This is a genomic window from Candidatus Methanoplasma cognatum, from assembly GCA_009777615.1.
GTDB lineage: Archaea > Thermoplasmatota > Thermoplasmata > Methanomassiliicoccales > Methanomethylophilaceae > Methanoplasma > Methanoplasma cognatum.
Genome location: WRLM01000007.1, coordinates 1 through 57,671, shown reverse-complemented (window position 1 = coordinate 57,671; position 57,671 = coordinate 1). Strand labels below are relative to the sequence as shown.

Below are 57,671 nucleotides of genomic sequence, written 5' to 3'. Positions count from 1 at the left end.
TCCCTTCCGATTTCAGCGGCCCCGTGCAGAAGCAGACCGCCAGTCATCGAGGCGGCCGGGGGCGCCGTCAGACCAGTTCGATCATCTTCATGACCGCGTTCCTTGCGCCTTCGATGATATCCTTGCTGAGGATGACCTCTCCAGTGCCTTTTTCCAGCGAATTCAGAACAGACTCAGGCGTTATCATCTTCATAGTGGTGCATACCGCATGTTCGTAGAAGTGGAACGTCTTTTCCGGGTTCTCCTTCTCAAGGCGGTATCTCATCCCTATCTCCGTCAGGACGATGAATTCCTTCTTTTCCGAGGACTTTGATACTTTGATCATCGATTCAGTGGATCCCACATGGTCCGCGAGTGCCAGCACTTCCCCCCTGCATTCCGGGTGGGCCATGACGAAAGCGTTCGGATGTTCGTTTTTGAGTTCCAACAACCGGGAAGAGGTGATGCCGTGGTGTATCGGGCAGAACCCGTTCCAGGTCGCGACCGGGATACCCGTCTCGGCAGCCGCGTAGGCCCCGAGGTTCGCATCCGGCACCAGAAGCACATCCTTCCCTCTGAGGGACTCTGTCACCTTGACGACGTTGGACGAAGTGCAGCAGATATCCATCTCTTTTTTTGACTCTGCGGTGCTGTTCACATACCCTATGATGACGCAGCCGGGGTGCGCTTTTCTGTATTTTTTCAACTGTTCTCCGGTACACATGGCCGCCATGGCGCAGTGAGCGTCCGGCTCTGGCACGAGGACGGTCTTTTCGGGACTGAGTATCTTCGCGGTCTCCCCCATGAAGGTCACGCCGCAGAATACGATGATGTCGGCGGACGTTCTAGATGCCTCAATGGAGAGTCCAAGGGAATCTCCCACAAAATCGGCTAGGTCCTGTACTTCCTTTGAAGTGTAATTGTGGGCGAGAATGACCGCGTTCTTCTCTTTTTTCAATTGCCGTATCCTCTCTTCCGCAGAGACCATGCTCAGAGGTAATCCGCACATCCTTTAAATCTTGTGTACATTACGAAGACGAAATGACGGAAAACCGAGAAGAACTTGCGGCAAAGAAGTTCAAGTGTTCCACCAAAGAGCGGGCCTTGTTCGAAGCGGGCATCAAGATGGGAACGATCTACCACCAGTTCGCCGGCGTGCCTTTGGACCAGGACAGCGTCGAGGCGCTGGAAGACGCCATAGAGAAAGGAGTACTGGTCCAACCGTACGTCGAGAGCATAAAGGTCAGGATAGACAGGAGCATCTTTGGTCCGAAGAAGGATGAGTACTCCTATCATTCGCTGTCCGGGGAGATGCTTGATGTTGTTTTGGTGATAAAGATCGATGACGTTAGGGTAAAAGCGGAGATGAGATATGACCCTATGCTGAAGTACCCCCTCATGTACATCTCCGACTCCGGCTGAAGCCGACGGCCGGGTATGCGTCTTAGTTCATTTCCTGAAATACATTTGGTTTCTGCTTGTCGGCTTGTCCGGTTCGGTCATGGATACAAGCCCCGCCTCGATCGCCGGTTTCAGATAGTTGTCGTACAATGCTTTGCGCGATTTCAGATCCAGGCGTTCCATCAGCTCCGCCGCGCTCGCAGAATCATTTCCCAGCGCTTTCAGGAGATTGCGCACCCTTGTACTGATGCGGCTGATATGTCTCTCCGCATCGGAGGCGACGGCGTTCACGGCGTCCAGTATAGCTTTCAGCATGTATACTATGAAATCATTTGAACTGCCCGCTCTTGTAGAACTCGCTATCGCGTCGTAATAATCAGACTGTCGCTCGCGGATGATGCTCTCGACCGGTATCCATGCGAACACCGGCATCCAGTTCACTAAAATGGCCGTCTGCCACAGCCTCCCCATCCTTCCGTTGCCGTCGCGGAAGGGATGGATGAATTCGAATTCATAGTGAAAGACGCTTGACTTTATTAGCTCATCCGCATCCGATGTATTAAGCCACTCGAAGAGGTCGTTCATAAGACCGGGCACCATGCTGTGTCCGGGAGCTGCATGAACGACACTCCCGTCGCCCGCGAACACACCCACATCGACAGAGCGAAACCTGCCGCTTTCTTCGACAAGACCGTTCATCATTACCTTATGCGTTCGTAACAGGTCTTTGATATCGAAAGGATCGATATTCTCCAGTTCTTTGTAGGCTGCAAATGCGTTCTTGACCTCAAGTATCTCCTTCGGAGGCCCGATCACCCGTCTTCCATCGATGATATCTGATACCTGTTCTATCGTCAGTGAGTTGTTCTCTATCGCAAGCGATGAATGGATCGACCGTATGCGGCCGGTCTTGCGCAGTCTGGGGAGTTTCTCCAGATCCTCTGCGCCGCGGATGCCGCCTAACGCTGCCGCTATATCTTTGACCAGACGCATCATCTCATTAGTAAGGGTGAACGGAGGATCCTTTCCCATTGCGGCGCTCCCTGTTGTCTATCAATTATGGAAATCGTTTTTATTTAAATATCTTATGTATTATCTTATGTATGATCTTGTATACTTTTCATACATATGATATTTTTCCATCGTACTCCTGCTGTTTGGGTCAGAACAGATTCTGCCACAGACCATAGGTATTATCTTATGTATTATCTTAGGTATTTTTCATATACAAGGAGGGTCCGGATCGTTTCGGCAACGGCCGGAGGCCTCGCGGAAGGAAGAAATAATATGGAACGGGGCGGATACTTAACATGATCATAGGAGAGACATATGAGCGAAAGGATCAGATGCGTCTGGGCGGGAAGCGCCCCGGAATATGAGGATTATCATGACAGCGAATGGGGGCGTCCGGTGCATGATGATGTCAAACTGTTCGAGATGCTGACCCCGGAATGTATGCAGGCAGGGCTTTCGTGGAGGACCGTGCTCAGAAAAAGAGAAGCGTTCAGGGAAGCTTTCGACGGATTCGACCCGAAGAAAGTGGCCCTTTATGACGATAAAAAATTCAGGAACTCATGGCGAATAAGGGAATAATAAGAAACCGCCAGAAGATAGATTCAACCGTGAACAATGCCAAGGCCATTCTGGAAGTCAAAGAAAAATACGGAAGCTTCGATAAATTGATCTGGGAATATGTCGGCAACGAACCCGTCACAGGTCACTGGAAAAGTATCTGGGACATGCCTCCGACCACTCCGCTCTCCGACAATATAAGCAAAGATCTTAAAAAAATGGGTTTCAGATTCGTCGGCTCGACCGTCATCTATTCATTCATGCAGGCCGTAGGCATGGTCAACGACCACGTCGCGGAATGTTTTGTTTATGAGGAGTTGACGGGGAGCAGCCAATGAGGAAAACCCATCGGTAATCGGGCGAACCTATATGCCAGGCCGTCTAAAGCGCACATAGCGAAGTCTCAGAGCATGGCGCCGTATGGCTGCCGTGCCGAAGGATTGTCCCTCTCGAGGAAAGGAACAGTCTTCGAACATAATAGGGTCTGAGTTCATATGTTCGAGCAATATCAGAGCTTTGAACCCAGCGGTAAGGTCCTGTATTATTTATAGTCCTTAACCCATACAGGATATTCTGGCATGGGGTTTTGGAATGATCAGTGACATCAAAATAGGCATCACGGGCCTTCCCGGTTCTGGGAAGACATACGCCCTTATCAGGGTGATAGAGATGCTGAAGGATTATGACCTGATCATAGGCGGTATGATCGACGAACCCCTCACCGACGGAAAGCGGAAGATCGGGTTCTCGGTAAGGAACATCCTGACAGGGGAAACACAGGTCTTTGCCAGCGCCGATATAGAAAGCAAGATAATGATAGGCAAGATCGGAGTGGATCTGGCTAAGTTCGAGCAGGTGGGGATAGCCGCCATCAAGACCGCCTGCGAAAAATGCGATATCATTGTGATAGACGAAGTGGGCAAAGTAGAGGTAGAGAGCCAGGCGTTCATAGACGCGGTGAAGGAAGCTCTGGATGTCGACAAGCCGATGATACTGACCCTTCACAAAAAATCAAGGAATCCGCTTCTGCAGGACATAAGGAGAAGGGATGACGTGAGGGTCCTCGAAGTGACCCCAACCAACAGGAACATCCTTCCGTACAAGATCCTGCGCCTTATGAACGGTGAAAATGTCTGATGCCGCCGGGTGTTGAGATAAAAGAGGGCGGGACAAGACTGCTTGTTCCGGAGATCCATTCGCTCCGCGGGCCCGGAACAAGGACCGCCGACGTTTTCTTCAACGAACAAATGGCGTTCGGAAGGGACATAACCATAATGCTTCTGAGGGCTTTGCAGAGGAACGCCATTTCGGTCGCCGACGCGATGAGTGCAACTGGCTCCCGCGGGGTCAGGATCGCGAACGAGGTCGAGAACACTTTTGTGACAGCCAACGACGCAGACCCGAAGGCCATCCCTTACATAGAACATAATATCGCGCTGAACTCGCTTTCCAACTGCACTGCATCGAACAGGGACCTGCATGTGCTTTTCTCGGAATCCTCTTTTGATTATGTGGACATCGATCCGTTCGGATCCCCGGTGCATTTCATTCAGCCAGCCATAAAAGGATGCAGAAAAAAAGGAATAATCGCCATAACGGCTACGGACACGGCGCCGCTGGCGGGAGCACAGGTAGGTAAATGCAGAAGAAGATATCAATCAGAGCCCATAAGAGGATATATGTGCCATGAAGGCGGGCTTCGCATCCTCATGTGCTCCCTGGCAAAGGAATTGGCCAAATTCGACAGAGGTATGAAGCCCCTTCTTTCTTTCTATGCGGATCATTACTTCAGGACATATGTTCAGGTCGAAGAGGGCGCGGCTGCCACCGACCGTTCCCTCGGACAGATAGGATTCATGCATTACGATCCCGATACGCTTGAGAGGTCTGTCTCCGAAAACAGGGACTCAAAGCACAACAAGGGACCCTTTTGGCTCGGCCCGCTGCACGATAAGCCGCTTCTCTCAAGAATGGAGGTCCGTGATCTGGAGAAAGAAAGACGATGCGTGAAGATGCTGAACCTTTGGAGGAACGAGCTTGACGATGAACCCTTCCTTTATGACGTGAGCGAGCTGTCTTCCTTCACGAAGATGTCCCCGCCGAGAATGGAAGTCCTCATGGAAGCTTTGAACCGGGCCGGAAAAGCGGCCCCTTCGCACATGAGTCCCACTTCTTTCAAAACGGAACTGAGCACAAAAGAAGTGATATCCATTTACAAAACGACCAGCCCCGACGGCCCTGATAACAGTTTGTGAGAAAAGTATCTTGGGAATCGAGACAGGTGAAGAATGAAGCACGTTCCCCGCCGCTGCTTTAATTCAGAATTCATTCCGACAGGATCGTATCGCATAATTCGCTCGGCGAATCGACTACCGCCGTTGCCTGCGCTTCTTTGAGCTCGCGGCGCGAACCATAGCCCCACGTGACGCCGATGCTGTCGATCCCCGCTTCTCTTGCACCGATTATGTCATGTTCGCGATCGCCTATCATGACGGATGATCCCTTTCGTTCAGGATCAATGATATCGAGGGCATATTCTATGAGCTCTGATTTACGGACGCGTGTGCCGTCAAGTTCGCTCCCCGCGATGAGGACGAAATATCCTTCGATCTTGAAATGCCTGGCGACCCTTTCGGCGTAAACGGTCGGTTTCGATGTGACGATCGCCATGGTCATGCGGGCGCCCTTCAATATATCCAACGCCTCGACCACGCCTTCATAAATAGTGTTCTCGAAGATGCCTTTTTTGGAATAATATTCGCGGTATTTGTTGACAGCGGCCTCGGTATCCTTCTCCGAAAGGTTGCAGTACTCGCGGAAAGAATCGCGAAGCGGCGGACCTATGAATTTTTTCAACTCGTCGAAGTCCGTCACCCCGATCCCGAAGTGTTCCAGCGCATAGCTGACCGATCGTGTTATGCCGGCCCCGGAGTCCGTCAGGGTTCCGTCCAGATCGAATAAGCAGATGTCTTTCATATCGCGTCATCCCAGTTCATCTTTATCAGCCACTCTGTTCTTCAAAGCTCTTTCAGGCGGAAGCACAAATGCATACGCACTTTTGGGGAAAAGATAGGAAAAGCATATATTTGTTTTTGACAGCACAGAAAGAACGTTCTGAAATGCGCCGTGGGTTTTTAATACGGCCGTAGTCTATATATCGTAGTGAGCTTCAATACAAACCCACAAACGGCACCCGCCGGGAAGCGCGGCGAGGACGGGATATCCTTTGCGATCAAATGTCTGCGGCAGGGCCGGAGCGCTCAGGCGTTCCTGATCCTGTCGGAGCCCGGCGCGGAAAAAGCGCCCGAAGCACGTTTTGCTCTGGGGCTGTGTCATTTTCTGTCCGGGGACGTCTCCGCTGCGATATCTTGTTTCGAGCAGACGCTGAACCTGCTCAAAGGCAGGTCGGCCGCTAAACGTAATATGAACGAGAGCAGCGAAACGTACATCCGGCTTACGGAAGAGCAGATCAAGGAAAAAATATACCTCACCCCCATGGATGCGGATTTCTTCGACCATTTCCCCGAAGCCGCCGAGCAGGCGGTCCTGCTGGCAACCATAGACGCCTATCTTCAAAAGGGGATGGCTGAACAGGCAAAACGGCTTTCGTCAGGGCTGATCGGCCCCGCATTCGAGGAATACAAAAAGAAGCTTCAATGATAGAATAAGAGGGTATGAAAATGGCAAACAACAGTAAGGACCCGATCCAGACGGCGGCGGAGATTCAAGCGCGCATGATGCAGTTGCAGACGGAATACATGCAGAATCCAACTCCGGAGAACCTGGCCAAAATGCAGGAGGAAACACAGAGGCTGATGGCAGAGTTGTACTCCTCCAGCGACATGGAGGCGCTCACGTCGAACGCCGCAGAGGCACTGGCGGAAGCCTTCGAAGAAGAAGGCGGCTACATGGACGATGAGGAACTGGAGGAGTTCATTGCGGAACATACTCCTCCTCCGGAGAAAGCGAAATACCTGCCGATAGGGGCGGTCCTGATAATGACCAACGTCGAGCCCTGCGAAACGCTGGCGATGACCGATGACGACAAGGAATCCTATGCATATAGCCTAAAAGAATGGTGGGGCATCAAGAACCGCAACGGCGCCATGGAAAAGATCGAATGGCTTCTCGGGGATGGACACTCCGCTAGATATCAGCCGGAGTTCGAGTTACTGCAGCAGAACGGGATCGACGCCTACAGGGCCCTGAAACGCAAGACCTCCATGGACGAGGAGTCCTTGGAATGCTACGAAGCTGCCGCAGAGGGAGTGGTGGATATCCTGGAGCTGCCGGAAAGCATGGTCACAGGGTGCAAGACGATCCGCGCATGGGACCTGGACCGCGTCGGTCTCCTCGCCCGCATATGCACGCACGTAGGCTATATCAAAGAGGACGAGGCGTGGGAATACATGAAAAGGGCGGCGGCGCAGATCAAACCGCTGTTCAAGACATGGGATGAGTATGTTGTATCAGTGCTCCTTGGCCGCGCTATCGCTCTTGGTGTCCATCAGGAGCCGTTCATATGCGCACTGGAGTTGCTGACCGAAAAGAGGGCGTTCCTGGATAAGTACCCCATCAGCAATCTTTGAACATCGGAATAAAGACGTCAGGAAAGTGCCGGTATGTACGCAGAGGTCAAGAGAAAATATGAGAGAGAGGGCCGCGAGGCGGCACTTGAGGGATACAGAAAAGCGATCGCAGAGAACAAGGACGAGAACCTGCTGAATGAACTGGCCTTCCTCGCCGCCGACTTTGCCCACACCGAAGCCCTGAAGTTACTGTTCGAGGCCGGAGTGTCGCCGGCGGCAACGGACAAATACGCACACACGCTCCTGCACCATCTGGCCATGTGTAACGAAAGCAGACACATCCCAAAACAGGCTGGAACGGTCGCGGAGGCGACGGCATTCCTGCTGGACAGCAAAGTCAGCGCCCTGCGCAAGGATGAGAACAGAGGCATGCTGTGCTACCACTACGCCGCCGAGAATGGGACGGCCGAATTCGTAGAGGTGATGGCGGAACGCGGGGTCAAACTGAACATGGGGGACAAAGAAGGTCTCACGGGCATACACATCGCCTGCGGAAGCGGCGCTGGCGTCAAGAGCGCTATACTTGACGTCGGATACAAGGAAAGGGACCTGGAGAATGCTCAAAGGGAATATGATAAAAGAGTCAGCCGCATGAAGGAGCAGAACAAGACCGACGAGGAGATCGCCGAGGACATCAACAAATGGATGCCGAACACACCGGAGAAAGCGAAGCTTAAACTCGAGGCCGCGGTCCAGCATCTTGAGGATTATTTCCGCGTGGTCAAGGCCTTCGTCACAGGCGGTGTGGAGATCGATGAAAAAATGCTGGAGCTGGCCGTGGAGAACGGCGCCAAGAAGATCGCCGCATATCTGTCAGGCACTCTGAGCGACGATGACGACGGTTCCGCCATAACGGCAGGCGGAATGACCCTCCATCAGGCGGCCGAGAAAGGGGACGCCGAAGCGATCAAAGCCATCGCACTGACGGGCGCGGACCTCAACGGTCTGAAGGATGAAGAGGAATACAAGCTGGGAGGACGCACCCCCCTCGCGGTCGCCTGTTCATTCCTGAAAGTAAACGCTGTCGACGCACTGCTATCATGCGGTGCGGACCCGTCCTTCAAAGACGGCCGCGGTATGACAGCCGCGGCATATATGGGCAGCAAAGCCACGGTCAACTCGGCCGTATTCGAGGAAAAGCTCATCCCCAGGATCATTAAAAGCATGATATCGACGGGAATGGACATCAACATGCTGGTCGACGATAAAGGAAACACTCTGCTTGTCCGCTGGTGCGCGGCCGACCGCGGAAGCTACCATAACCGGAGCAGCGTGAAGAAGGACATGCTGAATGAGATCATGAGATACGGCGCGGACATAAATATCCCCAACCTCTCCGGCGAGACCGCCCTGATGCACGCCTGTGCCGGCGATTTCGATACAATGGAGAACATACAAATGGTCTTTCTTGAACAGGGCGCGGATGTGGCCGCCGCCGACAGGAACGGCGACACGGCCCTGCACCACGCCGTCCGCAATGATGACAAACACGGCGCCAAGGTGCTCAGCGAGATGCTTCTGGAGTTCGGCGCAGACGCAAAAGCGATAAACAACTCTAAAAAGACAGCGCTCGATATCGCAGTCGAACGGAACAATGAGCCGCTGGTAAAACTTCTTCTGAGCAAGATGTGAGGTATAGGACATGGATGACATATTCTTGAACGCCTGCAAGAACGGGCAGAAAGGTATAGTGGAAGCCTTTGTAAAAAAAGGCGGGATCAATTACAATAAACGCGACCAGGCAGGATGCACCGCACTGTTCTATGCCTGCATGAAAGGCGCGCGCGACATAGTGAAGATACTGATAGACAACGGCGCGGACGTCAGTCTTGCCAACAACGAAAGCATCGCTCCGCTACACGCTGTATCCAAGAGCGGCAACAAGGAGATCATGAAACTTCTTATCGATTCTGGAGCGGACGTCAACTTCACAGACAAATACGGCAAATCACCGCTGATATACACTCTCCAGGAGAACCGCACCGAGGCGGCCAAATACCTGATCTCTCTGGGTGCGGACATATCCGTTAAAGACAACGAAGGGCATACGGCGCTGGACTATGCCACCGCCCACGGCCTGCGGGATATAATCCCTCTGCTCAGCAGCATGGGGGACAGCAAGGATTCTTCGGGCAACACACCCCTCCATCAGGCAACACACAACGGCCAGAGCGAGGTGGTGTCCGCGCTGATAAAGGCGGGAGCGGATCTGAACGCTATCAACAACGACGGCGAATCTCCCCTTGTCGTAGCGGCGATGCGCGGGAATCTGCATGTCGCGCGCCTGCTGCTCGATGCCGGCGCGGATGCGAACCTTCGCCTGCTGAACGGCAACACCCCGCTGCACTATGCGGCGGCGGGCGGCAATAAATTCCTGGGGCAGGCTCTAATCGATAAAGGAGCGGACATTAACTTCCAGAACGAGGCGGGCGAATCTCCGCTCATCGTAGCCGCTATGCGGGGGCAGAATGATTTCTCCGCGCTGCTCATCGATAAAGGAGCGGACATAAACGCGGTCGATAATCAGGAACACAGCGCTTTGCACTATGCTTCCGGAGGAGGATTCACAGAGATCGTCGAGCGGCTGGTGACCGCCGGGGCGGTGAACTGAACCGCAAGGTCAGTTTTCCCGCATCTCCGGCATGGTCGCATGAATGATGCAAATAATTTAAAAAAAGGATACCGGCTAAGTAAATGGCTAGCCGATTCCTATATCACAACACAAGAGTTTCAAGAAAAAACGTCGAAGGCCGGATCAGGGTATGAGTTCATCTACGGGTCCAAACTTGATTCCGCCCCATGATCTGGGAAACCCCCAATAGTGATCGCGGCAGGTATTGAAAATAAGGCCCGATGGGCGGTTTGACAAGGGATAACAATCTTTATAGCGCAAAAGAGGTTGGAGAGCAACAGGTGCGATTTTGCCGAGTCTCGCGATCATTGGAGCCCAGTGGGGCGATGAGGGTAAGGGGAAAATAACTGATTATCTCGATGAGACCGCCGACCTCATCGTGCGTTTCCAAGGGGGGAACAACGCCGGGCATACTATAAAGGTCGGGGACAAGGTGTTCAAACTGCACGGCCTGCCGTCCGGCGTGGTGAGGGAAGGCAACCTTGCGATCATAGGGAACGGAACGGTGGTGAATGTGGAAGATCTTCTTGAAGAGATGGACCAGGTCGTAAAGGCCGGAGGTTCTCTGGAAGGATTAAAGATATCGGACAGAGCCCACCTGATCATGAACTACCACAAAAAACTGGACGGCGCCGAAGAGAAGTACCGGGGCAGCAACGTCGTCGGAACGACCAAGAAAGGCATAGGTCCCGCTTATCAGGATAAGGCCGCGAGGATAGGCATACGCGCCGGAGATCTTTTGGAAGATGACCTGTTGAAAGAAAAGATCGATTTCAATCTGCCTCTGAAGAAAGACCTCATGGCAATGTTTGAGGCGGAACCCTGCGGATGTGACTGCGATATGCTTTGCGGTAAGATGAAAGGATGGAAAGAGAGGATCGGCAGATACATCTGCGATACATCCGTCCTTATCAACGAGGCTCTGGACAACGGGAAGAAGGTCCTTTTCGAAGGCGCGCAGGGAGCAATGCTGGATATAGACCACGGAACTTATCCGTATGTGACGTCGTCATCTACCTGCGGCGGCGGGATATGCGCCGGAGCAGGGGTAGCACCGAACCGTATCGAGAAGGTAGTGGGTTGTTTGAAGGCGTACACAACGCGCGTCGGAGCGGGGCCGTTCGTCTCCGAAATGTTCGGAAAAGAGGCAGACGCTTTGCAGAAAAAAGGCGGAGAGTTCGGAGTGACTACCGGGAGAGGGAGGAGATGCGGATGGCTGGACCTCGTGGTCGCCGAGCATGCGTCGAGGATGTGCGGGTTTACTTCATTTGCGATAACCAAATTGGATGTTCTCAATGACTATGAGGATCTGAAAATATGCGTGGCGTATGAGATCGACGGAAAAGAAACAAAATATTTTCCAGCGTCGATATCGAAGCTTGAAAGGGCTAAGCCCGTATACAGGACAATGAAAGGATGGAAAGACTGGAGCGACACGGCGTCCGTCGTCAGAGGAGGATACGACGCCCTTCCGGATGAGATGAAAGCTTACATAGCATTCATCGAGAAGCACCTGAAGACCCCGGCCGACCTTATAAGCATCGGTCCGGACAGGAATGATACGATAGACAGGAAAACGGACTGGTGGACCTGATTTATTTCCGGCCGATCCTGGCCTTTTCAAAGTATTTCCTGTCCTTCCCCAGAGGTATCGTGGCGTCGTAGCCTACTTTGTAAGTTGTCACTTCTATACTTGGGTCAAGGGATGATCCCGCTGCGCCGGGTATCGTCACGATCCTGTCGCCCTGCATCCTTGTGGCGACCGCCCATTCCACCTCCCTATCATCGAATATGTCGATATCGTCATCCACCACTATGACCTGCTTCATAGACGGGTGGCCTGTGAACGCCGCAAGTATCGCGTTCACGCCGTCGCCTTCTTTGTTCTTTGTGATCGATACCACACCGTTGAGCCAGCAGCATCCTCCTTCGGTCAGTCTGACACCTTTGACCCTCGGAACTGCCTGCCTTACGGTCTTCAATATCATCGGTTCGCGGGGAAGTCCCATCAGCAGGAAATGATCGTTTCCTCCGGGAAGGAGAAGATGGAATATGGGGTCTCTGCAAGACCATATTTTGTCGATCTTGATCACCGGCTGCTCCCTGATGACGTCATAAGTGCCGGTGATATCGACGAACGGGCCTTCTGGGGTTGTTTCGAGAGTGATCCTTCCTTCAAAGACATAATCTGAGGAAGAGGGGACAAGCAGCCCGTTATTGCATCTTCCGACATCAAGTGGTCTGCCGTGGCCTTTTTTGAACATGGAAGATGCGACCTTCAGCTCATCCGCGCCGTAATCTATCGACAAAGCGGCTGCGAGCAGGACCTCTGCCGGTAGCCCTATGCAGATGGAGATACCGAGCTCCTTCCCGTCCTTTTTGGCTTCGTTATATAATGTGAACAGATGTCTGGGAACAAGTCTCACGGCAAGCCTGTTCTTGTCCATGACCATCATCCTGTGGAAAGATATGTTCTTTTTTCCTTTGTATTCCGCTACTATAACTCCGGCCGTGATGTAGCGGCCGCCGTCCTCTGGATAATATTTAGGGATGGGGAGCGAGGTCAGATCTACCTCAACTGATTTGACCATGAATTCAGGGCTTTTTACTTCTCTGACATCACAGGGAGAATCGATAGCAGAAAGAATGTGCTCGACAATCTTATCCGGAGAGATATTCATGGCGTCGGCAACCTTTTTCCTCGTCGAGAAAATGTTCCCTGCCGCCGGCTTTCCGTTCACGTTTTCAAAGAGCACCGTTTTATCCTGATCCTTGAGCAGGATCTCAGTTATCTTTGTTGAATCGGGATCTGTATTCTCTTTCACAGAACAGACATTTTCTCCCAGAAAGTCCCTGAGTGACATGTTCCACCGTAGGCTATTCACACATATATTATTAGCCCGAAAGCAATCCTTTAAGATAGGCCGCTCAGAATGGACCGACACACGTCTCTCAAAGATGGGATCTTGTTTAATACAGTGAGCCGCACCCGAGAGATATCAATGTTGGAGTAGTTATGTGCGATGAAATCTCGCATGCCTGCCGCATTCTTCCAGTCAATATCAGGATATTTATTTTTAGTCTCATAAGAGAGTCGTTTTACGTGTTCACCGATCTGCTCCAGGGAGAAAACGCAACCGTATTGAAGCGAGAGATTGTCACAGAACTCTGCTTCTTCTGAGCCGTAAAGTTCAATAAAATGCTCTATGTCATCACAATATTTGAGAATAATGCGCAGGTTTTCTATGTCACGCTTCAAAAACGATCTTTCTGTCATGCAGTATCTCCTCCATTAAGGATGGCCTTTTCATTGCGTTATCTTCGCATACAATATCGACCTTGGTCCCGAGGGCCTCTTTCAGATCATATAAAAACCCCCCTATGTCAAAAAGGTCGTATGTCTCTGGAACTACGATGCAGAAATCAAAATCACTGTCTTTGCCATTATCTCCTCTGGCTCTGGATCCGAACAGATATACGCGGATGATGCCGTGCTCTATGGCTATAGGCGCAACTATGTTCCGCAGGTCTTCAAAGGAGATTTCTTTGTAGGCATCCATTGTATCCACGGTACCGTATCTCGCAGACAACCTTTAATGATTATGTTAAAAGGATTATGCAAAAAACCACAAAAAATAAAAATCGTTTTTTATAGGAATAAAAGCCCGGATCAAAACTCAGTGAACAGCATAAATATGTGAAGCAGAATGTGCAATCATGTCGGACGACCACACCGAGGCGATCATAAAAAAATATGCACTGCAGAATGCCGTGTTCTTCAAAGGCACCGCAAACCCAAAAGCAGTCGTAGGAAAAATACTCGGCGAGAATCCCCAATACAGGAACAGAGTGGGAGAGATCACCCCTCTGATAGAAACGATAGTGTCCGACGTCAACAAGATGTCTCCCGATGAACAGGTCAAAGCGCTTGAAGGGATCGACCCCTCGCTGCTTTCCAAAGAGAAGAAAGAGAGGGTCTATCTGCTACCAGAGTTGAAAAATGCCGTCGAAGGCAAGGTCGTTATGAGGATCGCCCCCGGGCCGTCAGGGCCTCTGCACATAGGGCACACACGCGTTTCCATACTGAATGATGAGTATGTGAAAAGATACGGCGGCAGGCTGATAGCCAGATATGAGGATACGAACCCCGAGAAGATCGATGCGGACGCATACGACATGATACCCGAAGACCTCGATTGGTTGGGCGTCAAAGTACACGAGAGCATGACCCAATCGGACAGATTCGGCATATACTATGATCATACGAGGAAATTAATGGAGATGGGCGAGGCGTATGTCTGCACATGCGACGGGGACGACTGGAGAAAAATGAAGGAAGAGCAGAAAGAATGCCCCTGCCGCAGCCTTCCCGTCAATATACAGCTGGAAAGATACGACAAGCTCCTTGGCGGAGAGTACGGGGAGGGAGAAGCGGTCGCGGTTGTTAAGACAGACATCGCCCACCCGAACCCTGCGGTAAGGGACTTCGTCGCCCTCAGGGTGGTCGATCACCCGCATCCGAGGACAGGCGACAAATACCGCGCATATCCGATGATGAACCTGTCCGTCGCGATAGATGATCATCTTATGGGCATAACGCATGTGGTCCGCGGGAAGGACCATCTCAACAACACCATGAGACAGGAATATATCTTTGGCTATTTCGGGTGGAAGAAACCCGAATACTATCACTACGGGCTGGTGAACATTCCCGACACGGTCCTCAAAACGTCATTGATCAAAGAGAGCATAAGGTCCGGAGAGTACGGCGGGTGGGATGACGTCAGGACCGGGACCGTGAGGGCGATAAGAAGGAGAGGGATAAGGCCGGAAGCGATAAGGAGATATTGGGTCGAGAGCGGGATCAAATCCGTTGACATACAGTTTTCCTGGGATAATCTGTACGGGATGAACCGCGACATCATAGATGATGTTTCCAACAGGTACTTCTTCACCGCAGATCCGGTAAGATATGACATAGAAGGCGTCGATGCGATCGAGGGAAAGGCGCCCCTCCACCCCGATCATCCGGAGAGGGGATGCCGCGAGTATCATATTGACGGAAGCAGGACAGTTTTCATATCTTCGGAGGATTCAAAGATATTCGCCGATAAAGGGCAGATAAGGCTGAAAGACCTCTGCAACCTCGAGTACGGCACCCCTGCAAAATATGCGGGCAACGACCTAGCTGTGCTGAAGAAAGGCGTGAAGGCCGTTCAGTGGGCAGGAAGGGACAGCATCAGGACGGAGCTGCTCATGCCCGACGGCAGTATAATGACAGGTCTTACGGAGGACTCCGTCTTAAAAGAAAAAGGCGGCACAGTACAGTTCGAGCGCATAGGCTTCGTCAGACTTGAAAATGTGAACAGAGATATGATAAAGGCTGTGTTCGCGCACCGCTGATCATCCGTTTGTGTCTATGAAGACAGAGGACGCAAGGTCCCTGTTCAGCGCTACCACTGAGTTCCCCACATTGACTATGGTCGTGCTGTCTCCGGGGGAGATAGCATCCAAGGTGAGTTCGCGCCCCGGCACGAACCCCATCATGATAAGTTTCTTTATGACTCCCGAATCGCTATTTTTCAGATGAGAGATGACGCCGTGCCCTCCCGGACTCAGATCGGACAGCGACGTTGTGATATTGATCCCTTCGGAAGACGCCGCTTTGCAGGGGGCGGAGCAGATCTGACAATCGATGTCTACGCTCGTCCCCATCATCTGGCACATTTTGATGGCTGACTCGTCAGACAGAGCATGCTCCATCCTGCACGCTTCTTTGTGCGCGGTGGCGCGGTCGACGTTCAGGACGTTTATAAGAAAATTCTCAATGACGTGGTGTTTCTTCCTGACGAGCCTGGCGTACGATAATCCTTCCTCGGTGAGCCGAACGCCGTGGTATCTCTCATACTCTACAAGACCTTCGTTCGCGAGGACCTTCAACATCTCGGTCACGCTTGCGGGGGAAACGCTCATGAAAGCTGCCAGCTCCGTGGTCTTCGTGGCATTCTCCCCCTCCGTGAGCCTGAGTATGTTGATGAGGTAATCTTCGCGGTTCCCCGTTGTCATCATTGCGGTATCGGTCGAAAGATAGATAAACATTAGGAATTTGGCTGCTGGCGGTGCGGTCCGCAAGGATAAGCGCCGGAGAGGACGCGCTATTCAGACCCACCGTGACAGATTTGGCTTCAAAAAACAGCGGAAAGAGTAGAGGCTGTCACCCGCGCCGAATACACTTTGGCTGAAGCTGGGTTTTGATCTCTGTAGGGTAAAAGAATCTGAAAGCCCTCGGAAACTCTTCTTTCTGCCAACAATAAAAAGGGCTGTCTCGCCGTAAGGCGAGACTTTAGGATCAGAATTTCTTCCCGATGGCCTTGGCCTCTTCGAGTATGGCGGCGTTCTTTGAGGCGGTGTCCGGAGGATTCGCGCCGGTGAGAACTATCTTGCCAACGGGTACGAACTTGAACATTCCCGCCATCGACCCCTCTATCTTGTCAGCCATCGCCTTGGCGCCGTCGGCGCCTCCCCCGCAGCTTACGACGACCGCAAGTTTCTTTCCGGATCCGATGTTGGGTACGAAATCAGGTCCGAGGAAGCTGTAGAACCTGTCCTGGAAGAGCCTGAACTGTCCGTTAGCCTCTCCGAAGTAGGTGGGAGTCGACAGGATCACTCCTTCGGCGTCCCTCATAGCTTTCAATATCTCGGCGTGGTCGTCATGTATGACGCATGCTCCGGACGATTTGCACCCCATGCAGGCCTGGCAGCCTTTTGCGTTGGAAAGAGAGTTGAGATTATACGTCTTCACTTCTTTGCCGTTCTCTTTTGCTCCTTCTACCATTGCTTCCACAATCGTGCTCGTGTTCCCCTTTTTTCTGGGGCTTGCTACTACTGCGACTATTGTTATTTAATCACCACTAACAAAATGATAGTAACAGTATATAATGGTTGTTAGTTATAAATAAATATCTTGACCGCGTAGCCGTTATCATGGAAAACAGACCGCGCGGACCGAGGATAGATTGCGCCGTGGACGCTGCTATGGCAGTTATCGGAGGGAAGTGGAAGGCCACCATCCTGTGCAAGCTTCACATGAAGGGCCCTCTGCGTTTCAATCAGCTCCTGAAGGAACTTGAGGCAGTCTCCCCAAGGATCCTCACCAAACAGCTGAGGGAAATGGAAGACGACGGGCTGGTCGTAAGGACGGTCAAAGCGGAGGTGCCCGTTTGCGTCGAATATTCTATTTCAGAAAGAGGAAGGACCCTGGTCCCGGCGCTGAGGATCCTCGCTGCGTGGGGCAACGAGAACATGTTCCGGTGCAATGTTTGTTTCGACGAAGGGTTGGTGATTCCTGTAGCGGATCCCCACACATCGTGATGCGCGTCAGCCGGTGCCCGTCTGCATAAACGAATCTGTGCACTCCGACCGATGCAACAGGATCATACACGTTATGTGTCCGTCCTGATATCGTCCCAGTCGGCACTCCCGTCATATCCGATAAGCCAGTTGAAAGCATAATGCCATTCGTACACCACCTCACCCTCCAATCCCGACGGACCCTCTCGGCCATTGATCCTGGCGTCCACGCAGGCCCAGTCATATCGCAGTATGAGGTCGGCCGCATCCAGGATATCTTCCTTTGTCCGCGGCCCTGCGCGCCTCAGGAATCCCGCAAGATCATCCTGGCGCCATAAGATGTCCGCCATCCTGGGGACGTCACAGATCTGCCCCGGAAAACCCAGTTCTTCGGTGACGCCGAGCGCCCACATAAGCACATGGCAGCACTCATATCTCCAACCGAACTTGGCGAACTCATGCGGCCCCGGCTCTGCGGCGGCCAGGAACGCCTTTTCCTGCGGGGTGAGTTGATCGTCGAGCCCGCCGCCGAGGATGTCGTTGATCTTGTTCAGATATTTTTGCGTCTCATCTCTGGTCTCTCCGTTGCTGCGCGCCTCGCTGTATACGCACACGGCGAACATCGCGAAAAGCCGATTGGCCATCTCTTCCGGCGAACGCAGCACGGCTTCTGATTCCGTTGCCGCAACAGGGAGCTGCGGCAGATACGGGATCCCCCTTTCTTTCAGGATAGCAATGGACCTGTCCCGGCGGGCCTCGTCGGAAGGCGTGTTCTCAACGTGACCGTCTATGAAGTCAGTGTTTCCTATCGGCGTATACTCTTTGAAATCGCTCTTGCCGTCGGCGGAGAGCACAAGATTCCCTTCGTGGTTCAGGAGACGCATATCCGGCATCAGCACAAGGCCGTTCACATCCTCTGCTACAGCGAACATAGTGCTGATTATGTAATTTGTGCGGTCCTCGTTATCATCCAGCTCGAAGGAACCGCCGATCACGCAGTTGAATACCTGGATCTGGCGCAGCACGCTCTGGTGCAGTTCCTTGTTCCTGCATTTTATCTGCGCGAAGAAATTGTACATCCCTCCTATGTGCCGCCGGATGAAATTCTCATCGGCATTGATGTTCACTTTAACGTCAGTGCCGTCCAGAAGGGAGACGATGATGCTTTCGGCGCCATCCTCGCCGGTTGTCGGATATGTGATCTCTTTGGTCATTTCGGCGAAACGGGCGGTCAATGATTCTTTCACCCGTTCCGGTCTGCCTATAAGCGTATAGAGCGTAATATGCGCCTGTCTGTTATCTGTCATTTCATTCACTCCTTACTGTCCCCTTCATTTTGGCGGTTCGACGGCCGCATTCTTCCTGAACATTTCCCTGTATTGTTCACAGGTGTTTATCAGTTCATCATGGGGGGCCGCCGCTATGATCCTGCCTTCGTCAAGCACGATCACTCTGTCGCAGCGGCGCATGATGCTGAGTCTGTGAGCAATGACCATTATGATCCTTTCTTTGCTCAATTCTATCATAAGATCGTTGATCTGTTCAAGATTGTTCTTGTCAAGCGCGCTGGTCGCCTCATCGAACAGCATAACTTCCGAGTCTTTCAGAAGTATGCGCGCTATCTCAAGGCGCTGTTTCTGCCCGCCTGAGATCGTCGCGCCTCCTTCACCTATTATCGTGTCGTAACCGTCGTTCATTGCGGTTATCTCATCATGTATGCGTGCGGCCCGGCATGCTTCCATCACCATCTCAGCGTCAGCGTCGGGGCGTGCAAAGAGCAGGTTGTTCATAACGGTGTCGTTGAACATGTACGGGTCCTGAAGAACCGGAGTTATGCTACCGCGGACATCATCCTCCGCCAGAGACGACACGTCTTCGCCGTTTATCAGGATCCTGCCGCCCGTGGCATCGTAGAATCTCGCAAGCAGGCTGAATATCGTTGATTTTCCGCTGCCGCTTTTTCCGACCAGGCCGATGACGCCTGCACCGTCAATCTTGAAACTTACGCCGTCCAGCACTTTTTTGCCTTTGGAATATTCAAAGGATACATCGCGGAACTCTATCGTTTCTATCTTGCCGTCTATTGGCCGGTCGCCGAAAGTATCGACCTCGTTCGCAGGCGCTTGTATGATGTCGTTGATGCGCTTAGCGGCAAGTTCGCCGTTGACATATGTGTCTTTGATCCTCGCCAGGCCGGCTATGAGCCCGTAAATGTTCCCTTTGTACATATAGATTATAAGCACTGCCGCCAGTTCCGCCATGTTGTTCGGCAGGAGGTAGAGGGCTGCGAAAAGTATGATAGACAGATCTATCCCGCCCTTGACCACATCGATCAGGTTCTGCATCTTCTTTTGATAGATCTCGCGTTCGTACTTTACGTCGACATACTTTGAACTTATGGAGGTGTGCTTATCTATGACAGGTTTCTTTGCGTTGAGTCCTTTGATCTCTTTGATGCCTTTCAGGATCTCTGCCTCATTTGTTTTGACCTTTTCCACCGCACGCTTGCTTTTCTTCATATTTTCAAGCAGGCGGGACACGCGCAGATATTCCAGGAACATCAGAAGCGCGAGGCCGGCCGCGAAGAGCAGGCCGAGAAAGACGTTCAGGACCGTTATGTACCCTATGAATCCGAGGTTGATGACGAGGCTTATGACCGCTCTCCAGATGTTGAGGTGGACGGCGCTTGCCTCCCTGCTGTCCTCGTTCATCCGTTCCAGGAAGAATCCCGAACCTTTTTCATACACGGCGGAAAGGTTCATGGACATCGTCCTGTAGGTGATCTTACGGCGTATGCTCAGAAAGAGGTCGTTGGTCGTCACTGTGTAGTAATATTCCGCGGCCATCCCCGATAACGCGATCGCGCCGACCAATCCGAACACTATGGCCGAAAGATATGCCAGCCTGTCGTAATCTCCTCCTGTCAGAGAGATGAGTACCTGCGACAGAAAGATCGGCAGAGCCAAAGCTATAACGCCGGACAGCGTCGTGAACACCCCGAAGAGGATGATCTTCGCACGGTGTTCCTTGTGAAATATCCTCAAACTTTCCAGGTTGGGATACTTGGCTGCGCTACGTAATGACCTCATCGCTCTCGCACCGAAGAAAGGGTCTATATTCTTAAGACATCGCAAGAGCAAATATGCAAAGCGTCATGTTTTAAGGCGGATCGACCGCCGCCTTGACAGCGAGCTTACGTCTTTCCGACGTAATCTTGTCATTTAGCTTCTTTTTCTCCGTCTCCTTTTTGGCCTTGCCTGTGCCGGCGGCACTCATTCTGCCTGAACATATATGGGGACAAGCCGCTTATCTAGAGTGCGGCTTTTTAAAGGCCGTCCGCTCTTATTCCTTGTAGTATATCATGGCGTTGCAGATCGCCGCCGCAATATTGCTTCCGCCCTTCCTACCCCTTGCGACTATGTACGGGACGCCGAGTTCCATTATCATTTCCTTCGACTCTACGACATTTACGAATCCAACAGGTACGCCTATTATCAGATCGGGCTTCATCTTTCCGGCCTTGATAAGATCGTACAATGCTATCAGTGCTGTCGGGGCATTGCCGGATGCGATTATCAGCGGACCTCCTACGGTCGCCGCTTTCTCCATTGAGACGGTCGCCCTCGTGCAGTTCCTGGATTTTGCCTCGGCGATGACGTCGTCGTCGCTGATGAAGCATTTCACCTTCCCGCCGTAGTTTTCAAGCCTGTTCTTGTTGATGCCCGATGCGGCCATCTTCGTATCCGTGACGATGGTGGCGCCTTTTTTGATCGCGTCTATGCCGACATTCTCCGCATTCTCGGAAAAGGCCAGATTATCTGCGTAATCGAAATCGGCGGATGTGTGGATGCACCTTTTTATTATGGAGAACCTTGGTTCGGGCCAGGTCCTTCCGTTGAGTTCGGAGGTTATTATCTCCATGCTCTTTTTCTCTATGTCTTCAGGTCTCAGTATCTCATAAACCATTTTTCTCAACTCCTCATATCTTAAAGTCTTTTTTTGCCGGGTTGTCAGCGGGTCAATCCGTTTCGATCCCCTTTCTGTATCCAGTCGTAAAGTATTTGTCATACAGTTTCGAGAGACTGTACTCGTCGCCAAGGAATCCTCCAACCACTGTCAGAGCGGTCTTTTCGATATTCTCATCTTTGACCTTCTTTGCGATATCCGTCAGGTCCCCTATCAGGACCTTTTGGTCCGGCCACGTTGCCTTATACACAACGGCGACAGGCGTTTTAGGATCATACCCCCCGGCGATCAGGGTCGAGCACATCTCGTCGATGAACCCTATGCTCAGAAATATCACCATGGTGGAATTGTGCTTTGCAAGATCTATGAGCTTCTCTTTGGGAGGCACGGGGGTTCGCCCTTCCATCCTTGTAAGGATAACGGTCTGGCTCACATCCGGCAATGTGTACTCTTTCTTCAGGACGGCCGCAGTAGCGAGGAAAGAGCTCACGCCCGGAACGACCTCATATTCTATATCAAGTTCGTCAAGTCTGTCCATCTGCTCCCTGATCGCCCCATATATTGACGGGTCCCCTGTGTGCACGCGTACGACCTTCAGACCCTTGTCTGTGGATTCTTTGATAACACCGATGACCTCATCCAGATTCATATGCGCGCTGTTGTGTATGACAGCCGAAGGTTTGGACCCCTTCAGGACGTAGGGGTTCACAAGGGACCCGGCGTATATTATCACGTCGGCCTTGTCTATCAGCTTTCTTCCTTTGACAGTTATCAGCTCCGGGTCGCCGGGCCCTGCCCCGATGAAATAAATCTTTCCCGCCATGTTGTATTCCGAGACCAGGAAGTATTACCAAGTATTATAACTTGGCACATACATCCAATACTAATCAATTCGGGGAGATACATGGATCCGGCCCGGCCAGTGAACAACGGTGCAGATATCGACGGCATGTACGTGGTCGTCAATAACAAAAGACTGAGGTGCGGTCACACCACGGGAACGTGCGCAGCGGCGGCCTCGAAAATGGCCGCGACGATACTTCTCGGCGGCGAAGAGAGGGACGCCGTCGATATCATCACTCCCAAAGGGATAGTCCTCTCGCTCAAGGCGGAAGACATAAAGGCATCCTACGACGGCGTCTCATGCGCGGTCAGAAAGGACGGCGGCGACGACACAGATGCCACCCACGGGATGCTGATATACTCCACCGTTTGCAAAAGGACAGACGGCAGGATAGTCATTGAGGGAGGAGAAGGGGTCGGGCGGGTGACAAGGAAAGGCCTTGACCAGCAAGCGGGTGACGCGGCGATAAACAGCGTTCCGAGAAGCATGATAAGAGAGGCTTTGGAAGATGTCTGCGATAGCTTCCGCCATTCTGGCGGGCTGACAGCAACGATATCCGTGCCGGAAGGGATGGCCGTGTCAAAAAAGACCTTCAACCCCAGGTTGGGAATTATCGGCGGGATATCAATACTGGGGACGACGGGGATAGTTGAGCCGATGAGCGAGACCGCTTTGATAGAGACGATAAAGGTCGAGCTGAGGATGAGAAGGGCCGGAGGGGACGAGTATATCCTGGTCGTACCGGGAAATTACGGTAAGGATTTCTGGGAAGAAACGGAAGGCTCAGAGGGGGACCCGGCGGTCAAGTGCAGCAACTTCATCGGAGATACGATAGATCTCGCGGCAGAATTCGGTTTCAAAGGTTTCCTATTGGTGGGAAATCTGGGCAAGATGGTCAAACTGGCGGGCGGTATAATGAACACCCACTCCAGATGGGCGGACTGCAGGATGGAGATACTGTCGGCCAATTCTATATTGGCCGGAGCCAGCGCCGATACGGCAGGGGAGATAATGTCATGCATATCGACCGACGACGCCCTAGACGTACTGAAAGACGCCCGCCTCATTGAAGGCACGATGAAAGAGATAATGAAGAAGATAGCTTTCCATCTCAACCACAGAAGCGGCGGAGATATGCAAACCGAATGCGTGGTCTTTTCTTCCAAATATGGAAAACTGGGCGAGACTCCCGGCGCAAAGGAGCTCATGGAAAAGATAAAGGAGCAGGCGCGCCCATGAAAATAAGAATAATAGCTTTTTCCAGAAGAGGCTGCGAACTTTCGCAGAAAGTCCGTAAAGCGTTGGCCAGGCATGAGTGCGAAATATATTCGAAGACCGCAGCTGACGCCGATGGGACGGAAAAGATCGAAGGATCGGTATCGGCTTGGACAGGGGAATCCTTCCGGACATCGGATGCGGTGATCTTCATTGGTGCGGCGGGCATCGCCGTGAGGCACATATCCCCGTTCCTGAAGAACAAGACTGTGGATCCGGCCGTTATATGCATAGACGAAACAGGACGGTTCGTCATCCCCCTGCTTTCCGGGCACATAGGCGGAGCGAACGATCTCGCAAAAGAGATATCCCAAGGCATCGGCGCGGAACCGGTCGTCACGACGGCGACCGACATACACGGAAGGTTCTCCGTTGACTCATATGCGGTGAGGAACAACCTTCACATAGGGAATATGGCGGCCGTAAAAGACATATCTTCGCTCATCGTGGACGACAAAAGAGTGGGGTTGGCGCTGGAGGTTCCGATCCCGGATGGGATACCGCCGGAGCTGGATCTCAACGGTAATGAGGATATAGGGATATTCATTTCATACGGCAGGTCGGAAGGCCCGTTCAAAAGAACACTCAAACTCACCCCTCGATGCCACATATTGGGAATAGGGTGCAGGAAGGGAACGCCGGTCAGAAGCATCGAGGCCCTTGTGAAAGAGGTTTTGGAAGAGGAGGACATTTCGGTAAAAAGCGTAAAGGCCGTGGCCAGCATAGACCTGAAAAGGGATGAGGCAGGATTGCTTGAGTTCTCCCAAAAAATGAAAGTGGAGCCCGTCTTTTTCTCATCAGAACACCTTGCGTCGCTTCCAAACATAGGTTTCACGTCTTCGGAAAGGGTGAAAGCCATCACAGGCGTGGACAACGTCTGCGAAAGGGCGGCGTTCGCGGCGTCGACGGACGGAAAGCTGGTAGTGAAAAAAACATCTAAGAGCGGGGTGACGCTTGCCGTAGTTAGAGAACCCGTGCGGCTGGGCCCGTGGGAGGAGTAATATGCAGAGCGGAGACAGAGTTATAATATTCGCAGGCACCACGGAAGGAAGGGAGATCGCGCATCACCTCGGTTCCGCCGGCATAGATGTGCTCGCATGCGTGGCGACCGAGTTCGGAAGACAGTTCATCGAGGAAAGCGGACACGTCAAAATATCATCCGAAAGGCTCGGTGAGGAAGGGATGAGGCGCATAATGAAAGAAGGATGCTCCTTTGTCATCGACGCAACCCATCCGTATGCGGCCGTGATATCCGGAAAGATAAAGGCGGCCTGCGCGGACACGGGGAAGGAATACATCCGTCTGCTCAGATCGGAGAGCAGAATAAATGACGATATCGTCGTCGTGCCGGACGTTGCTTCAGCTGTCGAGTATCTTAAGGGAACGGAAGGGAACATACTGGTAACGACAGGAAGCAAGGAGCTTGAGAAATACACCGCGATCGGAGATTATCGAAACAGGGTATTCGCAAGGGTGCTCTCCATGCCCGATGCGTCGAGAACATGCGCGGAAATAGGGTTCCAGGGAAAGAACCTGTTCTGCATGCAGGGGCCTTTCTGCGAAGAATTGAACTACGGCCTTCTGAAACAGATTGATGCAAAATATATGGTGACCAAAGATTCCGGGGAGCCCGGAGGGTTCGAGGAAAAGGTCAGGGCCGCCGGGAGAGCGGGAACAAAGATAATACTGGTATCCAGGCCGGAAGAGGAAGAGGGATACGAGATCAGCGAACTGACGGAGATGCTCGGAAAAAGGTTTGGAATAGAGCCGGTGCGAGCGGAAGCGCAGACAAGGCGCAAAGTGTCCGTTATAGGTATAGGGATGGGCAATGAGGACACGCTTACCATCGGCGCCAGGAAGGCCGTCGATGAGGCCGACCTCCTCATCGGCGCCGAAAGGATGGTAAGATCAGTTTCGAAAGGACAGGACTCATTCTTCGAATACAGGGCGGATCCGGTCATCGCCTTCATCAACGAACATCCCGAGTACAGGAGGGTCGCGGTGCTGGTATCCGGTGATGTCGGATTCCAAAGCGCCGCCAAGAAGATGATCGAGAAGATGGACGCATCGGTGTTCGAACTGGAGGTCAAATGCGGAGTGTCCTCTGTTGCATACCTGTGCTCAAGAATAGGCTCATCTTGGGATGACGCATTCCTAATGAGCGCACACGGCAAGGGGGCGAACATCGTCGGAGCGGTATACGGGAACAGCAAGGTCATCGTTCTTCTCAACGGGGACAAAGGAACCAGGGCCATGTGCGAAGAGCTCATTGAATACGGTCTCGACCGCGTGAACGTCACAGTTGGCCAGGATCTTGGCCATGAGAACGAGTGCATAATAAAAGGAAGGCCGTCGGAACTGCGGGATCAAAAGTTCGGAAGCCTTTGCATAGCGATGATAGAGAATCCCGAAGCCTGCAGGAAGAACCCCATAGGCATACGTGACGATCTGTTCATAAGAGGAGACGCGCCGATGACAAAAGAAGAGGTCAGATCCCTCTCTGTCATAAAGCTCAAGCTGGAAGACGATTCCGTTCTCTTTGACATAGGCGCCGGAACAGGGTCCGTGGCAGTAGAATCGGCATTGACGGTTCCTAACGGCAAAGTGTATGCGGTTGAGAAGGAAAGCAATGCGGCGGACCTAATTGAACAAAACAAAAAAAGATTCAAGGTCCCGAATCTGGAAATCATCAGAGGGTCGGCACCGGATGTGCTTGAAAACCTTCCGATACCGAGCCATGTGTTCATAGGAGGTTCCTCCGGTAACCTGAAGGAAATAATGGAAACGTGTTTGAGAAAGAATCCGAAGGTCAGATTCGTCATCAACGCGATCACGCTGGAAACGATCTCCGAAATGGTAAGATGCATCGACGAACTGGATATGGAAGAAGAGGAGATAATGTCCGTCAACATATCAAAGTCGAAAAAAGCGGGCAGATATCATCTCATGACGGCGCATAACCCGATATACGTCGGAGTATGCAATGGCAGGACTAACTCTTCAAAATAAGAAAATAAGAGACGCCAGGCGCCTCTTATTTGGTCTCCGCGCCCCCCGATCGGACAGGCCGCAGCCGTGGAAGATCACTCGCCCGACTTCTGTTTGGAACCCAGTTCGTTCATCTTTTTCATAAGGGCGTTGATCCTTTCGCAATAGCCGGCAAGTTTCTCGTTGATTGGCTCCCCAGTTGAATACGAGTTATAGGCAGCGATCCTCATTTCCTTCTTCACTTCATCCATTTCTCTGCTGTATTCTTCTATTTTTTCGGCCCGCCTTTTTTCGTCCTGATCATCGGAACCTGCGCAGACGGCGTCATTCAGCCCCTCTTTTGCCTCGTCTCCGGATCCCATTTTCGCACCTTTAATCTACGAGCTTATGATATTTGTATGCGGGTTCCCCTTCATTGAAGCAGTATTTTATCGAAGTGAAGTTCTTCTTGAGGGCTTTTACATCCTCCTTCACTTTTTTCGGGTCCTCTTTCTTCTTCACTACACGGGCAACAAGCTCGGCGACGGCCTTCATTTCGCTTTCTTTCATGCCGGCCCTTGTCAGCTCCTGGGTGCCGAACCTGAGACCGGAAGGCCTTACTGAACTGGTGTCATTCGGGAGCATGTTCTTGTTGCAGATTATGTTGGCGTCCTCAAGGAGCTGCGCGCAGTCCTTCCCGCCTCCGAATGCGGAGACATCGAGGGCGATCGCATGAGACCTCGTGAATCCCAGATCAGGGCAGAGCACAGGGATCCCCAGCTCGTAGAGGGCCTCTCCCAGCGCCCTGGCGTTCTTGCACGTCTGTGCGGCATAGTCCTTTGCAAAGACCTCCATCTCCGCAAGCGTCATCGCCAATGCGGCCATCGCGTGGAGGTGGTGGCTTGACGTCACTCCCGGGAACACCGCTTTCTGGATCTTCTTTTCTTCTTCTTCGGTAAGGTTCGCGCCGAGGATCATCCCGTGGTTAGGTCCGGGGAATGTCTTATGTGTCGAAGCCGAAACAATGTTGACGCCGTCTTCGAACGGTTTGTGGAACTGCCCTCCGGCGATGAGACCGAGGACATGCGCGCAATCCTCCCAGACAAGACAGTCTATCTCGGTGAATGTGTCGTTAAGCTCCTTTATCGGAGGCGGGAAAAGGAAGACGGAGAGGCCGAACTGCGCGATCTTAGGTCTTTCTTTTTTCAGCAGTTTGATGGTACCGTCCACGTCGAGGTTCATGTCCTCCGTGTTGAACGGATAGTTGATCGAACGTACGCCTCTCTGCCCGAAGGCGCCGAACTCGCATGTAGAGATATGTGCGCCTTGCGCGAGGGCGCAGGTCGTTATCGGATCCCCCGGGTTAGCGAACGCAAAAAGGACCGCCATGTTCGCTACCGTTCCCGAAACAGGCCTCACATCAGCGAACCCCGCTTCGAATATCTTCTTTGCAAGCTCCGTGGCTTTTGTTTCTACCTGGTCGACGTAGATGTTCCCCTGGTAGTATCTCTTTCCCGGAAGCCCCTCTGCGTATCTGTCCGCGAAATCTGATATCAGGATCTCTTTTGCAAGCGGGCTCATAAGGTTCTCGGATGCGATCATGGGGATGCATTCCTCGAACCATTTGTTGTGCTCCATTACCTTCTGCCTGATGAAACGACCGTTATCTGTCATCATATGTATCTGTTACCCCATTGTAGCACAAATAAAAAAGGTTGTCTTACCATAGGATTTGATACGGAGGTCTTTTGCAGACCGCTCCCGATGCAAACCGCAGACACATATGTCTGCGGCAGGAGAGATACCACACCTTTCAATAAAAAAAGAAAATAAGACTTTTATTGTGAAAAACCAATATGATTGTTCAAGAGACGAAACCCGTGGGAAACCGTTAGTCGATCATCATCACTAATGGCAAGCTCACCCAGCGGCGACAATGGTAGTGATGGTATGCTCTATAAGATACGCACGGACGGCAGTGACAAGATTAAGCTAAATGATGATCGCTGTAGAGAGGTAAAGGTAGTCGGGGACACAATCTATTATTGCGCTGGCGAAGGCTTCGAGCTCTATAAGATAAACACAGACGGTAGCGGCAAAAGAAAGATAGGCGATGCGCGGAGCAAATACAAAATAATGGGCGAGTGGATTTATTACGGCAACTGGGATGACGATCTTAGGCTATATAAAATATGCACGGACGGTAGCGGCAGAACAAAACTGAACAACGATCCGGTTGGAGATTTCACCATAACGGGTGAGTGGATTTATTACCGCAGAGACGACGATCATAAACTCTATAAGATGCGCACGGACGGTAGCGGCAGAACAAAACTGAACGATGACTGGAGCATGTGTATATATGTAGATGATGGATGGGTTTATTACAGCAACTGGGACGATGACCTCAAGCTCTATAAGATACGTGCGGATGGCAGCGATAGGACAAAGCTGAATGATGATTGGAGCGAAGACATTTATACATCAGGAAGGTGGATATATTACAGAAATTGTGATGATGGCCGCAAGCTCTACCGGATATGCACTGACGGTAGCCTCAGAATGAAGCTCAGCGATTGCTACATTAAGAACCTTATCTTTGAGGATGAATGGATATATTATACCTATGGAGAAATCTACAAAATGCGTACTGATGGCAGTAACAATGCCAAGCTGTGCGACGACATGAGCACCTGCATCAATGTTGCTGGCAAATGGATATACTATAATAACTATGGTCAATTCCTAAGACTCAATAGGGTATGTACGGAAGGTAGCAACGGGGTGCAGCTAGATGATAATGTCTTATGTGACGAGATAAATGTGGCGGGTGAGTGGGTATACTACAATGCCGGGTAGGACAGTCTCAAGCTGGATCCAGTATTCCACGAAGGCGATGACTTCCAGATAACCGCTATAAGCGGCGATAAGGGCAACGTATTGGGGGTAAAAGTAGGAGATGATCCTTTTCGTGTTTCATGAGCACAAGGTTGTAGATACTGTTTATAACTATTTACTGTAGCAGTTTCTTCATCGTTATCGCCAGCATAAAAGAAAGAATCAATATTACCCCCACCAACAGCATCTCCTCTAAAGAATATTCTTCCGATGATGCCTCTTCATTAGAACGGCTTACTCCTATAGCTCTGAATACAGATGGCTCTGTGACAGCATATTCAGTTCCTGCAATGTATAACATATTATCAACGACAATGATTGGAAAACCTTTCGAATTCTCAACACAATATGCATTAATCGAGACTTTATCGCCATAATTCACTGTTATTATTCCGGAGTCTCCTATTAGGATGCCGTTATAAGTCCAATCTATTGAAGGGTTGTAATAGAGGGTAATGTTTATTTTTCTTGGTAAAAAATGCCCATATAATACTTCTGGCTCTCCAACTTTATGATCTTGTTTGAAGGTAAAAGGCGAAGCGAAGAAAGAATCTGAATACCAACCTCTGAACTCGTAGTCTTTTAATTCAGGATGCAATTCTTCCATCAAAGCAAAACCACTGCGCGTGTTTGCATATTCCTTTGCATATGTTTCTTTTTCGGATTTGAACTCTGTGCAAACTATGTCACCATTAAAGTTATTGTTTGATACCGCTGACTTCCCATAAACAATCGCGACGGCTCCGCTTTCTAAATAAAAAGTAGCGTCGGAGACATTTGCACTGTTGGTCAAATCCGAAAGTAAAGAGGGCGCTGTGCCTATGATTAGTTTGTTCTCTATTATGATTGCATTTTTAGATGATACCGTTCCTTCAATTATCATATTTTTAGAAATGGCTCCATTCAGCAGTTCTAGGCTGCCTGCAACATAGTACTCTGCCCCACTAATAGGCTCCCCCTCCACAAAAGCAACGACTTTTACTAAACCTCCCTCGTGAATATCCACTCTGCTGAGTGATGCATAGGGCCCCCCGAACTCAATCTTTCCATTATTAGCTACAACAAGTTTAGACCCAATCCCCATAGAGAACGCAGAAGAGTCTTTGCTACCTGAAACGATTGCGCCTTCGACAGTTAATGTCACATAGTTACTTATCGAAAGGTTGTTATTATTGAGTTGAAGGGTTACACCTTCTTTAATGGCACAACTCTTCTGAATTATGACTAAATCAGGTTGTTTACGTGAAAGATAAATTGTTTCGCCCTCAATTGAGTCACCGAGTGCGGTATGTATGTCCTTAAAAATCATCTCTCCACTTTTACCATAGCTTACGTCAGATAAGGGATCGTTTCCCGCGCTATTTCGCTTTATCACTGTTCCTGAGAGTACTTCATATCTTCCGTGACCAGAAACGTTTATCACAGTTTCAACAGGCTGTATGACGGTTACATTTTGAGAACCAGTCCCAATCAGCAACGCTGAGCCCGCACTTAAATTGATTTCGACCTTTGATGAACCATTGGATAGACTAATGTCTCCTCCGATATAGTATGTCCCTATTATGTATGCGGTGCTCGATAAGCTAAGAATTTCCTTAAGGGATGAAAAATAATGTATCACGATGTTTTTGCTTTCAGGTGTAACCTCACAGTATGCGGCGTTAATAGTGATCCACCCGGTATTCAAAGGCATTTCGGCGTTGGCATATGCATAATACTTAATCATTCCGGTTGTTCTGTCATTAAGCGTTATTCCCAAAGGTGAGCTTGCAGAAATAGTAGAAATGCACACATCATTGAGCATAACTTCTATTGTTCCTTCTACCTGAAGAGCGGACGACCATCTGTAATGAGTGGAGAAATGGAGGTTATATTCTTGTTTATTATCACTATAGGTCAAGTTTTCGGTAGAAATTACACTATAAAGAGGCGCTTGATCCTTTAAAACGTTAACCCCCATTCCATCAACGGCCCCGGAGCCATCTAGCAGCATAGATCCGAAAAAGATGTGCGATATCGGCCCCTGCTCAGAATTTTTCAGGAACAATAAGATCTTTGATTCTGTCGTGAGCAGGCCGGAATCGAATGAAATTCTACCATCATAGCTTTGTCCAATGGCGTATATCTCGTTAGAAAACAGTAACGCATATTCAATCAAAAAGGTGGAATAACTCATAGTGACCTTTTTTGTTATGTTGCTGTAGCCATGGTATATTCTTTGGCTGTCAGCGTGGTTTAATGTGCCCGCGTCCTTAAAATAAACTTCCGCAGTATTTTTGATTGGGCCCTTAAGGAATTGTATTGTTCCCCAAGAGTAATCGCTACATCCGCTTGATGGTTCCTGCACAAGGAGTATATTGTATTCTTTATCATACTCGACCCCTGAGAACGTCACTTCTTTTTTTGATGGATTGACCGTTCCAAAAATCACCATTTCCTCCGTGACCAATATGGCCTGTTCGGTGGGAAGCAATGTTTCTATAGAAATGCGGTCTCCGACTATCTTGCTCTCTGTACCAATAATTAATTTTGATTTTTCGGCGATTGTCACATCTACATCCGCAAAAGATAGTGTGCCATAGTCGTTGTTGAACACATTCGTTAGTGCATTATTTTTTAACATCATGGTGTCTGGATATTTTATCGTCGTCTCCCCCACCACCATCAGCCTCGGACTTGGACCATTGGCGTATTCCAAAAAATAATGAGATCCGTTCACGTATCCGCTAACAGATGGTTTATTATTTTCCATGGAGACCACCAGCCCGGATGTGTTTATGGACTCGACCTTCGTTTCTCCGGCGACAATGATTCCGGAGTAGCTACCACCCAGTCCGCCATCGAATGTGTAAGGCGTTCCGTAATTCCCAACCAGCAGAATCCCGTTGGTCAACTCAACACTTTGGGAAAAGACAATGTTTCCGTCGTAATCGGAATTAACCGTAAATAGCACTTCAGACACACCGCCGTAACCACCGATGTTGCTTTGGAATGTTCCGAAAACTCCTATTTTCAGATTGTTAGCTTTGTTCAGCTTAAGTTCTGCCAAAGTTATGAAAACGCCGCTTTGGTATGTGCCAACTTTTACCGTTCCGCTTACATCCGACCCTTTGCAGACCACAATTTGGCCCTTCTGCAGAACGCCATCTTGTGTCCTGTCAAGATAGAATCCGCAATTAATGTTATCGTCGGTTCCCTCTATAATGACAGTTCCGTTGTTTAAAGAGGAAACCAATCCTTCTGTTTCTTCCGACAGCATCGATATTGAAGCCAGTGAAAAAATGGCCACAACTATAACCGATAATGTGAGTTTAAAATGGCTATTCATTGTACTGTCCTCAGCATTATTGGTCAATTTCTACTCGTTCGTTTAACGAAGGAACCGTGAGCAGATAGCTATCAATCTCACTAGAAGGTATAGCATAGCTCATGCCCTGTACTATGTTGTTGTCATCATCTCTGAGTCTGAATGACATCATTCCGATCACTTTTCCATCCTTGTTCAGTATCGGGCCGCCGCTGTCTCCTTCATTTATCGGCGATGAAACTACAACGCACACTCTTTCTACGCCGTTTCGTATGATGATAATCTCCGGTATGGAAACAATACCATCCTTAACAGACAGGCCGTATCCTCTCGCATTACCCACTGCAAAGATCTCCTCTCCAAATTTTGTACGGTTTGTGTCAATAACGAGTTTGTCGCACAGAATATCCGTTTCATAGAAACCTAAGACCGCAATGTCCTTCCTTGTGTCATAAGAAATAACATATAGATTATGTCTCTGTTCCGAGTCAAAAAATCGTGCCCAAATATTCTCATAGGCTTTGGTCGTGCCGCCTTCGGTGCTCATGACCACGTGCGCATTGGAGAGAACCTTAATCCCGTCATGATCAATGATAAACCCGCTACCATATACCGTTGCCCTATCGCCATCACCACATTCTATTTCGACAATTCCTCCCATGTATTCTTCTAAGTCGAATGAACTATTTTCATCAGTATGGAAAAAGAAGATAAACACAGACAGAATTACTATCAAAGAAACAGCTGCAACAGAAAAAATATAAGAGTAAGTGGTTTTATTCATTTGACATCCACAAATTTGTAGAAAACGCGGGTATTGAATCTGAAATAATCAAAGTCTTCTCCTGCAAATCTAAATTCATCTATGTTCCTCTCAACAATATGCATGTTTTCCGGACTGTCCGGCACGCAGCCTATCCAATGGGATACGTACCAAAACTCCCCCATCTCTCTGACATTCTTCCTTATGAACGCCGTCAGTCTGGTAAGGGCTCTTAGAGACATTTCATACTTTTCAGGTTCATATGTTTTCATGTCGCGTGTATACATGAACCTATCACTTCTGAATTCACAACCATATTTCGGAAGGGCATCCCTTATCGAATCGAACATACCATCATACTGGCCCCCTATAGATGGATAATAACGCACTTCATCAATATTCCAATCGGGATATTTGAATGGCCTTCCACCATCTGCATTGGGATCCTGGATGACAACATCCAGGACAAGCGGTTTTGGCGTGAATACAAAGGTGCCGGTGCTCATCGCATTACCTCACGTTGGGGTGCCAAAGAACGCATGCGCCTCCGTTGTGCGCCCCTTTGTATGGTAGTGTTGGAAATACCCCGGTGATCCGTGGGGTGGATCTAGAACAGGCGGTGCCCCTAATACGCTTGCAATCGATGAAGCATATGACGATTGGTAGGTCCACACGCTATGCATTCCTCCGTTGTTATTTGTCATTTTCATAATTGATTGTGCCTGAGAGGAAGTTATCTCCTTTGGTATGATAAATGCACTTGTTCTATCGCCTTTGGTGTTTTTGTGCAGTATTGTATAATAATAGCTATATTTGTCAAGTTTTGTTATATCATATGATAGGTCGTAGGCCATATATGTAGTGTTTCCAACTGAAACTGATATTAATATGCCGTCCTCCTCACTGTACATTATGCCGTCGACAACCCCTTTCCACTTGATATTCTCATAGTTATTGGGATTAAAAGTGGCAGTCAGTACTATTCCCATCACTTTACAGTAGTTTGTAAAACCGTCAAGGATGTCAGTTCCGACGTGTCCGCCATTCCTCTGGTCGTTTGCTAAGTAGGCTGCAATTACCATGCCTGCAGCCGCTCCCCCTATAAGGATTGCATCAACTAGAGATATTACAACAGGAATCGCAAATATGACAAAAACAAAACAGTCCTCATACGGATCGTACAGGTCCCTCAGCGACGATGTCACTCCATCATATGTAAATGTTATGTCGTAGAACTTGTCGTTCTCATCATATATCACATAATAGTCGAACAATGTCCAATCAATCAGATCAGAATCAACATTGTATGTAACGGTCGGTTTACCGTCAGAACCTAATGTTGACAATATGTCCATTTGTATATTCTTTATTGATTCAGGCACGTTAGGAAACAACTCTCCGACAGTTGCAGAGACAGCGTATGTCAGGTCTCCTCTGAAGTTATAGCTATATTCCCCCGAAACATTATCAAAAACCGCCCCTAACTTGTTGATAAAGGGATCTGTGTTGTTATCAATCACTACTGTTCTTGGAATGTATCCAGAGTTCATGTCTGTATCTGCATCTTTCATCATTGGAATGGCAGTTGCTGCCAAAACCATGATTGCTATTACAGCCATCACACTAAGCATTGTTATTTTTTTCATTTGGCTCCCCCTTTTTTCTAGTTAATAAAAGCCAAGTAGCAAAAAGATATGTTGTATATATTTACCTTTCCTGGACCAGAGCTCCGCTAACGATAATGTAATAGTGAAAAAAAGGAAATGGGGCGCCCCTGATGTTAACACTATTTAAAGGCGTTCCTCCATACATATGTCGTCAACGACTTCTTTCCCTGGAATGGCGTACTCTCCATCTCCATCGGGGAACAACAGCTTCCGCTATCCGTCTTTACCCATAAGGTAGGACACCGGGCTGGAATATCCGCCTTCCGTCGAGAAGTAGTAGGCCGATTTCCTGTGCGCTCTTTCCTTACCTGTTTCGTCAAGGATCCTTTGGCGCGGATGTCATAATACCTTCTATAGAAGATAATGAACCCTCCATACTCAGAATCCCACCGGTCATCCTTATGACCGAAGCCCCCCTAAGTTGATCATGCTCGCGCCGGCGCCCAGCGTCACTGCCGTGTTCTGAGTGTATGCGGAAGTAACGGAATCATAAGTTACCCCTGACAATCAACGATCATGAGACGTATAAAAGTAACCGTAATAGAGTATGTGCCAGACTATATTATATAGATGTCCTGCGGCAGCATTTCGTTTGTGCTCACATACCGTATGGCGGCTGCGAAGAAAGGGGGTTTTCGTGTCAATAGCTCTATCCGCAGGTGGCGGCCGGTCCGACCGCCCTGCTTACGTCATGCCATAGTCACGCCGAGCTTCCGGCAGGCCTTCGTCCCGGTCCTTACGGCCTGCGCGGCAGCTCGAAAAATGGTTTTTTCAGGGGTGATTTTCCAGGTAGACGGCGTCCGACACCTCTTCGCCAGGTAAGGTGTACGTGCCGTTTCCGTCGGGGAATGCGAGCTTCCATTGCCCTTCCTCCCCGATGCGGTAGGACACCGCCCCGGCGTATCCTCCCTTCACTGTGAAGGAGTACGGCGACCCGCTTTTTGCTCTGCCCTTACCTTCTATAGAGGAGTTCTGCCTGAAGACCCTGTGGCCTCCGCTCCAGAGGGCCGCCGCCGCGGCGGTGATCACAGCGATGAAGATCAGGATGCTGATGACGGTCCACTTGTCAACAAAGGTCATGGGAAGCCTCATGTCCTCCGTGACGAAGAAGAACACTATGCCTGCGATAGCGGCTATCACCGCAACGAAGATCCAAGCGAAACTGCGCTCCGTGAACAGTGCGGCCTCGTTGTGTATGCCTTTTCTTTCCCCTTTTCTCTTTATTTTATAAACAGCGGCAACGACGGCAACGAAAATACCGATCAAAGCCAGTATCAGGTTCAGTAAGGCCCATTCTCCCTTTCCCTGTTCTTGGGGCGAACCTATATGCCCTTCATACAGGGCCTTGACGACCAGATCTGACGTGATATGATCGAACGGCTTGTCCCAGCCGGCAAAGATATAGCCTTCGCGTGAGGGTTCGCCGGGTGCGGTGGCGCTACCGCCGTGGGGTACCTTCTCCGCTTTGAGCACGGTGTCGTCCCAGTCAATGAAGGTGACCGTGTGCATATCGTCCCTTTCCCATACGGTGTAGAGAGTAATGTTGTAATAGATGCGGAAACTGCTGCCGGGAGAATGTGTGGCTACGGCAGAGTTCTTGTTGGCCGCCCAGCCCAAGAAGGCATGATCTGCTTTTACCAGATCGCCCTGTCCGAGGACGGCGACGAACTCGGCGCTTGAGTATGTGTTATTATCTACAGGAGCCGTACCGGAAGTGTTGCCGTTACCGTCATAGGTGACGGTGTATCTCACTGTGGTCGGCGGAGTAGGCGGTGTAGGCGGAGGCGGCAATTGTGCCCACTGGGCAAAAACAACTGTGTCTGCGGTGATCACAGGGTTCAGATCGGTGTAAATGATCCCGCTGCCGTCCCTTAATGCATTCCACTCTGTGAACTCATAACCGGCCATGACCGGGTCATTAGGCATCTGCGCGCCGATGGCAGTGTTTATTCCGACCGTTGCCTTTTTGAAAACGGTATCATCCGTGTCAGAATGGTTCTGCATAAAGGTGACGATCACAAGCCTGTTGACGCCGATATAGCCGATGTCGAAGTTGTTATAGCCTTGAGTGAACGGGTCCGTCCAAGTGACCCCTTCGCCGTCAGTGCCTATTTGAAAGCTATAGAGGCCATCATCCGCAGGACTTCTGGAATATGCTGTGGCCGCGCTGTTATCCGAGAATATGACTCCAGGCGCTACGCTGACCTTGTTGAGGTCGGCGTGAGATATCCAGATGCCGCCTCCGTTTGCCGAGGTGGTGTTGCCCGATATGGTGCCGCCATTGATCCTGACATTGGAATAGGGATCGACGCTGTTGTTGACATAAATACCTCCCCCGTTGCCGCTGACACCGGAATTGCCCGCGATCTTGCCGCTTTCCATGGTGAATGTGTTATACTCGTTGAAGACACCTCCTCCCCACGTCGCGGAATTGTCTATGATGGCCGCATTGTCGTACATGGTGAACAGGCCATAGTTATACACGCCTCCGCCGCTGCTGTACTGGTACAGCAGCCCTTTGTTATTGGATATGAGGGCGTTGCCGGACATGTCGAAGACGTTGGTGAGGTAGTTGAACACGCCTCCGCCGAAACGGGCTTCGTTCCAGGAGATCTCACCCCCGCTCATCGCGACGGCGCCCCTCCAGTTGCATATGCCGCCGCCGAAGCCTGACGATGTGCCGCCCAATATGGCTGTGTTGCCGGAGATGGTCCCCCCGGACATGTTGATTTTGGCGCGGTCTTCGTTGTTCACGCCTCCGCCGGTATAGGAGGCGGCGTTGCCTAAGATCGCTCCTCCTGAGAGATTGAATTCGGCACTGGCCTCGCAGTTGTGTACGCCGCCGCCTTCACTGGCCATGTTGCCGTAGATCGTGGAGGGAACGTCGCCCTGGGACATATTGAAAGTGCCCGTGTTGTACACGCCGCCGCCGTAAATGGCGGTCGTGTGCCCGAAAATATCCCCACTTTTCATTGTGAACGTTCCGCCGTAGTTATACACTCCGCCGCCGTAAGAAGCTGTGTTCCTGTAGATCTCCCCGCCGTTCATTGTGAACACAGCGGCGGCGGTGCGGTTGGCAACACCGCCGCCATAATTGGCCGTGTTACCAAAGATCACCGCTCCTGTGTCAACTGTGAGTATGTTTGAATTATATATGCCGCCGCCGTATTGAGCCGCTTTGTTCCCAGAGACCGTTGCGCCCGAATTCAGTATAAGCGTACCTTCATTGTAAACGCCGCCGCCCTGATTCGTACCTGTAACATTCCCGCCGGTGATCGTTATATCGCTGAGGTAAAGCGTACCGCCCGCAGCTACACTGATCGCGCGGTTTAGCCCGGTCGCGTCGATGGTGAAGGGCGCACCCGGAACGTCCGCGCTTGTGAACCTGATGATCTTATTTGCCGGCACGGTGATCATGTCCGCCGCCGCGGCAAAGGCGATGTCCGCAGTCAGTTCTATGGATACGGGGTCGCCGTCAGCGGCGGCTGATACGGCCGCTTTGAGTGCGGCGAGATCGCCAGCCTGAAGTGAAGTGTCCCATTCCAATTCCGGGTCGCCGACGCTTTCATCCGAAACAAAAACAGTCAGTGTGGCAGTTGCCATTACCGTTGCAACAAATGCAAATAATACGCATTTCTTTATGGTTATTGATTTAAAGGTAAAAACCCCCATCAAAAAAATTGATAGATGAGTTATGGATAAAGGTTATCTTCATAAAATATGTATCCAGATATATTTTATGGTGACATTCGGCCAAGTTTCCGCTTACGAGGAATGCCCTCCCCGCCGCATTACATTCTGGTGGCATAAGCGGGTATTCATATGTCATTCTGTCCGAAAAGAGGGAGATAAATGGCAACTCAGTTGCTGAAAAAAATTCCTACCATATAATTATTTTTTACAAATTGTTTAGTAGTGGAAACGCATTCGGTCATCGTAACATGGATAACTTTGTTCCGGACAACGGCCTAAGCGGCGTGCTTGGAGACATCAGAAAAGGAAAGATGGTTCTAGTCTACGACTTCGATGACCGCGAGAGGGAAACGGATATGACGATCGCATCGGAATTCGTTACTGCGGATGCGTTGAAGATGATGAGGAACGACGCCGGCGGCCTGATATGCACCACGACGCCTAACAGAACGGCAAAAGAGCTGGGGCTTCCATTTCTTTCGGACGTCTTTTGGAACAACAGAGAAGCTTACCCCCTGTTAGGCAGGATGGCGCCGAACGACATACCCTATGACAATACGAAATCATCATTCGGCATCACGATAAACCACAGGAAGACATACACGGGCATAACCGACGGCGACCGTGCGTTCACAATAAAAGAGTATGCGGACACGATCTTCAGGGACGCGCCGGCAGAGGAGAGGATAAAGGACCTCGGAGAACATTTTAGGGCTCCAGGCCATGTGCACCTTCTGAACACTTCCTCGAAATTACTAAGAACAAGACACGGGCATACGGAACTATGCACAGCGCTGATGTATATGGCGGGAGTAAGGCCATCGGCGACCATCTGCGAGATGCTCGGTGACGACGGAAGATCGAAATCCAAAGAAAAAGTGATGGAGTATTCCAAGAAGAACAATATGCAGTTCGTCGCAGGGGGGCAGATAATGGAGGCATGGGAAAAGTTCTTGGAAAAGACAGGAACGGACGTGTAATGAAATGGTAAGAGTGATGGCATCCGGAGTGTTCGATATTATCCATACCGGGCATATATCCTATCTGCAGCAGGCCAAAGCCCTCGGCGACGAGCTGATCGTTGTGGTCGCATGCGACGAGACCGTGAGGAAGAATAAACACGAGCCGATCACCCCTGAGGGTATGAGGGCGAAGATAGTCGAAAATCTCAAACCCGTGGACGAAGCCATAATCGGAAAAGGAGGGGATATCTTCGACACGGTAAGGAAAATATCTCCCGATATCATAGTTCTGGGATTCGACCAGACGTTCGACGAGAATGGCCTGAGGAAGGGGCTTGAGGAGCACGGTCTGGGACACATCATAGTGACCAGGGCCGCCGAGTACGCGGAAGACCTTACAGCCACCCGAAGGATAATCCAAAAGATAAGGAAACTGGAGGACGGAACATGAAAACGATCGGCGTCGCGGACACTACGTTCGCGAGATTCGACATGGCGTCCGCAGCAATAAATGAGCTTGAAAGGACAGGCACCGGGTTCAGGATAGAGAGGTACACCGTCCCCGGGGTGAAGGACCTGCCGGTCGCCTGTAAGATACTGATCGAAAAGAAAGGATGCGATATAGTCATGGCCCTGGGGATGCCGGGGCCCGAGGAAAAGGACAAGATGTGCGCCCACGAGGCCTCCACAGGGCTGATCAGGGCGCAGCTTATGACCAATACGCATATAATCGAGGTCTTCGTCCATGCAGACGAGGCGGGAGACGACGGCGGATTAGCTTCCCTGGCCGAAAGCAGGACCAGGGAACATGCGGTAAATGTCTACGATCTGCTTTTCAGACCGGACAGGCTGAGGCGTAATGCAGGCACAGGACAGAGACAGGGGTTTGCGGACGAAGGTCCGGTAAAACAAAGGTGAGAAAATGAAAGCATATAAATTAGGAATGGTGGCGGCGGAGTTCAACTTCGACATCACATCCATGATGATAGAGAGGGCGAGATCCGAAGCGGAGTTCCTCGGGGTTGAGATAGTAAAGACCATAATGGTCCCCGGCGTCTACGAGATACCGCTGGCGGTGAAAGCATTGCTTGAGAGGACCGACGTCGATGCGGTCATAACCATCGGAGCGGTCATAAAGGGGGAGACGAAGCATGATGAAGTGGTCATCGCGCAGGCGTCCAGACTTGTCGCGGATCTCCAGCTGGAATACAGCAAGCCGGTCGCATTCGGAATAACAGGGCCGGATATGACGCAGCTCCAGGCGATGGACCGTATCGAGAAGGGAAGGGATGTGGTGGACGCCGCTGTGAAGATGCTCAAAAGGCTTGAAAAGGTGTGAGGGGGGCCAGCTCCCGCATCACCTTAGCTATTTCAATCTCAAACATGGTTTTTATATCCGTTTTTAGAATATAATGACCTCAAATCCATAATATTTTGTTAAAACCCGCACACCTGACATAAGGTCTAAACCTTTTCTGCGCGAACTCGAGAAGGACCCAGAGATACAGCAGGATTAAATATCACAGAGCGTGATATAGTTTACATTGGAGTATACATCCACCTTATATTATGGATGGATGAGGGGTCAAAGACTGGTAAAGTGCTTGGAGAATGCAATATGAAAAGAAGAAACCCATCTAACAAATTGGATTATATGTCCAATTATTACCCAAAGAAAACCAAAAGAAAAGGAGAGTGTGAACAATGCACATAATGGAGGGGTTCCTGCCGCTTCCCTGGGCAATATTCTGGACACTGGTCGCCATACCGTTCTGGATATGGGGGATAAGGGCGCTGAGAAAATTCCTGACCGAACACCCCGAAAAGAAACTGTCGCTCGCACTGTCGGGGGCGTTCGTCGTCATCCTTTCTTCACTGAAAATACCTTCCGTCACAGGCTCATCATCGCATCCCACAGGCACCGGGCTGTCGGTGATGCTTTCCGGACCGTGGATCACTGTGATCATATGTACTATAGTTCTGTTGTTCCAGGGGACATTCTTAGCTCACGGCGGATTCACGACGCTGGGGGCTAACGTATTCTCGATGGGCATCGCCGGACCGTTTGCTGCATATTACCTATTCAAATATCTCAGGAAAATGAACGTCAACCCCGTCATAACGGTTTTTTCGGTCGCTTTTGTCGCAGACATAGTAACATACCTTGTGACCGCGTTACAGCTCACGCTGATAGTTCCGCATGCGGACATATCGTCGTTCGCTCAAACGTATGCCACGTTCTTCGGGATATTCGCGACCACACAGATACCCATCGCCATAGCGGAAGGAGCACTATTCGTGTTCTTCTTCAAGTACCTCGCCGACATCAGGCCCGACCTTGTCAAAGGCATAGGATTCGACACATCGGTCCGTCAGTCCAGAGGCATACTGAGCGATGAAACAAAAGATAAGATCAGTATCTTTACTTACAAGACAAAGACCCGTCTTATGCTCGTTTGCTTTGCCGCCGTCTCCGCCGCCATGATACTGCTTGCATATTTCTTTGCGTTCTTCAGGGATGTGGGGGGTGCGGACGATGCCGGTGCGGATGCGATATTGGATCTTAATCCCGATTATACGCCATGGATAGAGAACTTTATACAATTCAGCGAGTCTCATCTGACCATTCTATTCCTCATCCAAACAGCGATCGGCATCCTGATACTTGCGTATATTGTGCATGCCTTCCAAAAAAGAAAACGTGAAAAGGCCGAGGAGCCGCTGGAAAGCACATGAGCGAAGAGCACAGCAGTGAGTTCAATTCGGTGGATACGGCGGCGTACAGGAGCCCTATGCTTCGCTGGTCTCCGCTGGCCAAACTTTTTCTCATACTTTCACTGCTAGTGCTGGACATCGCTTCGAAAATAATATGGATGCCTGTTTTCGCATTTGTGATAGGGCTGTCCCTATTCCTTTACGGCTCCAGACTAAGGCCGCCTGTTACTTTAATGAAACTCTTTGTCTATGCTCAGGTACTCATAATAATAAGCGCCGTCATTTTTGCGATCGTAACACCGGGGGTGTCGGTCGCATCGGTGAAAATAGGCATAACGATCAACTTCACGGACGCAGGCGTTTCGTTCGCCACACTGGTGTATGCAAGATCTACCGCCGCGCTTCTTCTGCTGTACTCCTTCGCGGTCTCCACGCCGGTTCCGCACCTCGCCGACGCATTGAGGAAACTTCGGTTCCCGGATGTTTTCGTGGAGTTGCTCGTTCTGATATACCGCTACACTTTCCTCCTTATGGAGACCGCGGAGAGCATGCACCTTGCCGCTGAATGCAAGTTTGGCTATTCAGGATACAGGAGAAGCATGAACACCACGGCAAGACTGGCGGTCGGTGTTTTCATGCGGTCCCTGGATACGGCTGAAAAAGGCCAGGTCGCATTGCAATGCAGGAATTACAGGGGGGAGTTCCAAACCCTTTCATCTTTCAACAAAAAAAGCAAAGCGGCAACAGCGTTCTGCGCGGCCTTGGTATGCGCCTCCGTAATATTTTTTATCGCGCTGCAGGAAGGAGTGTTATTAATTGGATAACGAGAAAGAAACGATACTTGAAACAAAGAACCTTAGCTATAGGTATGAGGGCGGGAAACAGGCCCTGAAGAATGTGTCCGTCAAAATCCCGACAGGATGCAAGGTCGCTTTTATAGGGCCCAACGGCGCCGGTAAAAGCACGCTTTTCATGCATTTCAATGGCATACTGAAACCGACCGAGGGAGAGGTGGAGTACAATTCGAACAAGGTCGAGCACACAAAGAAAGGACTGCTTGGCCTTAGAAAAGAGGTCACGTTCGTAACGCAGAATCCAGACGATCAGATATTCAACGTGATAGTCGAGGATGATGTGGCCTTCGGCCCCTTCAACCTCGATCTTCCTCTGGATGAGATCCGTAAGAGGGTTAAAGATGCTCTGAAAATGGTGGGGATGGAAGAGGAGCGTTCAAGGCCGATACACCATCTGTCATTCGGCCAGAGGAAGAGAGTGGCCGTGGCCAGCGCGCTGGCGATGTACCCGAAGGTATTGATAATGGACGAACCCACCGCCGGTCTGGACCCTGAAATGGTGTACCGCCTTTATGAGATAGCAGATGAGGTCAACATGAGCGGTTCCACGGTCATAATATCTACGCATGATATCGAAACCGCATATTCGTGGGCGGACCTGGTGATTGTTCTTTTTGACGGAGAGGTACTCGCACAGGGAACGCCCTTTGAGGTGTTCTCTATGAAGGATGTGCTTGATAAGGCGGGGCTCTCGGTCCCGATGATCCACAAACTAAATGAGTTCATGAAAGAGAATGTTAAGGACAGCGTATACGGAAGAACGATGACGACCACTCTGATGAACATACGTCAGAACATAGAACCCGGAACGCTTTTCGTAATGAGGCCCGGGTATGAGGGTGAGACGCACGGGCGCATAGGCGTGTACGGGAGCATGTCCCGTTCATTCGCCGAAAGCAAAGACATCGCAGTGGAATTGAGGTTCAATGCCATAGAAAGATGCATAGAGGAGGTCATCGGCGGAAAAGATTCGACACTCTATCTCGATGCGTCGCTCAGCCACGTCCTTCAACATAAGCTGTCGGACGTCGCCTTGCATGGCGTGAATATAAAGACAGAAGAACGGCAGTGAACTCTTGACAGAAGTAAACCGCATACCGCAAGGAACAATTCCAGATCCGAAGAAGGAACAGATCAAAGTCCCGCTTACGAGGAAGATATTCGAGTTCCTTTCCGGTCTGCCGATGACGATCGCGGCCGGGATATTCCTCGCAATCAGCCTGGCACTCATACTAACAAAAACATCCCTGCCGATCGACCCGGCATGGGTAACGATCGCGGTATGCGGGTATCCGCTTTTCTATCTCGCCGTTTGGCGGATCATTTACAACGATGGCCTCAGCAAGATATCTTCCGCGTTACTTATATCCATCGCAGTGACCGCCGCGGTTTTCATCGGCGAGATCTTTGCGGCGGGAGAGGTCGCGTTCATAATGGCCATCGGCGCCATACTGGAAGATAAAACAGTGGAACGGGCAAAGAAAGGCATCAAACAGCTTATCGGACTGGCGCCGCAAAACGGGCGCGTTGTCAGAGAAGGTTTTGAAGAGATGGTGCGGATCGAAGACGTCATAGAAGGTGACATTCTTCGAATCCTTCCCGGCGAGGCTGTGCCGGTGGACGGCAGGATCCTCTTCGGCAATACTTCGATCGATCAGTCGATCATCACTGGCGAATCCCTGCCCGTTGACAAAGGGGTCGGCGACGAGGTGTTCTGCGGAACGGTCAATCTGTTTGGGTCTGTTGATATAAAAGCGATGAAAGTAGGCGAGGACTCCTCCCTTCAGAAGCTTATCCGTTTGGTCCGGGAGGCCGAGGACAACAAAGCGCCCATGCAGCGCATCGCCGACAAATGGGCGTCATGGCTGGTCCCGTTGGTATCTTTGATAGCTCTCGCTACATATTTCGTCACCGGGGATATCACAAGATCAGTAACGATACTGGTCGTATTCTGCCCCTGCGCCCTCGTCCTTTCCACGCCGGCAGCCATAATGGCGGCGGTCGGACAAGCTACGAAACATGGGGTCGTTATCAAATCCGGAGACGCTCTGGAACGCATGGGAAAGGTGGACACCGTCGCGTTTGATAAAACAGGAACGCTCACGTACGGCAGTCTCGTAGTCAGCGATGCTGTCCCGCTTGATACAGCCGTGAGCGGTAAAGAATTGTTAGCGGTCGCCGCATCGGCCGAAGCCTTTTCGGAACACCCTCTCGGCAAGGCGGTAGCAGCACATGCGAAGAGGCAGGGGATACGGATGCATCCCATAGACAATTTCAAAATGATGCCCGGAAGGGGAATAAGCGCAGATATGTACGGCAGGGCCGTTCTCTGCGGGAACGTTTCATTTCTGCGGGAGAACGGCATCGATCCGGACGCAGCCGCCGGCCCTCTGGAGCGGCTCCACAGTCAAGGGAAAGCAACGATACTTGTTTCGCTGGACGGCAGATGCATAGGCATCATCGCACTCTCAGATACGCTGCGGGAAACTGCGGAGAACATGGTCAGGGAAATTAAAGAAGCGGATGCTGAGGTCGTTCTTCTGACCGGCGATAACAGGCAGGCAGCGAACCACTTTTCGGAAAAGGTCGGCATAGAGGCCGTTCATGCGGAATTGATCCCCGCCCAAAAGGTAGAGCTGATACAAAAGATGCAGGATGAAGGCCGCTGCGTATGCATGATAGGCGACGGAGTGAATGACGCTCCCGCCCTTAAAGCAGCGGACGTGGGAGTAGCGATGGGGAGCATGGGCAGCGACATAGCCATCGAAGCTGCCGACATTGCGCTCATGGGCGACGACATAGCGAAGATCCCGTACCTGAAACGCTTATCCAACGCAACGGTCAGGCTGATCAGATTCAATATTGCAATTTCCATGTCCATCAACGCCGTAGCGGTCATACTTTCCATGTTCGCCCTCCTTAACCCCGTCACGGGCGCATTGGTTCATAACGCAGGTTCCGTTCTGGTCGTCCTGAACGCGGCGCTGCTCTATGACAGGAAATACATCTGAGGAACGCTGCGGATAAAGGAGTCTCGGTTCTTCACGGATTGTGTAATTAGAAAGCGCGTAATCTCTTTTATATATAAAAACACACATACACGGCTCATGGGAATCACTAATTCCCTGTTCACTGAATCACTATCACGATAAACATCGTCCGAGGACGATAGGTCATCAAAGCGCCCCAAGGGAACGGCCCTGCGGGCTCATAAGGGACAGTAATAGGATGGGAAAGAAAGCACTCCATTGCGGAAAGAACGGAGTGTGAGCGCACAGCAGAGCAGGAAGTATGGTTTTTCCCGACCCAATGGAGGGTTTACAAATGAACATAGATCCAAACACAACAAAATATATGATAAAAGCAAAGATCACCGCAGACGGCGTCGTCGAGAAACCTGACGTCGTCGGGGCGATCTTCGGACAGACAGAGGGGCTTTTGGGAGAGGACCTTGACCTGAGGGATCTTCAGAAGACCGGCAGGATAGGGAGGATAGAGGTAGAGATAGTTTCCAAAGGCGGAAAGTCGGAGGGGATAATATACATCTCGTCAAGCCTGGACCAGGTGGAGACGGTTATAATAGCGTCATCCCTTGAGACCATCGACAGGGTCGGGCCGTGCAAAGCGGGTATAAGAGTTCTCGGAATAGAGGACGTCCGCGTGATCAAGAGAGAGAAAGTGGTCGAGCGCGCAAAAGAACTCTTGAATGAGCTGATAAGCCAATCAAAGGGGTCCTCGGCGGACCTTACTCAGAGCATAAGGCAGAGCATACAGGTAGAGGAGATCACCACGTACGGAAAGGACAAATGTCCCGCCGGACCAGGAGTGAAGGATTCGGAAACGATAATTATCGTGGAAGGGAGATCGGATGTCCTCAACCTCCTGAAAGCAGGCATCAAGAACGCTATCGCAGTGGAAGGGACCAACATCCCTAAGACGGTGCAGGATCTCTCCAGAGAGAAGGTCACGACGGCGTTCGTCGACGGCGACAGAGGAGGGGAGCTGATCCTCAGGGAACTTTTCCAGACCTCCGAGATAGACTTCGTGGCCCGTGCACCTCGTGCGCACGAGGTTGAGGAGCTTTCGACCAAACAGCTGGTTAAATGCCTGCGCAACAAGATCCCCGGCGACCAGTACATGGAGATGAACGGCATCACCGTAGCTGCTGCGGAGGAGAAGGAGACCTCCGTCATTCCGTTATCCCCTCCTCTTTCGTTATCCCCTCCCGCTTCATCTTCTCCCTCCTCCGAGGAAGAAGACAGGTCAAGGAAGATCCGCGACGAGAGGAACAGAAGAGACCGCAATGATAAGAAAAGACTGCGCGAGGACGATCAAGACAACGGGAGAAAAGGCCGCGAGAGGTTCAATAGCGAAAATGTCGAGAGGTTCAAGAAGAAGGTCGAGGAGCCTGCCGAAGAGGAGCCTGCCGAAGAGGTCAAAGAAGTCGAGCACGACGAGCCTGAGGAAGAAAAACCTAGAAAAGGCAAAGAGACCACGCAGTGGACCGAAGCCCCTCCCGCCCACCGTGAGGATCAGGATGAAAAGCCGAAAAAGGGCCGTCCATCAAAACAACATGACGACGACGCCGGAAAACCTGCGAGGACACTCCGCGGGAAGAAGGACAGGAACACAAAGACACTGTCCCCGGAACAGGAAGCGTTCAGAGATATGCTGCTGGATATGTCATCCACGCACAACGCCAAACTCCTCTCGGAGGATAACTCCGTTATAAAAGAGATAGCGGTGAAGAACCTGGTGAACTCGCTCAAAGAAGATTCAGAAGGGATAGCCGTGATAGTCTTTGACGGCGTTATCTCACAAAGGATACTGGATGTTTCCGTCGAAAGAGGGATCAAGACGATCGTGGGGACACGCAAAGGCAACATCACAAAGATGCCTGCCGAGACCACAATCTTTACCAAAGAAGACCTATACTGAGAGCAGATAAAATGAAAGGCAAAAGAGCGGCGGAATCATGGGAAGACATCGAGGGGATAAAGAGCACAGAGGACATACTCATCCCCTCTGATCCACTGGACCGTGTCCTCGGCCAGGAAGAGGCCATACATCTGGCGAAGATCGCCGCCATACAGCGCAGACACCTTATGCTCGTGGGGCCGCCCGGTACCGGGAAGTCCATGATAGCAAGGGCTCTCTCGATGAATCTCCCCAAACCGAAGCAGGAGGTAAGGGTGGTCAGGAATCCCGAGAACCCCGAAAGGCCGTTCCTTGAGATACTTGACGAAGGGCAGGTGCATGATGAGGACGATATTCGCGCCGAGTCGGTCGGCCAGCTCCTGGAACCAGATCAGGCGCCCAAGAACGTCGCAGAGAGGCTGGGCTATATATGCAAAGCATGCGGGAAATACTCGCTCCCGTATGATGTGAACTGTCCTTTCTGCAACAAAAGCAAGATCGAGATGGGATCCAACTCAAACCCTTTCGGGGACCTGCTCAGCGGAATGCTGGAAGCGGCAATGCCTCAGGGCGTGGTCACCGGAAGGGAAAGGGTGAACACCACCCGTATACTGTCCGACGGGACGGAGGAGACGGTGGTCTTCGAGAGAGCGGGAGACCACATCAGGAGACTTGACGGCAAAGCCCTCCACAAGAGGAATCAGCTGAACAAGAAATCCAACCAGAAGGTGCTTGTAAAACTGAACAGGAATCCTTTCGTTCTTGCTACCGGCGCGTCCGAGACCGAACTGCTAGGCGATGTCAGGCACGACCCTTACGGAGGCCATGAAAAACTCGGAACCCCCTCGTATGAGAGGGTCACCGCCGGGTCCATCCATGAAGCCCATGAGGGTGTGCTTTTCATCGATGAGGTATCCCATCTCGGGAACCTGCAGCGGTTCATTCTGACCGCTATGCAGGAGAAGAAGTTCCCCATTGTAGGGCGCAATCCCCAGTCGGCGGGCGCAAGCGTCAAGGTTGACGATGTACCCTGCGATTTCATTCTGGTGGCCGCTTGCAACATCCAAGATCTGGAGAACATCCTCTCCCCTCTTAGGTCGAGGATAATAGGAGGCGGGTATGAGGTGCTGGTGGACACAGCGATGCCTGACAGCTCCCGTAACCGCGCAAAGTACGCTCAATTCGTAGCTCAGGAAGTGATGATGGACGGCCGCATACCTCACGCTACCATCGATGCGGTGGAAGAGATCATCGCAGAGGGAAAGACCCGCGCGAGGTCCGACAACCAGCTCAACTCGCTCACACTTAGGCTGAGAGAGCTCGGAGGCCTTATCAGAGCAGCGGGCGACATCGCGGTGATGGAAAAAGCGCCGCTGATAACCGCCGATCTGATCAAAGAGGCAAGGAAGAGGTCCAGGCCCGTGGAGGACCAGATCAGGGAAAGGTACGGTTCCTACATGAAAGGGATGTCGAAAGACGTTTCCAGCGCGCAGAAGGAGAGGTCGCAGTATTACTTTGAGAATGAGCACCTCGACGATCAGATGTTCAACTGACGGTTCAGCTTTCATATATGTTCTCTGCCGCATGGTCGAAGACGATCCGCAGGTCCAGTAGATCCGTCGCGCTGCCGCAGGCCGCATTCATGTTGGAATGCGGCGCATACGGATGCATAGATCACGAAAAGAGACTGCCGGCCACCGCCTTCAAAAAGGTCGAAGAGGCGCCCCGGTCTATGCTAACGCTGGAACGTTGTGATGTTTTTAATATGCGTTAATTAATTCAAGTGAGGATAGGATGTCGTTTCTAAAAAGGGTAATCGTCAGAATCCTCATACGTTTAGTTATGCTGGGCGTGCTGTTAGTGATAATGTATGTGTACCTCCGCGCGTATATGTAATACTTTTATGCGGGGGATCTTTCCAGCTACAGCTAACATATAGGCGCAAGCCGCAACTCAGGTTCTGGCGGGAACGCATAATCTGTGATAGCAATAACTTGGCACATACATCCAATAATTAATATGTTATTGTTGGTCTTCTGCCCACGCGGCTCACGCACTAAGACGTAAGCAATTTTTTCATCAGACAGGCACGCTGGATAAATAATCCAATATGTTCTTATAAGTGAGAAGTGTTCATTGGATGGATAATCCAAGAGGATAAGCATGGTACGGGGCAGATTCATGCAGACTGGTTTCAAAGAGCATATTCTCGCAGATTCAGGCAGAAAGGGGGCGCCATATAGATGATATCTTTGTTAATCTCACCAGAAGGTCTTAAAGTGCTCGTGGTGGGCGGCGGAAATGTCGCTCTGCGGAAATGTACGCACTTCAGAGGCGCGAATATCACAGTGGTCGCAGAGGACGCCGTACCAGGGATCGAAGAAATAGCCGGCTCTTTGATAAAAAAGAGGACTACGGTCTCGGAAGTATCCGATATGATGAAAGGATTTGATATTATCATAGCGGCGACGGACGATATGACGTTGAATTCCGAGGTAAGAGACGAAGCCCTCCGTCAGGGTCTTTACGTCAATTCCGCCCATGGCGGCGGTAATGTGGTCATGCCTTCCGTTCTGAAGAGAGAAAGATACACAGTATCCGTGTCATCGGAAGGAAAGCTTCCCGCTTTCCCCCCTTATGTGGTCGAAGAACTTGACGCCTTTCTGGACGAAAGATTCGACGTCATGTTCGATATCTTATCTGAACTGAGAAAGATGTGCGCCGGAAAAGGGACTCAGGCAGAACGCTCAGAATATTTAAGAAAGGCCGCCCGCGACCCTGAAGTGAACAGGTTCGCCGGAGAAAGGGACACGGCGTCCGCTCTGGAAAGAGCTAAAATGCTGGGGGCGCCGAAGTGATCATAAGCCTCCACGTGACGCATACGGATGCGGGGATCGAAGCCATGAGCGAGGTTGCGCAGATGATGGAGTCCAACATCACCAAATATCTGCAGAACACCATGGCCTATAATGAATATGTTATACTGAAAACATGCAACCGCTTTGAAATATACGTCGGGACGGATGACGCCGAACCGGTAAAAAAGGAGTTCGAGTCATTCATAAGGAACACCGTGCCGCGTTCAAAAGACCAGAGCATACCTTTTATTAACCAAGGAAAAGCGTCGATAAGACATCTCTTCAGAGTGTCGTGCGGCCTCGACTCTCTGATCGTGGGGGAGAATCACATTCAGGGTCAGGTCAGGGAGGCGTACGTGCGGGCCAAAGAAGAAGGGCACGTATCCAAATATCTTTCTAAACTCTTTGACAGGGCACTATCCATAGGTAAGAGAGTAAGGAACGAGACACAGATCAATCCCGGTTCCGTTTCCGTCGGGAGTGCGGCCGTGGATCTGGCCGAACAGAGGACAGGGGGGCTGGAGGGTAAGACCGTCACCATCTTCGGTGCGGGCAGCATGGCGGCGGCCATAGGAAAAAGCCTTTCAGATAAGGGCGTTCAATTGGTGATAGTCTCCGGCCGGACATTTGAAAGGGCCTCGGACCTGGCGCTTCAGGTCGGCGGTACCGCCCTGAGCAGGGAATACCTGATATCGGCCGTGTCAAAGAGCGATGTCCTGTTCGTCGCCACATCGGCCCCTCACATAATCGTCACTCCGGAAACGATAACATCCGCCGGAGAACGGGAGAGGCCGCTTCTTGTTGTGGACGTGTCGGTGCCGAAGAACGTGGATGATGCCGTCAACGATATCTCGAACGTATCGCTGGAGACGATGGACAGCCTCCAGGGGGTGGCTGCCGAGAATATAATGAGAAGAAGAACAGAGATATCCGAGGCGGAGCGCATAGTGAAAGACGAGATCGCCAAAATGGACGCTGAATATCTGGAGGAGAAAGCTAACCGCGTTATCGGGGAAATAAGCAGGAAAGCGGCCGCTGTAAGAGAAGAAGAGCTGTCCAGAGCAAAAGCGAGGGCCGTTTCGGCCGATATCGATGAGGTGTTCGAGGACATGTCGAGGGCGATCGTATCGAAGATGCTCGCAGAGATCTATGAGAACCTCAGGGTCTCTTCTCTCAGCGGGGAAAACAGTGTTATTGATGCAGCTAGGTACCTTTTCGGATTGGAGGTGAAATGATGTTCCCAAAAGACAGAATGAGACGCAGACGTTCTGACGAAAGTGTCCGCAGGATGCTGACAGAAACAAGGCTGCACAAGGATGACCTTGTGCTGCCGCTGTTTTTCGATGAAACTCTGGATTCCGTGAAATATACGGATTCTATGCCTGGAGTTCCGACATATCCGCTTAGCGACGCGGCGAAGGTCGCCGAAAGGCTTCACTCATCGGGGATCAATGCGGTCATGCTCTTCGGGATACCTAAGCACAAGGATCCAGATGGGTCCGGCGCATATTCGGAGGATGGCGTGGTTCAAAACGCTATAAGAAAAATGGGATCGTCCTCCGACCTGCTTCTCATTGCCGACCTGTGCATGTGTGAATATACGGATCACGGGCACTGCGGGATACTTTCCGGCGGAAAGGTGGATAATGATCTGACTCTGATCCAATACAGAAAGATTGCGGAATCCCTCGCACATGCGGGAGCGCAGATGGTAGCCCCGAGCGGCATGATGGACGGCCAGGTCTCCAATATAAGGGAGGCTCTGGACGGATCCGGCCATAAGGACGTTTCAATAATGGCATACAGCGCAAAGTTCTGCAGCTCGTTCTACGGCCCATTCAGGGACATAGCGCATTCCGTTCCGTCGGGATGCGGAAGGGAGGCCTATCAAATGAACCCGGCCAACGCCAGGGAGGCAATGACGGAGATGCGCACGGATATCGAAGAAGGCGCCGACATCATAATGGTAAAACCGGCGATGCCGTATCTCGATGTGATAAAACAGGCAAGGGCCGAGTTCTCCGTTCCGGTGGCGGCCTATCAGGTATCGGGGGAATACGCAATGATAAAGGCCGCGGCCGCGAACGGATGGTTAGACGAACGCAGGGCGGCGATGGAATCTCTCATTTCGATCAAAAGAGCCGGCGCCGACATAATAATATCATACTTCGCCGAAGATGCGCTGAAGGAGCTGAAACGGTGAACAGGGAAACATCATTCAGCAATCATCAGGTGATGAAAAAACTCACGCCGGGAGGAGTGTCAAGCCCCGTCAGAGCCTTTGAACCCAGCCCGGTGTACATTGAAAAAGGTAAAGGATGCATCGTGACCGATGTTGACGGTAACGACTATATCGACCTTTGCATGGCATACGGCCCCCTCATACTGGGCCATTCCCACCCCTCGGTGGTGTCGGCGGTCAAACAGCAGGCCAAAAAAGGAACCGTCTTCGGTGCGCCATCTCCCCAAGAGAAAGAGCTGATCTCCGAGATATCGGAGAGGGTGCCCTGCGCAGAGATGGTGCGTTTGGTGAATTCGGGCACGGAGGCAACCATGCACGCCATACGTTTGGCGAGAGGATACACAGGCAAACGAGGCATCGTGAAGATGAAAGGAGGGTTCCACGGTTCGCACGACGCCGTGCTGTCAGACAGTTCGCAGAGAACGCTGAAGAAAGGAATACTCTCCGGAACAGCCTCAGGCACATATACGGTCGAATACAACTCGGAGGAGCAGATGGAATCTATATTAGAAAAGAGGGACGACATCGCCGCCGTCATAATGGAGCCGGTCCTCGGGAACGCAGGCGTAGTGCTGCCTCAAAAAGACTATCTCAGGAATATCAGGAAGATGACCAAGAAGGAAGGCGTCCTTCTGATATTTGATGAGGTCATAACAGGATTCAGATTGGCACGGGGCGGGGCGCAGGAATTTTATAAAGTGAAGCCGGACCTGTGTACGATGGGGAAAATAATGGGCGGCGGTCTTCCCGCAGGTGCGTTCGCAGGGCGCAGAGAGATCATGGAGAACCTCGCCCCCGCCGGGCCGGTATATCAGGCAGGCACATTCTCCGGCAACCCGCTGACGGCCGCTGCGGGAACGGCAACATTGAAGAAGATGACAAAGGAGAAATATAAGGCCCTGAACAGGATGAGTTCGGAGCTTACGGCCGCCATATCAGATTCTTTGGAAGATAACAAGATACCTGCGGCGATGAATGCCGTCGGATCGATGTTCCAGGTATTCTTCGGTGTGAACTCGGTGAACAACGGGACCGAAGCGCAGGGTTGTGACAGGAAGACGTATGCGGATCTGTTCAGACGTATGCTTGATTCCGGGATATACATGCCCCCTGCGGCACTGGAGGTCAATTTCCTTTCCACAGAGCACGGTTCCGAACTGAAAAAGCTGTCGGAGGAATTCGACAGGAACATGAGGTGCATAACATGATCATCGGCACCAGGGACAGCAGGCTGGCGTTAGCTCAGACAGACATATTCATCGAAACGGCGGTCGCACACACCGATGAGACGATGACAATTAAAAAAATAAAGACCGCCGGAGACACGGACCAAACGTCCGAACTGAAGGACATAGGGGGATACGGGGCATTCGTAAGAGAGCTGGATAATGCCCTGGTCGCAAAGGAGATAGACGTGTCGGTGAACTCCATGAAAGACGTACCCGTCTTTAGGGACACGGAGATAATCATCGGAGCGGTCCTCCCCAGGGCCTCCTGCGAAGATGTCATCCTGCCCATGCGTATCGACGAACTTCCGTTCGGTGCGGTCGTAGGGTCATCGTCGGTCAGAAGGACGGTCATTTTGAAAAGCATGCGTCCGGACCTTGAGATCAAAGGACTGAGAGGGAACATAGACACCAGGCTCGGTAAACTTGACAGAGGCGAATATGACGCGATCATATTGGGAAAGGCAGGGCTTGACCGTCTCAGCATCAAAAGAGAGATGCACACCCTGGGCATTGATGACTTCGTACCCGCGCCGGGGCAGGGTGCGATAGCGGTCGCCTGCAGGTCGTCCGATCGTGATATCATCGACATCTTGGGAAAGACGGACGACGCCGACACAAGGGCCGAGACCCAGGCGGAACGTTCCATCATGAGGCTTATGGGCGGTATCTGTTCATCGCCTATCGGTATAAACGCAAAAAGAGAAGGGGACCGGCTGATGATAAAAGGTGTGTTCTTTGACGGAACCGTTCTCAGAAGGATCGATTCGACGGTACCTTTGGATCATACAGCCTCAGATCTGGAAAGGGTCGCCTCGGAGTTGAAGGGGATTGGAAAATGAAGGGCAAGGTATATCTTGTAGGAGCGGGGCCGGGCGACACGGATCTGATCACAGTAAGGGGTCTGAACCTTCTGAGGAAGGCGGATGTCGTCGTGTACGATGCGCTCATAGACGCCGAGATACTGAAAGAATGCGGGAGCGCCGAACTGATAGACGCAGGCAAACGAGGCGGCGACCACAAAATGAGCCAGAGCGAGATCAACAACACTCTGGTCAGGCTTGCCGCTGAGGGTAAGACGGTCGTCCGTTTGAAAGGCGGAGATCCGTTCCTCTTCGGAAGAGGGGCGGAGGAAGCCGCGGAACTCATAAAAGCAGGAGCAGAGGTGCACGTGGTGCCGGGAGTGTCGTCATCTATTTCCGTGCCGGAACTTGCCGGCATACCTCTGACGCACAGGGACCATGCCCCGATGGTGACCATCGCCACGGGTCACGAAAGATCCGATCGCGACAGCGACAGGATGGATTGGAAGAAAGTTGCAGCGACAGAAGGGACGATCGTCATACTCATGGGGATCGGCAATTCAGAGTACATATCCAAAGAGCTCATAGAAGGAGGAATGAATCCCGAAACGCCTGCGGCTGTTATAGTACGGGAGGAAGGGCGGCAGAGAGCCGAAACAGCCTCGCTGAACAAACTGCCTTCTCTGATCATCGAGAAAAGAATGAAGGCGCCGGGGATAATAGTTATCGGAGATGTCGTAAAGGAGAGGGACATCTTGGGGGATATCCATTGACGGTCATAGCGTTCACAAGACCTAAAAGGAGACTGTCGGAATCCATATCTTTGGCCGAGTCAGAAGGGTTCACCGTCATGGCGGCGCCGTCTCTTGAGATAATGCCTCGCAGCATCTCGGATACGGAACAGTTGCTCCGGACGATAAGGCGCGGTGATGTCGTCGTATTTACGTCTGCAACGGCTGCGGAGGAATGCGGAAGGTCTCCGCTGTTCAGAGATTCCGTCGCAGGTGCGCATGTCGTATCCATCGGGCCGGGAACCGCAGAGGCTTTGGAGCATTTGGGAGTGGCCACGGATTCGATGCCGGAGGAGTATAGTTCAGAAGGCATAGTCGGACATCTGCGCGGATCCGTAAAGGGGAAGAAAGTGATACTCATAAGATCGGACCGCGGCTCGCGCGTCCTTGATCAGGGCCTTGCCGCAGCGGGTGCGGAGGTCGTAGATTTTGCCGCCTATAGTCTGAAGCCCGCTGATCCAGGATATCTCAAAGAGATACTGGATGCGGGAAATATGGGAAAGATAGATGTGTTCGCCTTCACGAGTCCCCTTTCCGCACAGTCCTTTGCAGAGGCCGCTGAGAGCAGGGCCATTAAAACCGCAGACATGCTTAGTAAGGTAAAGGTTGCCGCGATAGGCAGACCTACGATCGATATGCTGACGTCTCTCGGTATAAAAGTGGACATTATCCCTGAAAGGGCAACGTTTGAGGACATGATAGCCGCAATAAAGAGGTCCTTCTCGGATCCGAGCTGAAACTCTTTGCAATTACCTCAAATCTCTCGTTGCGGTGTTCATGTTGCGCTGCTTTTTTCGATCTTTTTGACTAGGATATCATTCATGTCCGGATTGAGTCCAAGGGGTTCGGCATAGGAAACCGAAATGCTCCTGCCTCCTCTCTCCACTATCCCCCCGTTGCTGCCTGCAGGTATGCCTAATTTCTCCGGTATCTCCTCACCGATATGAGCGCCGGAAGCGAGAAACATAGGAAGTACGATCACTCTTTCGAATCCAGATGCTATCATCTCCTCGTACGAATGCTCTATGGTCGGTTCATTATATTCGTTGAAACCGACAAACACATTCCTGACGCCGGATGCTTTCAGGCGGTCGGACGTCATGTTGACAAGGTCGGCGTTATGTTTCATCGGGGAGCCATGTGCAACAAGCAATACCCCGGTGTTTTCGGAGCAGCCCATCTTCTTCAGTTTCTCCAGCAGGACCTGCGTGACGCCAGGGTCATCGCCAAAAGGCTCATTGTAATGGATCATGATGTCTTTGCCATACTTGGCCGACACAAAGCTCCCGTATCCTTCCGGTATTCCGAGTTTGCATGGTATGTCCTGTGTCGTATGCCTCCCAGACGCTACAAAAAGCGGCAGCGCAACGATCTCGCTGACGCCGTCAGCGGCCATTGAT

Annotated in this window: 53 protein-coding genes; 33 read left to right on the top strand and 20 right to left on the bottom strand. The window is 51.2% G+C overall.

Annotated features, from left to right (window positions below):
- Positions 1-67 precede the first annotated feature (67 nt).
- Positions 68-967 carry a quinolinate synthase NadA gene (gene nadA / locus FWG96_07430; GenBank protein MCL2033078.1) on the bottom strand — a complete coding sequence of 300 codons (900 nt, stop codon included), beginning with the start codon at positions 965-967 and terminating at the stop codon, positions 68-70.
- Positions 968-1,020: 53 nt separating this feature from the next.
- On the opposite strand from nadA, the gene FWG96_07425 reads away from it, so the two are divergent.
- Positions 1,021-1,401, top strand: coding sequence for a dihydroneopterin aldolase family protein (locus tag FWG96_07425; GenBank protein ID MCL2033077.1), 381 nt, complete (start codon positions 1,021-1,023; stop codon positions 1,399-1,401).
- Positions 1,402-1,428: 27 nt separating this feature from the next.
- Here the strand turns inward: FWG96_07425 and FWG96_07420 are convergent, their stop codons facing one another.
- Entirely contained in the window at positions 1,429-2,412 is a 984-nt protein-coding gene (locus FWG96_07420; GenBank protein MCL2033076.1) for a Fic family protein, read from the bottom strand.
- 297 nt (positions 2,413-2,709) lie between these two features.
- Between FWG96_07420 and FWG96_07415 the strand changes: the two genes are divergently transcribed.
- The 4 genes from FWG96_07415 to FWG96_07400 all read left to right on the top strand — a co-directional run bounded on the left by FWG96_07415 (position 2,710) and on the right by FWG96_07400 (position 5,207).
- Positions 2,710-2,973 carry a DNA-3-methyladenine glycosylase I gene (locus tag FWG96_07415; protein ID MCL2033075.1) on the top strand — a complete coding sequence of 88 codons (264 nt, stop codon included), beginning with the start codon at positions 2,710-2,712 and terminating at the stop codon, positions 2,971-2,973.
- Positions 2,955-3,290, top strand: coding sequence for a DNA-3-methyladenine glycosylase I (locus FWG96_07410; GenBank protein ID MCL2033074.1), 336 nt, complete (start codon positions 2,955-2,957; stop codon positions 3,288-3,290). Before FWG96_07415 ends, FWG96_07410 begins: the two co-directional genes overlap by 19 nt.
- A gap of 253 nt (positions 3,291-3,543) precedes the next feature.
- Complete coding sequence (locus tag FWG96_07405; protein MCL2033073.1) at positions 3,544-4,089, top strand: NTPase; 546 nt, start codon at positions 3,544-3,546, stop codon at positions 4,087-4,089.
- Positions 4,089-5,207: a tRNA (guanine(26)-N(2))-dimethyltransferase gene (locus tag FWG96_07400; protein MCL2033072.1), complete on the top strand. Its 1,119-nt coding sequence runs from the start codon at positions 4,089-4,091 to the stop codon at positions 5,205-5,207. Before FWG96_07405 ends, FWG96_07400 begins: the two co-directional genes overlap by 1 nt.
- A gap of 70 nt (positions 5,208-5,277) precedes the next feature.
- On the opposite strand, the gene FWG96_07395 is transcribed toward FWG96_07400, so the two are convergent.
- The gene (locus tag FWG96_07395; protein ID MCL2033071.1) at positions 5,278-5,928 is read right to left on the bottom strand and encodes an HAD family hydrolase; all 651 of its coding nucleotides are present in this window, start codon (positions 5,926-5,928) and stop codon (positions 5,278-5,280) included.
- Between the two features lie 186 nt (positions 5,929-6,114).
- On the opposite strand from FWG96_07395, the gene FWG96_07390 reads away from it, so the two are divergent.
- From FWG96_07390 to FWG96_07370, 5 genes are all read left to right on the top strand, one after another.
- Complete coding sequence (locus tag FWG96_07390; protein ID MCL2033070.1) at positions 6,115-6,612, top strand: hypothetical protein; 498 nt, start codon at positions 6,115-6,117, stop codon at positions 6,610-6,612.
- Positions 6,613-6,632: 20 nt separating this feature from the next.
- Positions 6,633-7,541, top strand: a complete 909-nt coding sequence (locus FWG96_07385; GenBank protein MCL2033069.1) for a DUF1266 domain-containing protein — start codon at positions 6,633-6,635, stop codon at positions 7,539-7,541.
- 33 nt (positions 7,542-7,574) lie between these two features.
- Entirely contained in the window at positions 7,575-9,173 is a 1,599-nt protein-coding gene (locus FWG96_07380) for an ankyrin repeat domain-containing protein (protein ID MCL2033068.1), read from the top strand.
- Positions 9,174-9,183: 10 nt separating this feature from the next.
- Positions 9,184-10,152, top strand: coding sequence for an ankyrin repeat domain-containing protein (locus FWG96_07375; protein MCL2033067.1), 969 nt, complete (start codon positions 9,184-9,186; stop codon positions 10,150-10,152).
- 310 nt (positions 10,153-10,462) lie between these two features.
- The gene (locus FWG96_07370; protein ID MCL2033066.1) at positions 10,463-11,767 is read left to right on the top strand and encodes an adenylosuccinate synthase; all 1,305 of its coding nucleotides are present in this window, start codon (positions 10,463-10,465) and stop codon (positions 11,765-11,767) included.
- A 1-nt stretch (position 11,768) separates the two neighbouring features.
- Here FWG96_07370 and FWG96_07365 read toward each other — a convergent pair whose 3' ends face one another.
- From FWG96_07365 to FWG96_07355, 3 genes are read right to left on the bottom strand one after another with little or no spacing between them, the layout of a single operon-like run.
- Positions 11,769-13,037 (bottom strand): UbiD family decarboxylase, encoded by a 1,269-nt coding sequence (locus FWG96_07365; protein MCL2033065.1) that lies wholly within the window; start codon positions 13,035-13,037, stop codon positions 11,769-11,771.
- A gap of 50 nt (positions 13,038-13,087) precedes the next feature.
- Complete coding sequence (locus FWG96_07360; protein MCL2033064.1) at positions 13,088-13,450, bottom strand: DUF86 domain-containing protein; 363 nt, start codon at positions 13,448-13,450, stop codon at positions 13,088-13,090.
- Positions 13,422-13,733 (bottom strand): nucleotidyltransferase domain-containing protein, encoded by a 312-nt coding sequence (locus tag FWG96_07355; GenBank protein MCL2033063.1) that lies wholly within the window; start codon positions 13,731-13,733, stop codon positions 13,422-13,424. Before FWG96_07355 ends, FWG96_07360 begins: the two co-directional genes overlap by 29 nt.
- Before the next feature lie 157 nt (positions 13,734-13,890).
- On the opposite strand from FWG96_07355, the gene FWG96_07350 reads away from it, so the two are divergent.
- Positions 13,891-15,576, top strand: coding sequence for a glutamate--tRNA ligase (locus FWG96_07350; GenBank protein ID MCL2033062.1), 1,686 nt, complete (start codon positions 13,891-13,893; stop codon positions 15,574-15,576).
- Here FWG96_07350 and FWG96_07345 read toward each other — a convergent pair whose 3' ends face one another.
- Together FWG96_07345 and FWG96_07340 are read right to left on the bottom strand one after the other, a co-directional pair.
- Positions 15,577-16,242 carry a metal-dependent transcriptional regulator gene (locus FWG96_07345; protein ID MCL2033061.1) on the bottom strand — a complete coding sequence of 222 codons (666 nt, stop codon included), beginning with the start codon at positions 16,240-16,242 and terminating at the stop codon, positions 15,577-15,579.
- A gap of 280 nt (positions 16,243-16,522) precedes the next feature.
- The gene (locus tag FWG96_07340) at positions 16,523-17,008 is read right to left on the bottom strand and encodes a flavodoxin family protein (protein ID MCL2033060.1); all 486 of its coding nucleotides are present in this window, start codon (positions 17,006-17,008) and stop codon (positions 16,523-16,525) included.
- A 149-nt stretch (positions 17,009-17,157) separates the two neighbouring features.
- Between FWG96_07340 and FWG96_07335 the strand changes: the two genes are divergently transcribed.
- On the top strand, positions 17,158-17,544 hold the full coding sequence (locus FWG96_07335) for a helix-turn-helix transcriptional regulator (protein MCL2033059.1): 387 nt from the start codon (positions 17,158-17,160) through the stop codon (positions 17,542-17,544).
- 71 nt (positions 17,545-17,615) lie between these two features.
- Here FWG96_07335 and FWG96_07330 read toward each other — a convergent pair whose 3' ends face one another.
- From FWG96_07330 to cobM, 4 genes are all read right to left on the bottom strand, one after another.
- Complete coding sequence (locus FWG96_07330; GenBank protein ID MCL2033058.1) at positions 17,616-18,830, bottom strand: DUF4272 domain-containing protein; 1,215 nt, start codon at positions 18,828-18,830, stop codon at positions 17,616-17,618.
- Between the two features lie 24 nt (positions 18,831-18,854).
- On the bottom strand, positions 18,855-20,612 hold the full coding sequence (locus FWG96_07325) for an ABC transporter ATP-binding protein/permease (GenBank protein ID MCL2033057.1): 1,758 nt from the start codon (positions 20,610-20,612) through the stop codon (positions 18,855-18,857).
- A gap of 253 nt (positions 20,613-20,865) precedes the next feature.
- Entirely contained in the window at positions 20,866-21,489 is a 624-nt protein-coding gene (locus FWG96_07320) for a precorrin-8X methylmutase (protein ID MCL2033056.1), read from the bottom strand.
- A gap of 52 nt (positions 21,490-21,541) precedes the next feature.
- Positions 21,542-22,312, bottom strand: a complete 771-nt coding sequence (gene cobM, locus FWG96_07315; protein MCL2033055.1) for a precorrin-4 C(11)-methyltransferase — start codon at positions 22,310-22,312, stop codon at positions 21,542-21,544.
- Between the two features lie 81 nt (positions 22,313-22,393).
- Here cobM and cbiD point away from each other — a divergent pair, with 81 nt between their 5' ends.
- From cbiD to cobK, 3 genes are read left to right on the top strand one after another with little or no spacing between them, the layout of a single operon-like run.
- Entirely contained in the window at positions 22,394-23,572 is a 1,179-nt protein-coding gene (gene cbiD, locus FWG96_07310; protein ID MCL2033054.1) for a cobalt-precorrin-5B (C(1))-methyltransferase CbiD, read from the top strand.
- Positions 23,569-24,609 carry a cobalt-precorrin 5A hydrolase gene (locus FWG96_07305; protein ID MCL2033053.1) on the top strand — a complete coding sequence of 347 codons (1,041 nt, stop codon included), beginning with the start codon at positions 23,569-23,571 and terminating at the stop codon, positions 24,607-24,609. Before cbiD ends, FWG96_07305 begins: the two co-directional genes overlap by 4 nt.
- A gap of 1 nt (position 24,610) precedes the next feature.
- Entirely contained in the window at positions 24,611-26,617 is a 2,007-nt protein-coding gene (cobK, locus tag FWG96_07300) for a precorrin-6A reductase (protein MCL2033052.1), read from the top strand.
- Positions 26,618-26,691: 74 nt separating this feature from the next.
- On the opposite strand, the gene FWG96_07295 is transcribed toward cobK, so the two are convergent.
- Together FWG96_07295 and FWG96_07290 are read right to left on the bottom strand one after the other, a co-directional pair.
- Positions 26,692-26,958, bottom strand: coding sequence for a hypothetical protein (locus FWG96_07295; GenBank protein MCL2033051.1), 267 nt, complete (start codon positions 26,956-26,958; stop codon positions 26,692-26,694).
- A gap of 10 nt (positions 26,959-26,968) precedes the next feature.
- Positions 26,969-28,252: a serine hydroxymethyltransferase gene (locus tag FWG96_07290; protein MCL2033050.1), complete on the bottom strand. Its 1,284-nt coding sequence runs from the start codon at positions 28,250-28,252 to the stop codon at positions 26,969-26,971.
- A 273-nt stretch (positions 28,253-28,525) separates the two neighbouring features.
- On the opposite strand from FWG96_07290, the gene FWG96_07285 reads away from it, so the two are divergent.
- On the top strand, positions 28,526-29,434 hold the full coding sequence (locus tag FWG96_07285; GenBank protein MCL2033049.1) for a DUF5050 domain-containing protein: 909 nt from the start codon (positions 28,526-28,528) through the stop codon (positions 29,432-29,434).
- Positions 29,435-29,588: 154 nt separating this feature from the next.
- On the opposite strand, the gene FWG96_07280 is transcribed toward FWG96_07285, so the two are convergent.
- The 5 genes from FWG96_07280 to FWG96_07260 form a co-directional block, all read right to left on the bottom strand.
- Complete coding sequence (locus tag FWG96_07280) at positions 29,589-32,732, bottom strand: hypothetical protein (GenBank protein ID MCL2033048.1); 3,144 nt, start codon at positions 32,730-32,732, stop codon at positions 29,589-29,591.
- 85 nt (positions 32,733-32,817) lie between these two features.
- Positions 32,818-33,516 carry a serine protease gene (locus FWG96_07275; GenBank protein MCL2033047.1) on the bottom strand — a complete coding sequence of 233 codons (699 nt, stop codon included), beginning with the start codon at positions 33,514-33,516 and terminating at the stop codon, positions 32,818-32,820.
- Positions 33,517-33,560: 44 nt separating this feature from the next.
- Positions 33,561-34,049: a hypothetical protein gene (locus FWG96_07270; GenBank protein MCL2033046.1), complete on the bottom strand. Its 489-nt coding sequence runs from the start codon at positions 34,047-34,049 to the stop codon at positions 33,561-33,563.
- Positions 34,050-34,058: 9 nt separating this feature from the next.
- A complete protein-coding gene (locus FWG96_07265) occupies positions 34,059-35,189 on the bottom strand; it encodes a hypothetical protein (GenBank protein MCL2033045.1) in 1,131 nt (376 codons plus the stop codon).
- A gap of 792 nt (positions 35,190-35,981) precedes the next feature.
- Positions 35,982-38,813, bottom strand: coding sequence for an InlB B-repeat-containing protein (locus FWG96_07260; protein MCL2033044.1), 2,832 nt, complete (start codon positions 38,811-38,813; stop codon positions 35,982-35,984).
- A 338-nt stretch (positions 38,814-39,151) separates the two neighbouring features.
- Between FWG96_07260 and ribB the strand changes: the two genes are divergently transcribed.
- The 17 genes from ribB to FWG96_07175 all read left to right on the top strand — a co-directional run bounded on the left by ribB (position 39,152) and on the right by FWG96_07175 (position 57,008).
- Positions 39,152-39,883 (top strand): 3,4-dihydroxy-2-butanone-4-phosphate synthase, encoded by a 732-nt coding sequence (gene ribB, locus FWG96_07255; GenBank protein ID MCL2033043.1) that lies wholly within the window; start codon positions 39,152-39,154, stop codon positions 39,881-39,883.
- Positions 39,884-39,887: 4 nt separating this feature from the next.
- Positions 39,888-40,316, top strand: a complete 429-nt coding sequence (locus tag FWG96_07250; GenBank protein MCL2033042.1) for an adenylyltransferase/cytidyltransferase family protein — start codon at positions 39,888-39,890, stop codon at positions 40,314-40,316.
- The gene (ribC, locus tag FWG96_07245; protein ID MCL2033041.1) at positions 40,313-40,783 is read left to right on the top strand and encodes a riboflavin synthase; all 471 of its coding nucleotides are present in this window, start codon (positions 40,313-40,315) and stop codon (positions 40,781-40,783) included. The genes FWG96_07250 and ribC overlap by 4 nt, the downstream gene beginning before the upstream one ends.
- 4 nt (positions 40,784-40,787) lie before the next feature.
- Complete coding sequence (gene ribH / locus FWG96_07240) at positions 40,788-41,204, top strand: 6,7-dimethyl-8-ribityllumazine synthase (GenBank protein MCL2033040.1); 417 nt, start codon at positions 40,788-40,790, stop codon at positions 41,202-41,204.
- Positions 41,205-41,569: 365 nt separating this feature from the next.
- Positions 41,570-42,601: an energy-coupling factor ABC transporter permease gene (locus tag FWG96_07235; GenBank protein MCL2033039.1), complete on the top strand. Its 1,032-nt coding sequence runs from the start codon at positions 41,570-41,572 to the stop codon at positions 42,599-42,601.
- Entirely contained in the window at positions 42,598-43,404 is an 807-nt protein-coding gene (gene cbiQ / locus FWG96_07230) for a cobalt ECF transporter T component CbiQ (protein MCL2033038.1), read from the top strand. The genes FWG96_07235 and cbiQ overlap by 4 nt, the downstream gene beginning before the upstream one ends.
- Positions 43,397-44,506, top strand: a complete 1,110-nt coding sequence (locus FWG96_07225; GenBank protein MCL2033037.1) for an ATP-binding cassette domain-containing protein — start codon at positions 43,397-43,399, stop codon at positions 44,504-44,506. The genes cbiQ and FWG96_07225 overlap by 8 nt, the downstream gene beginning before the upstream one ends.
- 4 nt (positions 44,507-44,510) lie before the next feature.
- Positions 44,511-46,445 (top strand): cation-translocating P-type ATPase, encoded by a 1,935-nt coding sequence (locus FWG96_07220; protein ID MCL2033036.1) that lies wholly within the window; start codon positions 44,511-44,513, stop codon positions 46,443-46,445.
- 313 nt (positions 46,446-46,758) lie between these two features.
- The gene (gene dnaG, locus FWG96_07215; GenBank protein MCL2033035.1) at positions 46,759-48,372 is read left to right on the top strand and encodes a DNA primase DnaG; all 1,614 of its coding nucleotides are present in this window, start codon (positions 46,759-46,761) and stop codon (positions 48,370-48,372) included.
- A gap of 11 nt (positions 48,373-48,383) precedes the next feature.
- The gene (locus FWG96_07210) at positions 48,384-49,904 is read left to right on the top strand and encodes an ATP-binding protein (protein ID MCL2033034.1); all 1,521 of its coding nucleotides are present in this window, start codon (positions 48,384-48,386) and stop codon (positions 49,902-49,904) included.
- 690 nt (positions 49,905-50,594) lie between these two features.
- On the top strand, positions 50,595-51,209 hold the full coding sequence (locus tag FWG96_07205) for a hypothetical protein (protein MCL2033033.1): 615 nt from the start codon (positions 50,595-50,597) through the stop codon (positions 51,207-51,209).
- A complete protein-coding gene (gene hemA, locus FWG96_07200; GenBank protein MCL2033032.1) occupies positions 51,206-52,444 on the top strand; it encodes a glutamyl-tRNA reductase in 1,239 nt (412 codons plus the stop codon). The genes FWG96_07205 and hemA overlap by 4 nt, the downstream gene beginning before the upstream one ends.
- Entirely contained in the window at positions 52,444-53,412 is a 969-nt protein-coding gene (gene hemB / locus FWG96_07195) for a porphobilinogen synthase (protein MCL2033031.1), read from the top strand. Before hemA ends, hemB begins: the two co-directional genes overlap by 1 nt.
- Positions 53,409-54,659, top strand: a complete 1,251-nt coding sequence (locus FWG96_07190; protein ID MCL2033030.1) for a glutamate-1-semialdehyde 2,1-aminomutase — start codon at positions 53,409-53,411, stop codon at positions 54,657-54,659. Before hemB ends, FWG96_07190 begins: the two co-directional genes overlap by 4 nt.
- On the top strand, positions 54,656-55,519 hold the full coding sequence (gene hemC / locus FWG96_07185) for a hydroxymethylbilane synthase (GenBank protein MCL2033029.1): 864 nt from the start codon (positions 54,656-54,658) through the stop codon (positions 55,517-55,519). Before FWG96_07190 ends, hemC begins: the two co-directional genes overlap by 4 nt.
- Complete coding sequence (gene cobA / locus FWG96_07180) at positions 55,516-56,253, top strand: uroporphyrinogen-III C-methyltransferase (GenBank protein ID MCL2033028.1); 738 nt, start codon at positions 55,516-55,518, stop codon at positions 56,251-56,253. The genes hemC and cobA overlap by 4 nt, the downstream gene beginning before the upstream one ends.
- Entirely contained in the window at positions 56,250-57,008 is a 759-nt protein-coding gene (locus FWG96_07175; protein MCL2033027.1) for a uroporphyrinogen-III synthase, read from the top strand. Before cobA ends, FWG96_07175 begins: the two co-directional genes overlap by 4 nt.
- A 38-nt stretch (positions 57,009-57,046) precedes the next feature.
- Here FWG96_07175 and FWG96_07170 read toward each other — a convergent pair.
- Positions 57,047-57,671, bottom strand: a 625-nt coding sequence (locus tag FWG96_07170; GenBank protein MCL2033026.1) for a sirohydrochlorin cobaltochelatase, incomplete at its 5' end; no start/stop codon positions are given.

Excerpts from the sequence above, each read along its gene's own strand:
- nadA (MCL2033078.1), bottom strand. The coding sequence starts at position 967 with ATGGTCTCTGCGGAAGAGAGGATACGGCAATTGAAAAAAGAGAAGAAC.
- FWG96_07425 (MCL2033077.1), top strand. The coding sequence starts at position 1,021 with ATGACGGAAAACCGAGAAGAACTTGCGGCAAAGAAGTTCAAGTGTTCC.
- FWG96_07420 (MCL2033076.1), bottom strand. The coding sequence starts at position 2,412 with ATGGGAAAGGATCCTCCGTTCACCCTTACTAATGAGATGATGCGTCTG.
- FWG96_07415 (MCL2033075.1), top strand. The coding sequence starts at position 2,710 with ATGAGCGAAAGGATCAGATGCGTCTGGGCGGGAAGCGCCCCGGAATAT.
- FWG96_07410 (MCL2033074.1), top strand. The coding sequence starts at position 2,955 with ATGGCGAATAAGGGAATAATAAGAAACCGCCAGAAGATAGATTCAACC.
- FWG96_07405 (MCL2033073.1), top strand. The coding sequence starts at position 3,544 with ATGATCAGTGACATCAAAATAGGCATCACGGGCCTTCCCGGTTCTGGG.
- FWG96_07400 (MCL2033072.1), top strand. The coding sequence starts at position 4,089 with ATGCCGCCGGGTGTTGAGATAAAAGAGGGCGGGACAAGACTGCTTGTT.
- FWG96_07395 (MCL2033071.1), bottom strand. The coding sequence starts at position 5,928 with ATGAAAGACATCTGCTTATTCGATCTGGACGGAACCCTGACGGACTCC.
- FWG96_07385 (MCL2033069.1), top strand. The coding sequence starts at position 6,633 with ATGGCAAACAACAGTAAGGACCCGATCCAGACGGCGGCGGAGATTCAA.
- FWG96_07380 (MCL2033068.1), top strand. The coding sequence starts at position 7,575 with ATGTACGCAGAGGTCAAGAGAAAATATGAGAGAGAGGGCCGCGAGGCG.
- FWG96_07375 (MCL2033067.1), top strand. The coding sequence starts at position 9,184 with ATGGATGACATATTCTTGAACGCCTGCAAGAACGGGCAGAAAGGTATA.
- FWG96_07365 (MCL2033065.1), bottom strand. The coding sequence starts at position 13,037 with ATGTCACTCAGGGACTTTCTGGGAGAAAATGTCTGTTCTGTGAAAGAG.
- FWG96_07360 (MCL2033064.1), bottom strand. The coding sequence starts at position 13,450 with ATGACAGAAAGATCGTTTTTGAAGCGTGACATAGAAAACCTGCGCATT.
- FWG96_07355 (MCL2033063.1), bottom strand. The coding sequence starts at position 13,733 with ATGGATGCCTACAAAGAAATCTCCTTTGAAGACCTGCGGAACATAGTT.
- FWG96_07350 (MCL2033062.1), top strand. The coding sequence starts at position 13,891 with ATGTCGGACGACCACACCGAGGCGATCATAAAAAAATATGCACTGCAG.
- FWG96_07345 (MCL2033061.1), bottom strand. The coding sequence starts at position 16,242 with ATGATGACAACGGGGAACCGCGAAGATTACCTCATCAACATACTCAGG.
- FWG96_07340 (MCL2033060.1), bottom strand. The coding sequence starts at position 17,008 with ATGGTAGAAGGAGCAAAAGAGAACGGCAAAGAAGTGAAGACGTATAAT.
- FWG96_07335 (MCL2033059.1), top strand. The coding sequence starts at position 17,158 with ATGGAAAACAGACCGCGCGGACCGAGGATAGATTGCGCCGTGGACGCT.
- FWG96_07330 (MCL2033058.1), bottom strand. The coding sequence starts at position 18,830 with ATGACAGATAACAGACAGGCGCATATTACGCTCTATACGCTTATAGGC.
- FWG96_07325 (MCL2033057.1), bottom strand. The coding sequence starts at position 20,612 with ATGAGGTCATTACGTAGCGCAGCCAAGTATCCCAACCTGGAAAGTTTG.
- FWG96_07320 (MCL2033056.1), bottom strand. The coding sequence starts at position 21,489 with ATGGTTTATGAGATACTGAGACCTGAAGACATAGAGAAAAAGAGCATG.
- cobM (MCL2033055.1), bottom strand. The coding sequence starts at position 22,312 with ATGGCGGGAAAGATTTATTTCATCGGGGCAGGGCCCGGCGACCCGGAG.
- cbiD (MCL2033054.1), top strand. The coding sequence starts at position 22,394 with ATGGATCCGGCCCGGCCAGTGAACAACGGTGCAGATATCGACGGCATG.
- FWG96_07305 (MCL2033053.1), top strand. The coding sequence starts at position 23,569 with ATGAAAATAAGAATAATAGCTTTTTCCAGAAGAGGCTGCGAACTTTCG.
- cobK (MCL2033052.1), top strand. The coding sequence starts at position 24,611 with ATGCAGAGCGGAGACAGAGTTATAATATTCGCAGGCACCACGGAAGGA.
- FWG96_07295 (MCL2033051.1), bottom strand. The coding sequence starts at position 26,958 with ATGGGATCCGGAGACGAGGCAAAAGAGGGGCTGAATGACGCCGTCTGC.
- FWG96_07290 (MCL2033050.1), bottom strand. The coding sequence starts at position 28,252 with ATGATGACAGATAACGGTCGTTTCATCAGGCAGAAGGTAATGGAGCAC.
- FWG96_07285 (MCL2033049.1), top strand. The coding sequence starts at position 28,526 with ATGCTCTATAAGATACGCACGGACGGCAGTGACAAGATTAAGCTAAAT.
- FWG96_07280 (MCL2033048.1), bottom strand. The coding sequence starts at position 32,732 with ATGCTGTCGGAAGAAACAGAAGGATTGGTTTCCTCTTTAAACAACGGA.
- FWG96_07270 (MCL2033046.1), bottom strand. The coding sequence starts at position 34,049 with ATGAGCACCGGCACCTTTGTATTCACGCCAAAACCGCTTGTCCTGGAT.
- FWG96_07265 (MCL2033045.1), bottom strand. The coding sequence starts at position 35,189 with ATGAAAAAAATAACAATGCTTAGTGTGATGGCTGTAATAGCAATCATG.
- FWG96_07260 (MCL2033044.1), bottom strand. The coding sequence starts at position 38,813 with ATGGCAACTGCCACACTGACTGTTTTTGTTTCGGATGAAAGCGTCGGC.
- ribB (MCL2033043.1), top strand. The coding sequence starts at position 39,152 with ATGGATAACTTTGTTCCGGACAACGGCCTAAGCGGCGTGCTTGGAGAC.
- FWG96_07250 (MCL2033042.1), top strand. The coding sequence starts at position 39,888 with ATGGTAAGAGTGATGGCATCCGGAGTGTTCGATATTATCCATACCGGG.
- ribC (MCL2033041.1), top strand. The coding sequence starts at position 40,313 with ATGAAAACGATCGGCGTCGCGGACACTACGTTCGCGAGATTCGACATG.
- ribH (MCL2033040.1), top strand. The coding sequence starts at position 40,788 with ATGAAAGCATATAAATTAGGAATGGTGGCGGCGGAGTTCAACTTCGAC.
- FWG96_07235 (MCL2033039.1), top strand. The coding sequence starts at position 41,570 with ATGCACATAATGGAGGGGTTCCTGCCGCTTCCCTGGGCAATATTCTGG.
- cbiQ (MCL2033038.1), top strand. The coding sequence starts at position 42,598 with ATGAGCGAAGAGCACAGCAGTGAGTTCAATTCGGTGGATACGGCGGCG.
- dnaG (MCL2033035.1), top strand. The coding sequence starts at position 46,759 with ATGAACATAGATCCAAACACAACAAAATATATGATAAAAGCAAAGATC.
- FWG96_07210 (MCL2033034.1), top strand. The coding sequence starts at position 48,384 with ATGAAAGGCAAAAGAGCGGCGGAATCATGGGAAGACATCGAGGGGATA.
- FWG96_07205 (MCL2033033.1), top strand. The coding sequence starts at position 50,595 with ATGATATCTTTGTTAATCTCACCAGAAGGTCTTAAAGTGCTCGTGGTG.
- hemB (MCL2033031.1), top strand. The coding sequence starts at position 52,444 with ATGTTCCCAAAAGACAGAATGAGACGCAGACGTTCTGACGAAAGTGTC.
- hemC (MCL2033029.1), top strand. The coding sequence starts at position 54,656 with ATGATCATCGGCACCAGGGACAGCAGGCTGGCGTTAGCTCAGACAGAC.
- cobA (MCL2033028.1), top strand. The coding sequence starts at position 55,516 with ATGAAGGGCAAGGTATATCTTGTAGGAGCGGGGCCGGGCGACACGGAT.